Source organism: Streptomyces sp. NPDC002463 (genome assembly GCF_042889835.1).
GTDB lineage: Bacteria > Actinomycetota > Actinomycetes > Streptomycetales > Streptomycetaceae > Streptomyces > Streptomyces nymphaeiformis.
Map to the genome: position 1 here is coordinate 484,421 of NZ_JBIARL010000001.1, position 54,172 is coordinate 538,592.

The 54,172-nt window shown below is 72.7% G+C and carries 57 protein-coding genes (2 of these 57 cut by a window edge); 33 read left to right on the plus strand and 24 right to left on the minus strand.

The window, feature by feature from the left end; translation table 11 throughout:
• Nucleotides 1-266: the final stretch of a helix-turn-helix domain-containing protein gene (locus tag ACFYX3_RS02170; RefSeq protein WP_389007227.1), read on the plus strand. The gene continues 340 nt to the left of window position 1, outside the view; 266 of the gene's 606 nt are visible here — the last part of the coding sequence; its start codon lies off the left edge, out of view; the stop codon is at nt 264-266.
• Nucleotides 267-337: 71 nt separating this feature from the next.
• Here ACFYX3_RS02170 and ilvA read toward each other — a convergent pair whose 3' ends face one another.
• Entirely contained in the window at nt 338-1,567 is a 1,230-nt protein-coding gene (ilvA, locus tag ACFYX3_RS02175; protein ID WP_389007229.1) for a threonine ammonia-lyase, read from the minus strand.
• A 149-nt stretch (nt 1,568-1,716) separates the two neighbouring features.
• On the opposite strand from ilvA, the gene ACFYX3_RS02180 reads away from it, so the two are divergent.
• The 3 genes from ACFYX3_RS02180 to ACFYX3_RS02190 all read left to right on the plus strand — a co-directional run bounded on the left by ACFYX3_RS02180 (nt 1,717) and on the right by ACFYX3_RS02190 (nt 3,161).
• Nucleotides 1,717-2,244: a MarR family winged helix-turn-helix transcriptional regulator gene (locus ACFYX3_RS02180; protein WP_376592861.1), complete on the plus strand. Its 528-nt coding sequence runs from the start codon at nt 1,717-1,719 to the stop codon at nt 2,242-2,244.
• A gap of 31 nt (nt 2,245-2,275) precedes the next feature.
• A complete protein-coding gene (locus ACFYX3_RS02185) occupies nt 2,276-2,746 on the plus strand; it encodes a sigma factor-like helix-turn-helix DNA-binding protein (protein ID WP_389007231.1) in 471 nt (156 codons plus the stop codon).
• 163 nt (nt 2,747-2,909) lie between these two features.
• Nucleotides 2,910-3,161 carry a hypothetical protein gene (locus tag ACFYX3_RS02190; RefSeq protein ID WP_376592864.1) on the plus strand — a complete coding sequence of 84 codons (252 nt, stop codon included), beginning with the start codon at nt 2,910-2,912 and terminating at the stop codon, nt 3,159-3,161.
• 34 nt (nt 3,162-3,195) lie between these two features.
• On the opposite strand, the gene ACFYX3_RS02195 is transcribed toward ACFYX3_RS02190, so the two are convergent.
• A complete protein-coding gene (locus tag ACFYX3_RS02195) occupies nt 3,196-4,350 on the minus strand; it encodes a cystathionine gamma-synthase (RefSeq protein ID WP_376592866.1) in 1,155 nt (384 codons plus the stop codon).
• Nucleotides 4,351-4,422: 72 nt separating this feature from the next.
• Here ACFYX3_RS02195 and ACFYX3_RS02200 point away from each other — a divergent pair, with 72 nt between their 5' ends.
• From ACFYX3_RS02200 to msrA, 4 genes are all read left to right on the plus strand, one after another.
• Nucleotides 4,423-5,532 (plus strand): hypothetical protein, encoded by a 1,110-nt coding sequence (locus ACFYX3_RS02200; RefSeq protein ID WP_376592867.1) that lies wholly within the window; start codon nt 4,423-4,425, stop codon nt 5,530-5,532.
• Between the two features lie 177 nt (nt 5,533-5,709).
• Complete coding sequence (locus tag ACFYX3_RS02205) at nt 5,710-7,323, plus strand: M48 family metallopeptidase (protein ID WP_389007234.1); 1,614 nt, start codon at nt 5,710-5,712, stop codon at nt 7,321-7,323.
• Nucleotides 7,324-7,367: 44 nt separating this feature from the next.
• A complete protein-coding gene (locus tag ACFYX3_RS02210; protein ID WP_389007237.1) occupies nt 7,368-8,483 on the plus strand; it encodes a hypothetical protein in 1,116 nt (371 codons plus the stop codon).
• Nucleotides 8,484-8,591: 108 nt separating this feature from the next.
• On the plus strand, nt 8,592-9,254 hold the full coding sequence (msrA, locus tag ACFYX3_RS02215; RefSeq protein ID WP_359507193.1) for a peptide-methionine (S)-S-oxide reductase MsrA: 663 nt from the start codon (nt 8,592-8,594) through the stop codon (nt 9,252-9,254).
• 9 nt (nt 9,255-9,263) lie between these two features.
• Here the strand turns inward: msrA and ACFYX3_RS02220 are convergent, their stop codons facing one another.
• Entirely contained in the window at nt 9,264-10,598 is a 1,335-nt protein-coding gene (locus tag ACFYX3_RS02220) for a BTAD domain-containing putative transcriptional regulator (RefSeq protein ID WP_389007240.1), read from the minus strand.
• Between the two features lie 98 nt (nt 10,599-10,696).
• Here ACFYX3_RS02220 and ACFYX3_RS02225 point away from each other — a divergent pair, with 98 nt between their 5' ends.
• Entirely contained in the window at nt 10,697-11,203 is a 507-nt protein-coding gene (locus ACFYX3_RS02225) for a hypothetical protein (RefSeq protein ID WP_389007242.1), read from the plus strand.
• On the opposite strand, the gene ACFYX3_RS02230 is transcribed toward ACFYX3_RS02225, so the two are convergent.
• The gene (locus ACFYX3_RS02230) at nt 11,196-11,549 is read right to left on the minus strand and encodes a DUF1330 domain-containing protein (RefSeq protein WP_376592877.1); all 354 of its coding nucleotides are present in this window, start codon (nt 11,547-11,549) and stop codon (nt 11,196-11,198) included. The genes ACFYX3_RS02225 and ACFYX3_RS02230 overlap by 8 nt on opposite strands.
• Before the next feature lie 68 nt (nt 11,550-11,617).
• On the minus strand, nt 11,618-12,670 hold the full coding sequence (locus ACFYX3_RS02235) for an NAD(P)-dependent alcohol dehydrogenase (RefSeq protein ID WP_389007244.1): 1,053 nt from the start codon (nt 12,668-12,670) through the stop codon (nt 11,618-11,620).
• Nucleotides 12,671-12,798: 128 nt separating this feature from the next.
• On the opposite strand from ACFYX3_RS02235, the gene ACFYX3_RS02240 reads away from it, so the two are divergent.
• Nucleotides 12,799-13,644, plus strand: coding sequence for a helix-turn-helix domain-containing protein (locus ACFYX3_RS02240; protein WP_389007246.1), 846 nt, complete (start codon nt 12,799-12,801; stop codon nt 13,642-13,644).
• A gap of 72 nt (nt 13,645-13,716) precedes the next feature.
• On the opposite strand, the gene ACFYX3_RS02245 is transcribed toward ACFYX3_RS02240, so the two are convergent.
• Together ACFYX3_RS02245 and ACFYX3_RS02250 are read right to left on the minus strand one after the other, a co-directional pair.
• The gene (locus tag ACFYX3_RS02245) at nt 13,717-14,985 is read right to left on the minus strand and encodes an Ig-like domain-containing protein (RefSeq protein ID WP_389007248.1); all 1,269 of its coding nucleotides are present in this window, start codon (nt 14,983-14,985) and stop codon (nt 13,717-13,719) included.
• Nucleotides 14,986-15,199: 214 nt separating this feature from the next.
• On the minus strand, nt 15,200-15,538 hold the full coding sequence (locus ACFYX3_RS02250) for a hypothetical protein (protein WP_376594513.1): 339 nt from the start codon (nt 15,536-15,538) through the stop codon (nt 15,200-15,202).
• A 111-nt stretch (nt 15,539-15,649) separates the two neighbouring features.
• On the opposite strand from ACFYX3_RS02250, the gene ACFYX3_RS02255 reads away from it, so the two are divergent.
• A complete protein-coding gene (locus ACFYX3_RS02255) occupies nt 15,650-15,919 on the plus strand; it encodes a hypothetical protein (RefSeq protein ID WP_376594512.1) in 270 nt (89 codons plus the stop codon).
• A 103-nt stretch (nt 15,920-16,022) separates the two neighbouring features.
• Here ACFYX3_RS02255 and hutH read toward each other — a convergent pair whose 3' ends face one another.
• From hutH to ACFYX3_RS02280, 5 genes are all read right to left on the minus strand, one after another.
• Nucleotides 16,023-17,564: a histidine ammonia-lyase gene (gene hutH, locus ACFYX3_RS02260; protein WP_389008067.1), complete on the minus strand. Its 1,542-nt coding sequence runs from the start codon at nt 17,562-17,564 to the stop codon at nt 16,023-16,025.
• Between the two features lie 90 nt (nt 17,565-17,654).
• Complete coding sequence (locus ACFYX3_RS02265) at nt 17,655-18,791, minus strand: diguanylate cyclase domain-containing protein (protein WP_389007251.1); 1,137 nt, start codon at nt 18,789-18,791, stop codon at nt 17,655-17,657.
• Between the two features lie 129 nt (nt 18,792-18,920).
• Nucleotides 18,921-19,709: an enoyl-CoA hydratase/isomerase family protein gene (locus tag ACFYX3_RS02270; RefSeq protein WP_376594510.1), complete on the minus strand. Its 789-nt coding sequence runs from the start codon at nt 19,707-19,709 to the stop codon at nt 18,921-18,923.
• A gap of 60 nt (nt 19,710-19,769) precedes the next feature.
• Entirely contained in the window at nt 19,770-20,918 is a 1,149-nt protein-coding gene (locus tag ACFYX3_RS02275; RefSeq protein WP_389007254.1) for an adenylate/guanylate cyclase domain-containing protein, read from the minus strand.
• A gap of 273 nt (nt 20,919-21,191) precedes the next feature.
• The gene (locus tag ACFYX3_RS02280) at nt 21,192-22,037 is read right to left on the minus strand and encodes a biotin--[acetyl-CoA-carboxylase] ligase (RefSeq protein WP_389007256.1); all 846 of its coding nucleotides are present in this window, start codon (nt 22,035-22,037) and stop codon (nt 21,192-21,194) included.
• A gap of 134 nt (nt 22,038-22,171) precedes the next feature.
• On the opposite strand from ACFYX3_RS02280, the gene ACFYX3_RS02285 reads away from it, so the two are divergent.
• On the plus strand, nt 22,172-23,764 hold the full coding sequence (locus ACFYX3_RS02285) for an acyl-CoA carboxylase subunit beta (RefSeq protein WP_116159176.1): 1,593 nt from the start codon (nt 22,172-22,174) through the stop codon (nt 23,762-23,764).
• 26 nt (nt 23,765-23,790) lie between these two features.
• The gene (locus tag ACFYX3_RS02290) at nt 23,791-24,003 is read left to right on the plus strand and encodes an acyl-CoA carboxylase subunit epsilon (RefSeq protein WP_116159177.1); all 213 of its coding nucleotides are present in this window, start codon (nt 23,791-23,793) and stop codon (nt 24,001-24,003) included.
• Between the two features lie 74 nt (nt 24,004-24,077).
• On the opposite strand, the gene ACFYX3_RS02295 is transcribed toward ACFYX3_RS02290, so the two are convergent.
• Nucleotides 24,078-25,472, minus strand: coding sequence for an MFS transporter (locus ACFYX3_RS02295; RefSeq protein WP_389007259.1), 1,395 nt, complete (start codon nt 25,470-25,472; stop codon nt 24,078-24,080).
• 37 nt (nt 25,473-25,509) lie between these two features.
• On the opposite strand from ACFYX3_RS02295, the gene ACFYX3_RS02300 reads away from it, so the two are divergent.
• From ACFYX3_RS02300 to ACFYX3_RS02310, 3 genes are all read left to right on the plus strand, one after another.
• Complete coding sequence (locus tag ACFYX3_RS02300) at nt 25,510-26,178, plus strand: TetR/AcrR family transcriptional regulator (protein WP_389007261.1); 669 nt, start codon at nt 25,510-25,512, stop codon at nt 26,176-26,178.
• Between the two features lie 71 nt (nt 26,179-26,249).
• On the plus strand, nt 26,250-26,378 hold the full coding sequence (gene mmpB, locus ACFYX3_RS02305) for a morphogenic membrane protein MmpB (protein WP_281402362.1): 129 nt from the start codon (nt 26,250-26,252) through the stop codon (nt 26,376-26,378).
• A gap of 152 nt (nt 26,379-26,530) precedes the next feature.
• Complete coding sequence (locus tag ACFYX3_RS02310) at nt 26,531-27,136, plus strand: nucleoside triphosphate pyrophosphatase (RefSeq protein ID WP_078908466.1); 606 nt, start codon at nt 26,531-26,533, stop codon at nt 27,134-27,136.
• A gap of 2 nt (nt 27,137-27,138) precedes the next feature.
• On the opposite strand, the gene ACFYX3_RS02315 is transcribed toward ACFYX3_RS02310, so the two are convergent.
• Nucleotides 27,139-27,570 carry a hypothetical protein gene (locus ACFYX3_RS02315; protein WP_389007264.1) on the minus strand — a complete coding sequence of 144 codons (432 nt, stop codon included), beginning with the start codon at nt 27,568-27,570 and terminating at the stop codon, nt 27,139-27,141.
• Nucleotides 27,571-27,965: 395 nt separating this feature from the next.
• Between ACFYX3_RS02315 and ACFYX3_RS02320 the strand changes: the two genes are divergently transcribed.
• Together ACFYX3_RS02320 and ACFYX3_RS02325 are read left to right on the plus strand one after the other, a co-directional pair.
• The gene (locus tag ACFYX3_RS02320) at nt 27,966-29,720 is read left to right on the plus strand and encodes an acetyl/propionyl/methylcrotonyl-CoA carboxylase subunit alpha (protein WP_389007266.1); all 1,755 of its coding nucleotides are present in this window, start codon (nt 27,966-27,968) and stop codon (nt 29,718-29,720) included.
• Nucleotides 29,721-29,799: 79 nt separating this feature from the next.
• Entirely contained in the window at nt 29,800-30,345 is a 546-nt protein-coding gene (locus ACFYX3_RS02325) for a TetR/AcrR family transcriptional regulator (RefSeq protein WP_376594501.1), read from the plus strand.
• A gap of 71 nt (nt 30,346-30,416) precedes the next feature.
• On the opposite strand, the gene ACFYX3_RS02330 is transcribed toward ACFYX3_RS02325, so the two are convergent.
• A complete protein-coding gene (locus ACFYX3_RS02330) occupies nt 30,417-31,343 on the minus strand; it encodes a DeoR/GlpR family DNA-binding transcription regulator (RefSeq protein ID WP_376594500.1) in 927 nt (308 codons plus the stop codon).
• 225 nt (nt 31,344-31,568) lie between these two features.
• Nucleotides 31,569-33,008, minus strand: coding sequence for an NAD(P)H-quinone dehydrogenase (locus ACFYX3_RS02335; protein WP_352023817.1), 1,440 nt, complete (start codon nt 33,006-33,008; stop codon nt 31,569-31,571).
• A gap of 285 nt (nt 33,009-33,293) precedes the next feature.
• On the opposite strand from ACFYX3_RS02335, the gene ACFYX3_RS02340 reads away from it, so the two are divergent.
• The 4 genes from ACFYX3_RS02340 (at nt 33,294) to ACFYX3_RS02355 (ending at nt 37,987) form a co-directional block, all read left to right on the plus strand.
• On the plus strand, nt 33,294-33,731 hold the full coding sequence (locus tag ACFYX3_RS02340) for a gamma-glutamylcyclotransferase (protein ID WP_017239758.1): 438 nt from the start codon (nt 33,294-33,296) through the stop codon (nt 33,729-33,731).
• A gap of 177 nt (nt 33,732-33,908) precedes the next feature.
• Nucleotides 33,909-34,712: a purine-nucleoside phosphorylase gene (locus tag ACFYX3_RS02345; RefSeq protein WP_376594498.1), complete on the plus strand. Its 804-nt coding sequence runs from the start codon at nt 33,909-33,911 to the stop codon at nt 34,710-34,712.
• A gap of 291 nt (nt 34,713-35,003) precedes the next feature.
• The gene (locus ACFYX3_RS02350) at nt 35,004-36,656 is read left to right on the plus strand and encodes a phospho-sugar mutase (RefSeq protein WP_389007270.1); all 1,653 of its coding nucleotides are present in this window, start codon (nt 35,004-35,006) and stop codon (nt 36,654-36,656) included.
• A gap of 140 nt (nt 36,657-36,796) precedes the next feature.
• Entirely contained in the window at nt 36,797-37,987 is a 1,191-nt protein-coding gene (locus tag ACFYX3_RS02355; RefSeq protein WP_389007272.1) for a mannosyltransferase family protein, read from the plus strand.
• 15 nt (nt 37,988-38,002) lie between these two features.
• Here the strand turns inward: ACFYX3_RS02355 and ACFYX3_RS02360 are convergent, their stop codons facing one another.
• From ACFYX3_RS02360 to ACFYX3_RS02370, 3 genes are all read right to left on the minus strand, one after another.
• Nucleotides 38,003-38,680 carry a PH domain-containing protein gene (locus tag ACFYX3_RS02360; RefSeq protein WP_389007274.1) on the minus strand — a complete coding sequence of 226 codons (678 nt, stop codon included), beginning with the start codon at nt 38,678-38,680 and terminating at the stop codon, nt 38,003-38,005.
• A gap of 34 nt (nt 38,681-38,714) precedes the next feature.
• Nucleotides 38,715-39,350: a class F sortase gene (locus tag ACFYX3_RS02365; protein ID WP_389007276.1), complete on the minus strand. Its 636-nt coding sequence runs from the start codon at nt 39,348-39,350 to the stop codon at nt 38,715-38,717.
• Between the two features lie 224 nt (nt 39,351-39,574).
• Nucleotides 39,575-40,795, minus strand: a complete 1,221-nt coding sequence (locus ACFYX3_RS02370) for a hypothetical protein (protein ID WP_389007278.1) — start codon at nt 40,793-40,795, stop codon at nt 39,575-39,577.
• Nucleotides 40,796-41,050: 255 nt separating this feature from the next.
• Here ACFYX3_RS02370 and deoC point away from each other — a divergent pair, with 255 nt between their 5' ends.
• The 3 genes from deoC to ACFYX3_RS02385 are packed head-to-tail and all read left to right on the plus strand — an operon-like array spanning nt 41,051 to nt 44,338.
• The gene (gene deoC / locus ACFYX3_RS02375) at nt 41,051-42,010 is read left to right on the plus strand and encodes a deoxyribose-phosphate aldolase (protein WP_376589593.1); all 960 of its coding nucleotides are present in this window, start codon (nt 41,051-41,053) and stop codon (nt 42,008-42,010) included.
• Nucleotides 42,011-42,015: 5 nt separating this feature from the next.
• Nucleotides 42,016-43,452, plus strand: a complete 1,437-nt coding sequence (locus ACFYX3_RS02380; RefSeq protein WP_389007280.1) for an aldehyde dehydrogenase family protein — start codon at nt 42,016-42,018, stop codon at nt 43,450-43,452.
• On the plus strand, nt 43,445-44,338 hold the full coding sequence (locus ACFYX3_RS02385; protein WP_389007282.1) for an aldehyde dehydrogenase family protein: 894 nt from the start codon (nt 43,445-43,447) through the stop codon (nt 44,336-44,338). Before ACFYX3_RS02380 ends, ACFYX3_RS02385 begins: the two co-directional genes overlap by 8 nt.
• Before the next feature lie 55 nt (nt 44,339-44,393).
• Here ACFYX3_RS02385 and ACFYX3_RS02390 read toward each other — a convergent pair whose 3' ends face one another.
• Nucleotides 44,394-45,131, minus strand: coding sequence for a TetR/AcrR family transcriptional regulator (locus ACFYX3_RS02390; protein ID WP_389007284.1), 738 nt, complete (start codon nt 45,129-45,131; stop codon nt 44,394-44,396).
• Nucleotides 45,132-45,251: 120 nt separating this feature from the next.
• On the opposite strand from ACFYX3_RS02390, the gene ACFYX3_RS02395 reads away from it, so the two are divergent.
• Nucleotides 45,252-45,842 (plus strand): NADPH-dependent FMN reductase, encoded by a 591-nt coding sequence (locus tag ACFYX3_RS02395; protein WP_389007286.1) that lies wholly within the window; start codon nt 45,252-45,254, stop codon nt 45,840-45,842.
• Nucleotides 45,843-45,855: 13 nt separating this feature from the next.
• Entirely contained in the window at nt 45,856-47,394 is a 1,539-nt protein-coding gene (locus ACFYX3_RS02400) for an MDR family MFS transporter (RefSeq protein ID WP_389007288.1), read from the plus strand.
• Here ACFYX3_RS02400 and ACFYX3_RS02405 read toward each other — a convergent pair.
• Nucleotides 47,327-47,725 (minus strand): hypothetical protein, encoded by a 399-nt coding sequence (locus tag ACFYX3_RS02405; RefSeq protein WP_389007290.1) that lies wholly within the window; start codon nt 47,723-47,725, stop codon nt 47,327-47,329. The genes ACFYX3_RS02400 and ACFYX3_RS02405 overlap by 68 nt on opposite strands.
• 52 nt (nt 47,726-47,777) lie before the next feature.
• On the opposite strand from ACFYX3_RS02405, the gene ACFYX3_RS02410 reads away from it, so the two are divergent.
• Entirely contained in the window at nt 47,778-48,467 is a 690-nt protein-coding gene (locus ACFYX3_RS02410) for an ATP-binding protein (RefSeq protein WP_359507281.1), read from the plus strand.
• A 182-nt stretch (nt 48,468-48,649) separates the two neighbouring features.
• Here the strand turns inward: ACFYX3_RS02410 and ACFYX3_RS02415 are convergent, their stop codons facing one another.
• Nucleotides 48,650-49,375, minus strand: coding sequence for a SigE family RNA polymerase sigma factor (locus ACFYX3_RS02415; RefSeq protein ID WP_116159199.1), 726 nt, complete (start codon nt 49,373-49,375; stop codon nt 48,650-48,652).
• Nucleotides 49,376-49,544: 169 nt separating this feature from the next.
• Between ACFYX3_RS02415 and afsQ1 the strand changes: the two genes are divergently transcribed.
• From afsQ1 to ACFYX3_RS02440, 5 genes are all read left to right on the plus strand, one after another.
• Nucleotides 49,545-50,222, plus strand: a complete 678-nt coding sequence (gene afsQ1, locus ACFYX3_RS02420) for a two-component system response regulator AfsQ1 (protein WP_181924536.1) — start codon at nt 49,545-49,547, stop codon at nt 50,220-50,222.
• Nucleotides 50,219-51,751, plus strand: coding sequence for an ATP-binding protein (locus ACFYX3_RS02425; protein WP_389007293.1), 1,533 nt, complete (start codon nt 50,219-50,221; stop codon nt 51,749-51,751). Before afsQ1 ends, ACFYX3_RS02425 begins: the two co-directional genes overlap by 4 nt.
• A complete protein-coding gene (locus tag ACFYX3_RS02430) occupies nt 51,748-52,350 on the plus strand; it encodes a hypothetical protein (protein WP_376589569.1) in 603 nt (200 codons plus the stop codon). The genes ACFYX3_RS02425 and ACFYX3_RS02430 overlap by 4 nt, the downstream gene beginning before the upstream one ends.
• Nucleotides 52,351-52,420: 70 nt before the next feature.
• The gene (locus ACFYX3_RS02435) at nt 52,421-52,933 is read left to right on the plus strand and encodes a VanZ family protein (RefSeq protein ID WP_359507292.1); all 513 of its coding nucleotides are present in this window, start codon (nt 52,421-52,423) and stop codon (nt 52,931-52,933) included.
• Nucleotides 52,934-53,023: 90 nt separating this feature from the next.
• A complete protein-coding gene (locus ACFYX3_RS02440) occupies nt 53,024-53,224 on the plus strand; it encodes a PspC domain-containing protein (protein ID WP_359507295.1) in 201 nt (66 codons plus the stop codon).
• 74 nt (nt 53,225-53,298) lie between these two features.
• Here ACFYX3_RS02440 and ACFYX3_RS02445 read toward each other — a convergent pair whose 3' ends face one another.
• Both ACFYX3_RS02445 and ACFYX3_RS02450 read right to left on the minus strand, forming a co-directional pair.
• A complete protein-coding gene (locus ACFYX3_RS02445; RefSeq protein WP_359507297.1) occupies nt 53,299-53,670 on the minus strand; it encodes a hypothetical protein in 372 nt (123 codons plus the stop codon).
• A 173-nt stretch (nt 53,671-53,843) separates the two neighbouring features.
• A protein-coding gene (locus tag ACFYX3_RS02450) for an adenosine deaminase (protein ID WP_389007296.1) crosses the window boundary here: on the minus strand, nt 53,844-54,172 show its 3' portion. It continues 826 nt past the right edge of the window; the window shows 329 of its 1,155 coding nt (coding positions 827-1,155); its start codon lies beyond the right edge, outside the window — the gene reads right to left on this strand; it ends in the stop codon at nt 53,844-53,846.

Below are 54,172 nucleotides of genomic sequence, written 5' to 3' on the forward strand. Positions count from 1 at the left end.
CCGCCGGAACGGACCCGGGCCCGCTGCTGCGCCGTCTGGAGCGCTCCCTCGCGCACGAGACGGCCGCGCGGGCGGCGGCCGCGGCCGCGCATGAAGGGGTACGGGGCGGGGAGCCCGGCCTCGTCCCCGCGATCCCGGCACCCCGGCAGGAGTCCGATCCGCTGGGCCTCGGCCGGCCGCTCGGCCTGCTCGCGGCGGGGGCGCTGGTCGGCGGCGGGCTGGTGACCGTCCTCAACAGGGCGGCGCGGGGGCGTAAGGGCCTCTGAGGCGCGACGTACAGGCGGAGGAGGCGTAGGGGCCAGGAGCCGTAGAGGCGGAGGAGGCGTACGCGGGGGCGTCAGCCGAGCACCGTGTACCCGGCGTCCCGCAGCGCCTCCTCCACCTCACGGCAGTGCTCCGGGCCCTTCGTCTCCAGGTGCAGCTCGACCTCCGCCTCCGTCAGGCCCAGGCGCGGATCGGTCCGTACGTGACTGACGTCCAGGACGTTCGCGTCGACCACCGTCAGGACCGCGAGCAGGGTCGCGAGCGCCCCCGGCCGGTCCGTGACGCGCAGCCGCAGGCTCAGGTAGCGGCCTCCGGCGGCCATGCCGTGGCGCAGGATCCGCTGGAGGAGCAGCGGGTCGACGTTCCCGCCGGAGAGGACCGCGACGACCGGCCCCTCGAAGGACTTCGGGTCGGTGAGGAGGGCCGCCACCGGGCTCGCGCCGGCCGGTTCGACCACCAGCTTGGCCCGCTCCAGGCAGAGCAGCAGCGCCGAGGAGAGCGCGTCCTCGGAGACCGTGCGGACCTCGTCGACGTACTCCTGGATCAGGGCGAACGGCACGTCGCCCGGGCGCCCGACCTTGATCCCGTCCGCCATCGTCACCGGCGATTCGATCACCACCGGGTGCCCGGCGGCCAGCGAGGGCGGGTAGGCGGCCGCGCCCTCCGCCTGGACGCCGATCACCTTCACGTCGGGGCGCAGCGACTTCACCGCGAGCCCGATGCCGGCCGCGAGTCCGCCGCCGCCGATGCCGACGAGGATCGTCCGCACCTCGGGGCACTGCTCCAGGATCTCCAGGCCGACCGTGCCCTGACCGGCGATGATGTCGGGGTGGTCGAAGGGGTGGATGAGGACCGCGCCGGTCCTCAGGGCGTACTCCTCCGCCGCCGCGAGCGTCTCGTCGACGACGTGGCCGTGCATCCGGACGTCGGCGCCGTACTGCCGGGTCGCCGCGACCTTCGGCAGCGGGGCGCCGACCGGCATGAAGACGGTGGCGTGCACCCCGAGCAGTTGTGAGGCGAGCGCGACGCCCTGCGCGTGGTTGCCCGCGGAGGCCGCGACGACCCCGACCGCCCGCTCCTCGGGCCGCAGCCCGGCGATCCGTACGTACGCCCCGCGCAGTTTGAAGGAACCGGTCCGCTGGAGGTTCTCGCACTTGAGGTGGACAGGGGCTCCCACCAGCGAGGACAGATGGCGGCTGCCCTCCATCGCCGTCATCCTGGCCACCCCGGCCAGCATCTTCTGCGCCCCGCGCACGTCGTCGAGCATCAGCCGGTGCAAGGGGTGTGGCATACGGAAGCTCATGACAGCAAGTCTCGCAGCTCACGGCCCCCGTGGCCGCCCGGCGGGCGGGCCGCCGAACAGGTTTGCGCAGCGCAGGTACGGACCCCGGCGGGGCCGCGTACTCTGTCCCCCACCGACCGACCACCCCCGCACGAGAGAGACCCACAGCCATGCCCAATTCTCAGGACATGACGACTGCGCTCGACCCTGGTCTCCTCGATGCCCTCCAGCACCAGGTGGCCGTCTTCGCCCGCCGCGCCGAACAGACCCGCCTCGGCGGCACCGGCCAGCTCCGCAACTCGATGGACCGGGCGGCGTACCTCCTCCTCAACCGCCTCGACCAGGAAGGGCCGATGGGGGTGAAGGCGCTCGCGGCGGGCATGGGGATCGACTCGTCCACCGTGACCCGCCAGGTCGCCCCGCTCGTCGACACCGGCCTGGTGAAGCGGACCTCGCACCCGGAGGACGGGCGGGCCGTCGTCCTCCAGCTCTCGCCGCGCGGCCTGGCCCGTCTGGAGGAGGTCCGCTCCTCGCGCCGCCAGCTGATGGTCGAGGTCACGGAGGGCTGGACGCCGGACGAGCGGGAGTCCTTCTGCACCCTGCTCACCCGCTTCAACACCGCCCTTTCCGCACGGCAGTCGGGGTACACCGGCCACGCGCCGGCCGCGACCGGGAGCGAGTCCGCGCAGACCTCTTGACCCCGCACCCGCACTGTCCTCAGATGAGGAGGTGCGAGAGCGGCAGCGCGGGCGGAGTTCCGAACACGCCCACCGCACCCGGGAGTTCGACGCGTTCGTGGCCGGGGCGGCGGGCCGGCTGCTGCATGCCGCGACGCTGCTCACCGCCGAGACCCGCGCCCACAACCCGTACGCCCAGGCCCTGTTGACCGCGGCGCTCGCCCATACGTACGCGGTGTGGGACCGGCTGCGCGACGAGGACCCGTACGACCTCGCGCGCCGCGATCTCGCCGCCCGCTTCGCCCGCACCGCCTGGCGCCACCACGGCGGCCGGGGCGGGGTGCTCGCCGTGCTCTCCCCGCAGGAACGCCTCGTCGTCGTCCTGCGGCTGTACGAGGGCGTCGCGGAGGAACAGGCGGCCGCCCTGCTGGGCCTGTCGGAGCCCCGCGTCCGCGCGATCTGCGCCCGCTCGGTCGCGACGCTGCGGGCGGCGGCGCGGGGCGCGGCGGGGGCCGCCGCGTGAGCGGGTACGAGGGCGCCGCGCGGCACCGACGCGAGGGCTCCGCGGGGAGCCCGGCCGGAGGCCGCGGCACGATCCGGTACGAGAGCGCCGCACGGAGCCGGCGCACGGCCGCCGCGTACGGCAGGCGCCCGCCCGCCGTGAGGAACCGGTGCGAGGTCGGCTCATGAGCCGGTACGAGGACAAGGAGGCGGCGGTGCGGCGGTTGCTCGACACGCCACATCCGACGGTTCCGCGCGACCTCGCGCTGCGGGCCGCCGAGCGCGGGGCCCGGCTGCGCCGGCACGCCCTGCGGGTACGGCGCGTGCTGTGGGCCCTGGGCGCGGTCGCCGCGCTCGCCTTCATGGTGTGGGCGTCGCTGACGCACCCGTGGGAGGTCCCGCCGGCGGAGACGACCCCGCCGCTCGACGGGCTGTGACGGCCGGGAGGCCCGGCCGTCACAGCGCGCGGGACTAGCCCAGCGCCTGACGCAGGTCGGCGAGCAGGTCCTCGACGTTCTCGATGCCCACCGAGATGCGCACGAGGTCGGCCGGGACCTCCAGGGCGGAGCCCGCGACGGACGCGTGGGTCATGCGGCCCGGGTGCTCGATGAGGGACTCGACGCCGCCGAGCGACTCACCGAGGGTGAAGAGCTTCGCGCGGTTGCAGACCTCGACCGCCGCCTCCTCGCCGCCCTGCACGCGGAAGGAGATCATGCCGCCGAAGGACCGCATCTGCTTCGCCGCGATCTCGTGCCCCGGGTGCTCCGGGAGGCCCGGGTAGAGGACCTGGGTGACCTTCGGGTGCTGGGTCAGCATCTCGGCGATCTTCGCCGCGTTCTCGCTGTGGCGGTCCATGCGCACGGCGAGGGTCTTGATGCCGCGCAGCACGATCCACGAGTCGAAGGGACCGGCGACCGCGCCCATCGCGTTCTGGTGGTAGGCGAGTTCCTCGCCGAGCGCCTCGTCCGCGGTGACCAGGGCGCCGCCGACGACGTCGGAGTGGCCGCCCATGTACTTGGTCAGGGAGTGCACGACGACGTCCGCGCCGAGCGCCAGCGGCTGCTGGAGGTACGGGGAGGCGAAGGTGTTGTCGACGACGAGCTTCACGCCGGCCTGGCGGGCGACGCCGGCGACGGCCTCGATGTCGGTGATGCCGAGCAGCGGGTTCGACGGGGTCTCGACCCAGATCAGCTTCGTGCGCTCGTTGACCGCGGCGCGCACCGACTCGATGTCGGAGGTGTCCGCGACGGAGAAGTCGACGCCCCAGCGCTGCACGACCTTCGCGAACAGCCGGAACGTGCCGCCGTAGGCGTCGTTCGGGATGACCACGTGGTCGCCGGGCACGAGGAGGGTGCGCAGCAGGCAGTCCTCGGCGGCGAGGCCGGAGGCGAAGGCGAGACCGCGGCGGCCGCCTTCGAGGGCCGCGAGGTTCTCCTCCAGGGCCGTACGGGTGGGGTTGGCGCTGCGGCTGTACTCGTAACCGCCGCGCAGCCCGCCCACGCCGTCCTGCTTGTAGGTGGACACCTGGTAGATGGGCGGGACGACCGCGCCGGTCAGCGGGTCGGCGGTGTTGCCCGCGTGGATCGCGCGGGTCTCGAAGCTCTGATGGGAGTGCTGGTCGCTCATGGGTCAGGAGCGTAGTCCCGTACGCCTCCCGCCGCTTCAAACGTCTCACCGGGTGTCCTGGACAATGGACACATGGACATTCTCTGGTTCCTGATCGCGCTCGGCCTGCTCTTCGGCGTCCTCGGTCCCTTCGTGCTGCGCCGCAGGGGCGGCGTCGGGATCCGGCAGGTCGCGCCGGGGGCCCCGGACGCGGCGGACCCGGAGGCGTACGGATTCGTCCGCCAGGAGGACCAGGACGTGCGCCTGCCCGGCGCCGACGACGAACTCCTCCACGTCCTCGACGTCGTGCAGGCCACCCAGGACTGGCGGCCGGCCTCGCGGCTGCTCGCCGCCACCGGCGCGGAGGGCGAGGTCCGCTGGCAGCGCGTGCAGGCCTTCGCGGGCGCGGCCTCCCTGGAACTCCAGGAGCGGCCCGGCGTCGGCGGCGCGTGGCTGCGGACCTGGCGGGCGGAGGCCCCGAAGGACGCGGGCGGCGCGGCCGTGCACGCCGAGTTCCTGGTGCAGCAGGCGTGGCGCTCCTCCTCGGCCGGGACCGACGACTTCCGGATCATCCTGGAGGAGGCCCTCAAGGTCACCGAGGAGGCGGCGCTGCTCGCCCCCGGCGACCCCGTCCCGTACATCACGCGGCTCGCGGTGGCGCGCGGACTCGGGTACGGGCACGAGGAGTTCGACCAGGTGTGGGCGAAGGTGATCGACCGCGCGCCGGAGCACATGGGGGCGCATCTGGCGGCCCTGCACTACTGGTGCGAGAAGTGGCACGGTTCGCGCGAGGAGGCCGACCACTTCGCGACGACGGCCGCGGCGCGCGCCCCGCGCGGCTCGCTGCTCGCCGCGCTGCCGCTGTTCGCGGTGTTCGAGCACGTGCCGGACGTGGTGCTCGTGCAGGACTTCTGGCGTACGGCGGTGGTGTCTAAGGCGATGGACGGCGCGCTGTACGCGGTCCACTCGGCCCGCCCCGACGACCCGATGCTGGCGCACGTCCGCCATCTCCTCGTCTGGTTCCTCGTCCGCTCGGAGCGCTGGGCCGAGGCCATGCACCAGCTGGTGCGGGTCGACGGGCACGTGGGCGCGGTGCCGTGGACGCTGAGCGGCGACCCGGCGGCGGAGTTCACCGTCTTCCGGAACCTGGCGGTCGCGGGCTACGAGGCGAACGGCGGCAGCCCGGCGACGCTGCCGCGCTGACCTCCTCGTACCGGCAGACGGGCGTACCTGCGGGCGACCTGACGGACCACGGGGCGGCGACCGAAACCGAGTGGACGCCGTACTCGCCCGTACGCGATACTCCGCACTCCCCCCACGCACTTCGAACAGTTGTTTTCGGCGTCTCGCCGATCCTTTCCCGTGGGGGGACTCTGCCCGATGGGCGCGACCCTGCGTGCCGTGCGCGCGCTCGTACTGCTCTCCGGTTTCTATCTGCTCGGCCTCGGCCTGCTCGCCCTGCTCGGCGCCGCCGACTGGGCCGCCGTCCTGTGGGCGCCGGCGGCGATCCGCATCAAGATCCTCATCGTCTCCGTACTCCTCGCGATCCCCGTCGTACGGGGCATGGCGATGCTGCGCACCCCGCGCGACGAGGAGCCCGGCGGCGTCCTCGTCACCGAGGCCGACGAACCGCGCCTGTGGGCGACCGTCCGCGAGCTGGCCCACGAGGTCGGCACCCGCGCCCCCGACGAGATCCGGCTGACCGCCGACGTCAACGCCGCCGTCACCGAGGACGCCCGCCTCCTCGGCCTCCTCGGCGGCGTCCGCAGGCTGTATCTGGGCCTGCCCCTGATGGCCGGGCTCGACGAGGCGGGGCTGCGCGCCGTCCTCGCCCACGAGCTGGGCCACTACGTCAACTCCGACACCCGGCTCGCCGGCCTCGGCGTGCGCGGGCGGGTCCAGGTCGGTCGCATGATCGAGCTGTTCCACGCCAAGGCCGACGCGAAGGTCGACAAGGAGCGGGCCCGCCAGGAGCGCAAGTCCGAGAAGCGGATCGCCCGAGGCAAGAAGGCCAAGGAGATCGACACCGAGGGCGCCGGCGTCACCTACCGCACCATGGCGAAGATCTACAGCGCGTACGGCCGGCTCTACCTGCGCTCCACCACCTCCGGCGCCCGCCGCCAGGAACTCGCCGCCGACCTCGCCGCGGCCCGGATCGCGGGCCGCGACGCCACCGCGCGGGCCCTGCGCTCCATCCCCGCGATCGACGCCGCCAACGACCACTACCTGTCGTCGTACGCCGCCCTCGGCACCGACTTCGGGCTCCTGCCGGCGCGCGGCGAGGTCTTCGGCGGCCTGCGGCACCTCCTCGCGGCCCGCGCCGACGAAGTGGCCGGGCTGTGCGAGGAACTCCCCGACGAGCCGGCCTCCCCGTACGACTCGCACCCGCCGGTCGCCGAGCGCGTCGCCCGCATCGAGGCGCTCCCCGACGACGGCCGCGCCACGGAGGGCTCGGGACCCGCGCTCGGGCTGCTGACCTCGCCCGAAGCCGCCCTCGGCGCGATCGAGGACGTGTCCCTCACCCCGGAGGCCCAGCGCATGCGCCGCCTGGACTGGCCCGAGCTGCTCCACGAGGCGATGAGCGCCCGGGTGGCCCGGGGCACGGAGGAGCTGTGCACGGCGACCGTCGCGGTCACCGGCGCGACGTGGAAGACCGCGCTTCCCGCGCTGCTCGACGCGATCGACGCGGGCCGGGCCTGGGAGATCGCCGACCGGCTCCCGAAGTCCGAGAAGGCCGCGGCGGCGACCGGCCGCGCGGCACGCGAGTTCGCCCGGCCCGTGCTGCGCCAGGGCCTGTCGGCCCTGGTGACGGACGAGCTGCTGAGCTCGGGCCGGGCGCGCTGGGAGCTGTCCTGGACCGGCCCCGCCACCCTGACGCTGCCCGACGGCACGGCGGACGCGCTGCCGGCCGCCCTCGACGCGGCGACGGCGGACCTGCCGGACACGGGCCCGCTGCGGGCGCTGCTGACGCAGCAGGCCCCGCTGCCGCTCTGACCGTCACCGTTCTCCTCTCCCCCAGCTAAGGAACCGACTGCCCGATGGCCCGACTCGTCCCGCTGACCGTGCTCGCGGTCTGCCTCTACTTCTGGTTCAAGTCCCGCCGCGCGGCGAAGGCCGGCGGCTCGGGGAGCTCCGCTGCCGGGTCCGCGCGGAACAAGAACGCCGAGGCCGCCGCGAGCCTCGGTCTGCTGCCCGCCGACCGCCTCGACACCGAGGAGATCAACCCGCCGTCGCCGGAGCGCGCCGCCGCCACCGCCACGGTGCGGTCCGGTGACTGGGCGGCCGGTGCCGCGTACGTGGAGGAGGCGGGCCGCGACTGGTACGAGCGCGACCGCCGCGTCAGCCTCCTCGCCGAGGCGGCCGTCGAGGACGACTCCTGGCTGCTGGCCTGGCGCCGCGAGCGTCCGGAGGACCCGGCGGCGGCCGCGGTGCACGCCTGCTCGCTGGTCTACCTGGCGTGGGAGATCCGCGGCTCCAAGCAGGCCCGGCACACCACCCAGGAGCAGTTCGCCTCCTTCCACCGGGTCCTCGAACAGGCCCGTGAGGCCTTCGCGCGGGCGCAGGAACTGGCGGGCGACGACCCGACCCCGTTCATCGACGAGCTGCCGCTCGCCATGGGACTCGGCTATCCGCACGAGGCGTTCGAAAGGATCTGGACCGAGATCGAGAAGCGCGACCCCCACCACTTCTCGGCGTACGGCAGCGGCCTGCAGTACTGGTGCCGCAAGTGGTGCGGCTCGCACGAGCAGGCGCTCGCGTTCGCCCGGCGCGGGGCGGAGAAGGGCCGGCCGGGTCAGCTGCTCACGCTGTTCCCGCTGGAGGCGTACTTCGAGCAGGAGTCGTACGAGGGCGACGTCGAGCCCCAGGAGTTCTACAACCGGCCCGAGGTGGTCGCCGCCACCGACGCGGCGCTCGCCGACGTGGCGGCGGCCGAGCAGATGCTCGACGCGCGGGACCCGCGGATCGTGCAGACCCGGCACCTGCTGGCCTGGATGCTGTACTGGCAGGACCGGTACGAGGAGGCGCTGGCCCAGTTCCGGCTGGTGGACGGGCGCATCGGCTGCCGGCCGTGGACGTACTCGGGCGACCCGAAGGCCCGGTACACGAAGGTGCGCGACTACACGGCGGCGGAGGTCCTGAAGAAGCGGGGCTGACAACGGGGCGGCGACCCGGGGCGGGCGGGGCCGGGGCGGGCGGGGCCGGGAATCCCACCCGGCCCCGGACTGTTGACACTCCTGCCGACCGTCGAGGAGAGATGCAGCATGTTCCTGTCCCGCACCCCCGTCCTCCCCACTCCCGAGCAGGCCCTGCGCGGCCGTCCGGAGCCGGAGTTCTCCGTGCCCGAGCGCCACACCGTCCTCGGCAACCCGCTCCTCGGCCCCTACCCGGAGGGCCTGGAGGTCGCGGACTTCGCGCTGGGCTGTTTCTGGGGAGCCGAGCGCAAGTTCTGGCAGACCGAGGGCGTCTGGACGACCCTCGTCGGCTACCAGGGCGGCTACACGCCGAACCCGGCGTACGAGGAGGTCTGCTCCGGCCTGACCGGGCACACCGAGGTCGTCCGCGTCGTCTTCGACCCGTCGAAGGTCTCGTACGAGACGCTCCTGAAGCTCTTCTGGGAGTCCCACGACCCCACGCAGGGCTTCCGCCAGGGCAACGACGTCGGCACCCAGTACCGCTCGGCGATCTACACCCACTCCCCCGCCCAGGCGGACCGGGCCGAGGCCTCCCGCGAGGCCTACCAGAAGGTCCTGACGGGCTCCGGCTACGGCGAGATCACCACCCACGTCCTCCCGGCCGACGAGACCCGTCCCTTCTACCCGGCGGAGGCCTACCACCAGCAGTACCTGGACAAGAACCCGGCGGGCTACTGCGGCATCGGCGGAACGGGCCTGTCCTGCCCGATCGGCGTCGCGAAGGCCGAGTAGGGACCCCTTTCACGACGGGCCGCCGCCGCAGGTCGCCATGGAGCACCAGCGGCGGCGGCCCGTCGTGTCCAGGAAGAGCCAGCCGCAGTCGTCGCTCGGGCAGGCGCGGAGGGTGAGGCGGCGGGGGTCGGCGAGGAGGTCGGCGGCGGCGCGGGCGGTGGCGAGGAGCGGGAGGCGCAGGCCCGTGGCGGGCGGGAGGCGCCAGTGGGCGAGGCCGTCCTCGTCGAGGTCGAGGACGGCCGCACGTGCGGCGTCCTCGGCGGCGGCCGCGACCGTGCGGAAGGCGCGGAGGTCGGCCGGGTCGGTGAGGCAGGCGTAGAGGGCGGTACGGAACGTCCTGGCCTCGGTAAGGGCGTCGGCGGCCTCGGTGGGGTGGGTGCGGGCGGTGGCGAGGAGCCGGTCGACGGTGGCGTCGTCGGTGAGGGACTGGTGGCCGGCCCAGACGGCGAGCGTGCGGTAGGTGCGGAGCCAGTCGGAGCCGGGGACGGCGGGGGTGTGGTGCCAGCCCGCGTAGGTGTTGCAGAACTCCAGGGCCGGGTGGCCGCCGGTGGACCAGGGCAGCCACTCCTCGCGGACGCGGACCGCGTAGAGCGGGGCCGGCGGGCGGTCGAGGCGGGGGTCGGCGTTCAGGATGCGCTCGTGGAGCGTGGTGAGGGCCGGGCCGGGTTCGATGCCGAGTTCGGTGACGAGGTGGTCGCGGGTGGCGCGGTGGAGTTCCAGGGCCTCGGTCTGCCTGCCGGCCCGGTAGAGGGCGGTCATGCGGGCGGCCACCAGTCGTTCCCTGTCGGGGTGTTCGCCGGCGAGCGGGGCGAGGTCGGCGAGGACCCGTTCGTGGAGGCCCATGGCGAGCTGGGCCTCGGCGCGCTGTTCGAGGGCGGTCAGGCGCAGCTCGGTGAGCCGGCCGCCGAGCCGGTCCCGCTGGGTGTCGTCGAGGGTGTCGGCGAGCAGCGGTCCGCGCCAGAGCGCGAGGGCGGCGTCGTGGCAGCGGACCTGCTCACCGGGGTCGGCGGCGAGCGCGGCCCGGCCGGCGAGGTCGAGGAACTCCCGCACGTCCACGGTGTGTTCGGTCGGGTCGACCGCGTAGCCGTCGTGCCGGGTCTCGACGGTGACGCCGTACGGCTTGAGCGCGGCCCGCAGGCGGCCGACGTACGTGTGGAGGGTGGCGCGGGCGGTCTCGGGCGGGGCTCCGCTCCACAGGAGGTCGGCGAGCCGCTCGGTGGGGACGGGGCGGCCCGCCTCCAGTAGGAGGATCGCGAGCAGGCACCGCTCCTGACGGCGATTGCCGATCCGCACGCGGCGCCCTTCGTGACGGGCCTCGAAGGGCCCGAGAAGGGTGAAGTCCATGGTGCCGGTCACCCTAGGGGCTTTGGTCAGGATGTGGTCAGGGGGTGCGGGGAGGGTGGCTCCCGTTCCGGTCGAAGCCTCTCTGTCAGGAGACTCTCTTGCGACGTATTTCCTTTGCTCTCGCGGCCGTCGGCCTGGTCGTCGCCACCGCCGCCCCCGCTTCCGCGGGCGAGACCGACAACGGCTGGGAGCCCGCCCCCTCCGCCGCCTGGGCCTATCCGGCCGGCGCGCGGTGCGACTTCGCCGTGCAGGGTTCGCCCGTGGTCGACGGGGTCGTGCGGCGGACGCTGGCCGTGTACGAGGACGGCACGAAGGTCTTGGAGTACAAGGGCGACCTGGTGGTCCGGGTCGTGAACACCGTGACCGGGGCCTCGTACGACGCCGACGCGAGCGGGCGGGCGGTCGTCGAGGTCCGGCCGGACCGCTCGCAGACCTGGTACGTGGTCGGGCCGATCCTCGCGGGCTTCGGCGAGGGCGGCGGGAACGTGGCGCGCGGGCTCTACACCGTGGACGGGGTCTACACGCTGGACGTCTCCGCGACCGGGTACAAGACCCTGACCCTGCTGCGCGGCTCCACCGACTCCCTCTGCGACAGGGTCAGCTGACGCCCTTCGCGGCCCGCAGGGACGCCGCCGTCCGGGCCGGGTCGTAGTTCTCCGGGGTGCCGTCGACGAGGAGGATGTCGCCCGTCATGTGGCGGGTGCGGAGGGGGATCAGGGCCTGGTACGGGGCGGAGTCGTACCAGGCCCGGGCGGCCTCGTACGTCGGGAAGCCGATGATGACGACGGCGCCCGGCCAGGTGCCCTCCCGGACCTCGCGGGCGGGGGCGCCGTGGACGAGGAAGCGGCCGCCGAAGGGGTCGAGGGTGGCCTGGATGCGCTCCATGTAGACGAAGATCTCGTCGTCGAGGACGGGCTTCGGGTGAAGGTTTCCGATGGCGTATGCGGTCATGGGAACAGCGTGCCGGGGCACGGCGTCCGGGTCGATTACCCCGGACGTCATGCCCCGGCGGCCGTGCGTCAGATCGTCGCCGCGTCGATCACGAAGCGGTAGCGGACGTCGCTCTTCAGGACGCGCGCGTAGGCCTCGTTGATCTGGTCGGCGCGGATCAGTTCGATCTCGGCGCCCAGGCCGTGCTCGGCGCAGAAGTCGAGCATCTCCTGGGTCTCGGCGATGCCGCCGATCATCGAGCCGGCGAGGGTCTTGCGGCCGCCGATGAGGGAGAACAGGCCGATCTGGACGGGCTCCTCGGGGGCTCCGACGTTCACCAGGGCGCCGTCCGTCTTGACCAGGCTCAGGTAGGCGTTGAAGTCGAGCGGCGCGGAGACCGTGGAGATCACCAGGTCGAAGGTGCCGCGGAGGGCGGCGAAGGTCTCCGGGTCGCTCGTCGCGTAGTAGTGGTCGGCGCCCAGCTTCAGGGCGTCCTGCCGCTTCTTCAGCGACTGGCTGAGGACCGTCACCTCGGCGCCGAGGGCGTGGGCGATCTTGACGCCCATGTGGCCGAGGCCGCCGAGGCCGACGATCGCGACCTTCTTGCCGGGGCCGGCCTGCCAGTGGGCGAGCGGGGAGTACAGGGTGATGCCGGCGCAGAGCAGCGGGGCGGCCTCGTCGAGGCCGATGCCCTCGGGGATGCGCAGGGTGTAGTTCTCGTCGACGACGATGTGGGTGGAGTAGCCGCCGTAGGTCGGCTCGCCGTTCTTGTCGAGGGCGTTGTACGTGCCGGTGGTGCCGCCCGTGCAGTACTGCTCCAGGCCGCGCTCGCAGTACTCGCACGCGCGGCAGGAGTCGACGAAGCAGCCGACGCCGACCCGGTCGCCGACCTTGTGCCGGGTGACACCCGGGCCGACCTCGGTGACGATGCCGGCGATCTCGTGGCCCGGCACCATCGGGAAGATGCCCTCGCCCCAGCCGTTGGTGGCCTGGTGGATGTCGGAGTGGCAGATTCCGGCGTACTTGATCTCGATGAGGACGTCGTGCTCGCCGACGGGCCGGCGCGGCACGGTGGTGCGCTCCAGCGGGGCGTCGGCGGCGGGTGCGGCGTAGGCGGCGACGGTGGTCACGTTCGTGGTCATGCGTCCAGCGTGCCGGAGCGCGAGGACCGTACCCAGACACCTGTTCTGCCTACGACCGGCGTGCCTACCACTGGCAGGGTCAGGAACGTCCGTCCGTCCGCGCGGCCCGGCGGCGATAATGGGGCGGCATGGACCTCAGTGCCGAACTCAGTGAATTCCTGCGCTCCCGGAGAGCCCGGCTGAAGCCCCGGGACGTGGGCCTGCCGGAGTTCGGGCGGCACCGGCGGGTGCCGGGCCTGCGCCGCGAGGAGCTGGCGCAGCTGGCCGGGGTGTCCGTGGCGTACTACACCCGGCTCGAACAGGGCAACGGGCGCAACGTGTCCATGGAGGTCCTCGACTCGATCGCGCGGGCGTTGCGCCTGAGCGAGGCCGAGCGGGACCATCTCACCCGGCTGGCGAAGCCCGCGCCCGCGCGGAAGCGGCCCTCGCGGCCCCAGCGGCTGCGGCCGGGCGTCCAGCAGCTCATGGACGCGATGACGGGGGTCCCGGCGTACGTCGTGGGGCGGCGCACGGACGTCCTCGGGTCCAACCGCATGGCGACCGCGCTGTTCGGCGACGTCACCGCGCTGCCGCCGGAGCAGCGGAACATCGCCCGGCTGCTCTTCCTGGGCGACAACTGCCGGGACCTGTTCGTCGACTGGGAGCAGAAGGCGTGCGAGGTCGTGAGCTTCCTGCGGGTGGACGCGGGCCGTCATCCGGACGATCCGCTGCTGTCGGCGCTGGTCGGCGAGCTGTCGGTGAAGAGCGAGCCCTTCAGGAACCTGTGGGCGGCCCACCACGTGAAGGACAAGGGGCACGGCAGCAAGCGGCTGCACCACCCGCTGGTGGGCGAGCTGACGCTGTGGTGCGAGACGCTGATGCTGGCCGACGACCAGGAGCAGTGCCTCGTGACCTTCCACGCGGAGCCGGGGTCGCCCTCGGAGGAGGCGCTGGGGCTGCTGGCCAGCTGGGGCGCGGATCACGTCCTGCGGTGACTCGGGGGACGCGAACGGCGGCCCCCTCGGAGCGAGGGGGCCGCCGTTCGCGTACGTCCGCGGATCCGTGGATCAGACGGCGGAGCCGGCCTTCCACTCCGACCAGGACATGTTCCAGCCGTTGAGGCCGTTGTCCGGCTTGATCGTCTTGTCGTTGGAGTTCTTGACGATGACGACGTCGCCGATCATCGAGTTGTCGAAGAGCCAGGCGGCCGTCTGGTTCGGGTCGCCGGCGCCCTTGACGTCGGCGAGGCCGACGCAGCCGTGGCTGGTGTTCACGTTGCCGAAGATCGACCGCGCGCCCCAGTAGTTGCCGTGGATGAAGGTGCCCGAGGTGGACAGGCGCATGGCGTGCGGCACGTCCTTGATGTCGTACTCGCCCTTGCCGTCGTCGTCGGTGAAGCCGACGGTGGCGCCGTTCATCCGGGTCTCCTTGAACTTCTCGGAGATCACCATCTGACCGTTGTAGGTGGTGTTCTCCGGGGAGCCGGCGGAGATCGGGATGGTCTTGATCGTCTTGCCGTCCTGCTTGACCGTCATGGTCTTGGTGGCGACGTCGACGGTCGAGACCTGGTTGCGGCCGATCCTGAAGGTGACGGTCTTCTGCTGGACGCCGAAGACGCCGTCCGCGCCCTCGACGCCGTCGAGGTCGAGCTTCAGCGTGACGGTCGAGCCCTCGGTCCAGTACGCGTCGGGACGGAAGTCGAGACGCGTCGAGTCGAACCAGTGCCCGACGACCTCCTGGCCGGAGCTGGAGGAGACCGTGATCCCGCCCTGGACGGCCTTCTTGTCGGTGATCGCCTTGTTGAAGTTGATCGAGACCGGCATGCCGACGCCGACGGTCGAGCCGTCCTCGGGCGTGAAGTTGCCGATGAAGCTGTTGGCCTGGGAGACCGTGGTGAACGAGGAGTTCTCGTGGGCCTCCAGGCCCTCCGCGTCGGTGGCGGTGGCCGCGATCTTGTAGACCGTGGCGCGCTTGAGCGGCCCGCTCGGCTTCCAGCTGAGCCCGTCGGCCGCTATGTCGCCCTTGACCTCGACGCCCTCGGCGGAGGTCATGGTGACCGACGTCAGCTTGCCCTCGGTCACGGAGACCTTGGCGTCGTTGTTGATGGAGGCGTTCTGCGCGCCGTTCTTCGGCGAGATGGTGATCTGCGCCTTGGAGGTCTTCTGCGCGGCCGCCTCGTCGACCTGGGCCTGTGACTGCTGCGTCGCGGAACCGGAGGCGCTACCGCCCTTGTCCCCGTCGTTGCACGCCGAGAGCACGAGTACGCCACCGAGCACCGCGGCCGCCGCCGCCAGGCTCCTGCGGCGCTTGCCGACCGTCATCACACGCTTCTCCATCGTCGCCGGTTCCCTGCCAACTTCTTCTATGAACGCCCATGACACCCCGTACGGTTCCGTGACCGGAGCGTTTGTGGGCAATGCCACTGATCCACGGGGAACACCACAGATCCACACGCGCGTGCCGGGCTTCCGGTTCCCGGGGCCACGGAAAAGCCGTGAAAAGGCCCCGGGAGCGGCGTCCCGGGGCCCGCGCCGCGTGCGGATGCCCGCCTTACGGCCGGTCGTCGTCTTCCTCGCCCTCATTTTCCTCGCCGAGGTCCCACTCCAGTGCATCGGGGTCGTAATCGACCTCCTCGCTGCTCCAGGATGCCTGGACCATCTCGATCCCGGGGACGTCGCGGATCAGGTCGAAGGGTTCGACGAGGTAGGCGAGCGCCTCGGCGCTGTCCTCGCGCGCGGCCTCGCGCGCCTGCACCCGCTCCTCCTCGGGCATGAACTCATCGGCGTCGATCTTGGCCTCGGCGGCCCCGGTCAGCTCGGCGGGACCGTCGATCTCCAGGACGACATCGACGCGAAGACGGACATAGCGTGTGGACTCACTTGTACTCATGGGTCGGAGCGTAGGGGGCCGGAGGGCCTCGGCTTTCCCGCGACCCGCTGTGTTCCGTAGCATCGGCGCACACACCAATTCGCGGTTTCCGCAAGGGGGATCGAAATTTCCGTGTCCGCCGCCCGACGCCCACTGCTGACCGCCATCGCCGCGGGGACGCTGCTGTGCGCCCTGTGGTTCGTGCCGTCCGCCAACGCCACCGATCAGCAGGGCGGGGCACGCATCGGGGTCACCCAGAACGGCCCCCTCACCGACGACGGGCGCCTGGCCGAGACCGGGGGCGGGAAAACCACGGCGTACCTGCTCGGCGGGACGGGCTTCCTGGGGGTCGGGGCGGGTTTCGTGGCGCTCGCGCTGCGGCGCCGGGGCCGCGCCTTCTGAGCGCCTTCCGAGCCTTCCGAGCCTTCCGACGGATGTACGCGCACGCGTGAAGGGCCGCCCCCGGAGACCGGGGGCGGCCCTTTCGTATTCGTACGCGCCGGAGTTACGCCAGCGGGCCGGTGACCGGCTCGACGGCCGCGACCAGCTTGCCCTCGCGCACGAAGGCGTCGGCGCCCGCCAGGTCGGGGGCGAGGTACCGGTCCGGGCCGGGGCCCTGGACGCCGGCCGCACGCAGGGCCTCGATGGCCGCCTGCGAGGCGGGCGCCGGAGTGAGACCCGCGCGGAGCTCGATGCCGCGGGTGGCGGCGTACATCTCGACCGCGATGATCCGGTTGAGGTTGCCGATCGCCGTGCGCAGCTTGCGGGCGGCGGACCAGCCCATGGAGACGTGGTCCTCCTGCATCGCGGAGGACGGGATGGAGTCGGCGGAGGCCGGGACGGCGAGCCGCTTCATCTCACTGACCAGGGCGGCCTGCGTGTACTGGGCGATCATCAGGCCCGAGTCGACGCCGGCGTCCTCGGCGAGGAACGGCGGGAGGCCGTGCGAGCGGTTCTTGTCGAGGAGCCGGTCGGTGCGGCGCTCGGCGATGGAGCCGAGGTCGGCGGCGGCGATCGCGAGGAAGTCGAGGACGTACGCGACGGGGGCGCCGTGGAAGTTGCCGTTGGAGCGGACCTCGCCGCTGGGCAGCACGACCGGGTTGTCGACGGCGGCGGCGAGCTCGCGCTCGGCGACGAGCCGGGCGTGGGCCATGGTGTCGCGGCCCGCGCCGGCGACCTGCGGGGCGCAGCGCACCGAGTAGGCGTCCTGGACGCGGGGGGCCTCGCCGGCCTGGGCGTGGCCGGTGAGGCCGGAGCCCTTGAGGACGGCCAGCATGTTGGCGGCGGAGGCGGCCTGGCCCGGGTGCGGACGGATGTCGTGGAGCTCGGGCTCCAGGACCTTCTCGGTGCCGAGGAGGGCTTCGAGGGAGAGCGCGGCGGTGATGTCGGCCGACTTGTAGAGCGTGTCGAGGTCGGCGAGGGCCATGATCAGCATGCCGAGCATGCCGTCGGTGCCGTTGAGGAGGGCGAGGCCCTCCTTCTCCTTGAGCTCGACGGGGGTGATGCCGGCGGCGGCGAGGAGCTCGCCGGCGGGCTTCACCACGCCGTCGGGGCCCTCGGCGTCGCCCTCGCCCATGAGCGCGAGGGCGCAGTGGGAGAGCGGGGCGAGGTCGCCGGAGCAGCCGAGGGAGCCGTACTCGTGGACGACGGGGGTGATGCCGGCGTTGAGGACGTCGGCCATGGTCTGGGCGACCTCGGGGCGGACGCCGGTGTGCCCGGAGGCGACCGTCTTGAGGCGGAGGAACATCAGGGCGCGGACGACCTCGCGCTCCACGCGCGGGCCCATGCCGGCGGCGTGCGAGCGGACGATGTTGCGCTGGAGCTGGGCGCGCAGCTCGTGGCTGATGTGGCGGGTGGCGAGCGCGCCGAATCCGGTGGAGACCCCGTAGACGGGCTCGGGCTTGGCGGCGAGCGCGTCGACGATGTCACGGGCGGCGGCCAGGGCGGCCACGGCCTCGGTCGACAGCTCGACGCGGGCGCCGTTGCGGGCGACGTCGATGACGTCCTGCGGGGTCGTGCCGGACGTGCCGAGGACGACTGTCTGCATATCCATATTCAGCACCCTACGGATTGAAGACCAGCATGTCACTAGCCGATTTCGTCACCGTCCCGACAAGGGACAGCCCCTTACGGCCCCCTACGGCCCCTCCTGACGCGGGGCCGCCGTCGGCGCGTCGCGGAAGCGGCGGCGGTCGCGGGCTCCGGGGGGCGCGTCGGCGAGACGGATGACCGTGCCGTCCCGGCCCGCGACGACGGGCTTCCGCGAGCGTTCGGCCTTGGCCTGGTACTGGGCGGCGTCGGCGAGCCGGAAGAGGCGGCGGGCCGACCTGAGGGGCCCGATGGGGTCGCCGGTGGACGCGACCCCGCAGGCCACGCCCTCGCCGAGCTCCAGTTCCGCCGCCCGTACGCACAGCTCCTCGGCGACCGCGACGACCTCGTCCGCAGTCGGGCCGACGGTCAGGAGGCAGAACTCGTCGCCGCCCAGGCGGGCCGCGAGGGCGCCGGGGAGCATGGCGCCGCAGCGGGAGAGGACCGAGCCGAAGCGTTCGAGGAGGCGGTCGCCGACGGCGTGGCCGTGGGTGTCGTTGACGCGCTTGAGGCCGTTCAGGTCGCAGACCACGAGGCTGACGACGGAGCCGTCCGCCCGGTAGCGCTCGATGGCCTCGTCCAGGCGGGTGTCGACGGCCCGCCGGTTGGCCAGGCCCGTCAGAGGGTCGGTGAAGGCCAGTTTGCGGACCTCCTCCAGGCGCTCGGCCTGGGCGATGCCGGCGGCGACGACCGCCGCGAGGACGGTCGCGAAGTCGGCGTCCGCGCGGGTGAAAGGTTTCTTCCCTTGCGGCCTGGCCACGTACAGCTCGCCCCACGCACGCCCGTGGAGCACGATCGGCGCGACCACGCAGCAGCCGCGCCCGCGCCGCCGCAGGCCCGTCACCCGGCCGGTCGGCACGGGGTCGGCGGCGGTCTCCACCCAGGCGTCGGGCTCGCCGCCGCCGGCCCACTGCTCGTGCAGGAACTCGGTGATCTCGGGGAACTGGTGCACGGGGTACGTCTCCGAGTCCGGGAACTCCTCCTCGCCCACGGCCCGGTCCCCGGCGTTCACCAGGACCTTGAGGCGGCCGTGGTCCCGCTGCCAGACGGACAGGGCGGCGAAGGTCCCGTCGAGCCCCTCACAGGCCCCGAGCGCCGCCGCCCGCCAGAACTCGCGCGGGGTGTGCGCCGCCGCCATCCCCTGCGCCAGCGCCACTACGGCCCGCAGCCGCACGTCCTCACCCATTCCTCCAGCTTAGGGAGGTTTGATCCGTTTTCCCCACCGAGACGTCACCGTAAGTCACAATTGGTACGAAACGGTAAAAGCTCCAAGACTGCCGAGACTCCCGGGATCACCCCTGGAGTTGCTCCGGGGTCACTCGCCCGGCCAGTTGGGCTTCCGCTTCTCGTTGAAGGCCGCCACGCCCTCGGCCCGGTCGCCCGAGAAGGCCACCGAACGCCAGGCCGCGTCCTCGACCTCAAGGCCCGCCCGCAGGTCGAGGCCCTGACCGAGCCGCATCGCCTTCTTCGCGGCGCGCAGGCCGACCGGCGAGTTCGCCGCGATCCGCCCGGCGAGCTCCAGGGCCGCCGTCCGGGCGTCCTCCTCCAGGAGGTCGACGAGGCCGAGCTCGCGGGCCTCGGCCGCCTCCACCCGACGGGCCGTGAAGACCAGCTCGGCGGCGCGCGCCGCGCCCACCCGGCGCGGCAGCAGCTGCGTACCGCCGCCGCCGGGAATGACGCCCACGGAGACCTCGGGGAGGCCGACGACGGTGGTCGCGTCGGCCACGATGACGTCGCAGGAGAGCGCCAGCTCGAAGCCGCCGCCGAGGGCGAAGCCGTGCACGGCGGCGACGGTCGGCATCGGCAGCTCCAGGACGCCGGTGTACGCGGCGCGGGCGGTCGGGCGCTGGCGGACGAGGTCGGCGTCGGTGAAGGAGTTGCGCTCCTTGAGGTCGGCGCCGACGCAGAAGGCGCGGTCGTTCGAGGAGGTCAGGACGGTGACGCGGACCTCGGGGTCGGCGGCGAGGGCGTCGCAGGCGGCACCGATGGAGCGGGCCATCTCGGAGGAGACGGCGTTCATGGCCTTGGGCCGGTCGAGGACCAGCTCCGCGACGTGACCGTCCTTCCGGACCACCACGAACTCACCAAAACGCTGCTCGGACATGACCGCACCCTCCCGGTTCGAGCCCGTCAACGGCTGTTAACGGGCGTTCACCGGGAGATCCTAAGTGGGGCGGCGGCTCAGGAGCCAGGGTTCGACCACGCCGAGGCCGCGGACCGGGCGCTGCCACATGGGCTGGAGCGCGAAGCGGTACGTGGCGGCCCGGCGGCCCTCCTTCTCGGCGCGGGCCGCCTCCTCGGCCGCCTCCGCCTCCGAGGCGGGCGCCTCACCGGTCCTGGTCAGCTCCTCGGCGAAGGCGCCGTCGACGAGGACGGCGTCCTTCGGGGCTATCGAGGTGAGCCGGCTGGCCAGGTTCACCGTGGTGCCGAAGACATCGCCCATCCGGGTCGTCACCGTGCCGAAGGCGATGCCGACGCGCAGCGCGGGCATCGTCTCGTCGTGACTGAGCGTCTCGATGAGCCGGAGCGCGATCTCGGCGGCCGTACCGGCGTCGTCGGCGCAGTACAGCACCTCGTCGCCGAGGGTCTTGATGAGCCGCCCGCCGTGCGCGGCGACGAGGTCGGCGCAGGTGGTCTCGAAGGCCTCGACCAGCTCGCCGAGCTCCTCCTCCTCCAGGCGGCGGGTCAGCCGGGTGAAGCCGACGAGGTCCGCGAAGCCGACGGCGAGCCTGCGGTCGACCATCTCCTCGTCGTCGGCGGCCTGCACGACCCGGCCGGTGGCGGCGGCGAGCTGCCGGCGCCACACGTAGATCAGGAACTCCTCCAGCTCGGGAAGGAGCAGCTCGACCAGCGGATACGTGACCTCGGTGCGGGTCATGCCCGGCTCGGGCGGCTCGGTGAGGCCCTCCAGGAAGGAGTCGATCTGCCACTCGGCCAACCGGGCGGTCGTCTGGCCGGTGGAACGGGCCACCTGCACGGCCATCGGCTCGCTGAGCAGCCCCGCCTCGACGAGACCGGCGAGCCGCCGCAGGGCGAGCACGTCGGCCTCGGTGAGCGCCTTGGCCTGGCCGATGTCGGCGAAGCCCATGGCCCGCCAGAAGCGGGAGGCGAGCTCCATGGAGACGCCGGCGGTACGGGCGGCCTGGAAGGGGGTGTAGCGGCGGTCGGCCCCGAGGATGAGCTGTTCGAGGCGGATCGCGAGGGGGTCGTGGCTCGGCTCGGCCGTGTGGTCGACCTCGTGGTGGGGGGTGGGGTACGTCGGCGGCTGTGCCGGCTGGGCGGTGCCGCCGTTGTTCGCGTCGTCAGCGGTCACCGGCCGCCTCCTGCCGTTCCCTGCCCACGTGTCCTGCCGATCTGTCGCTTGGATCGCGCTCCACGATACGGCAGGTGTGTGCTGGCTCACGCGCGAACGGCTGTCGCCCCGGTTCGCATCGCGCGGGCCCTCCGGGTGGACGAACCGGAGAGCGCGGCGCGCGTGGGGGGTGCGCCCGCCCTCCCCCGAGCTCTCGGCTTCGCCCGAGCAGGGGGGACCTCCACCGCCCTTGCGGAACGTATGCCCGCACCGGTGCGGAGCGCGTGGCCACGCCTAGGTCCGCAGGTGGACGATGTCGCCCGCTCCCACCGCTTCCGTGCCGCCGCCCTCCGTCGCGACGACCAGGCGGCCGTCGCCGTCCAGGGCCACGGCTTCGCCTTCCAGCATGCGCTCGCCGGGGAGCTCGGCGCGGATGCGGCGGCCGAGGGTGGCGCAGCCGGCCGTGTAGGCGGCCTGGAGGCCGGAGGCGGCGGGGTCGCCCTCGGCGCGCACCCAGTCGCCGTAGTGCTGGGCGAGGGAGCGCAGGACGGCCCGCAGGAGGGTGTCGCGGTCGGTGGAGGCCGCGCCGGCGAGGAGGAGGGAGCCGGCCGCCGGGACAGGCAGCTCGTCCGCGCGGAGGCTGACGTTGATGCCGAGGCCGACGACGATGGCGTCGGCTCCGGCCCGCTCGGCGAGGATGCCGCCGGTCTTGCGTTCCTCGCCCGCGACGGAAACCAGCAGGTCGTTGGGCCACTTGAGGGACGTGTCGACACCGGCGGCCTTCGCGAGGCCGGTGGCGGCGGCCACTCCGGTGAGCAGCGGGAGCCAGCCCCAGCGGTGGACGGGCACGCGCGGTTTGAGGAGCACGGAGAGGAAGAGCCCGGAGCGGGCGGGCGCGGTCCAGGTGCGGTCGAGGCGGCCGCGGCCCGAGGTCTGCTCCTCGGCGACGAGCACCGCGCCTTCGGGCAGGTCGTCGGCCCGGGCGGCGAGGTCGCTGTTGGTGGAGCCGGTGGTGGTGACCACGTCGAGCGAGGTCCACAGTCCGTCGGGGACGACGAGGGCGCGGCGCAGTGCGGTGGCGTTCAGCGGGGGCCGGTCGAGGTCGGACCAGGGTCCGCCGGAGTCTTGAGAGGACGTCATGCAAGCCAGAGTAGGTGTGGCAAAGACCGCAGTGCCGAACCGTATCGCCGTCGATACGCTACGGGTCAGTAGGCCAGTAGTAGGCCATTCGTAGTCCACGAACCCCCCGTGACCAGGCAGGGAGCCGCATCCCGATGTCCGAGCCGGCAGAGCAGTACGAGATCGACATTCACACGACCGCGGGCAAGATCGCGGACCTCAAGCGCCGTATCGACGAGGCCACGCATGCCGGCTCGGAGCGCGCGGTGGAGAAGCAGCACGCCAAGGGCAAGCTGACCGCGCGCGAGCGGATCGCCCTCCTCCTGGACGAGGGTTCGTTCGTGGAGCTGGACGAGCTGGCCCGGCACCGCTCGACGAACTTCGGCCTGGAGAAGAACCGGCCGTACGGAGACGGTGTCGTCACCGGCTACGGCACGGTGGACGGCCGCCCGGTGGCGGTGTTCTCGCAGGACTTCACGGTCTTCGGCGGTGCGCTGGGCGAGACGTACGGCCAGAAGATCATCAAGGTGATGGACTTCGCGCTGAAGACGGGCTGCCCCGTCATCGGCATCAACGACTCCGGCGGCGCCCGCATCCAGGAGGGCGTGAGCGCGCTCGGCATGTACGGCGAGATCTTCCGCCGCAACACCCACGCCTCCGGGGTGATTCCGCAGATCTCCCTGATCGTCGGCCCCTGCGCGGGCGGCGCGGTGTACTCCCCCGCGATCACCGACTTCACCGTGATGGTCGACCAGACCTCGCACATGTTCATCACGGGTCCCGACGTCATCAAGACGGTGACCGGCGAGGACGTGGGCTTCGAGGAGCTGGGCGGCGCCCGGACGCACAACTCGACCTCGGGCGTGGCCCACCACATGGCGGGTGACGAGAAGGACGCGATCGAGTACGTCAAGTCCCTGCTCTCGTACCTTCCTTCGAACAACCTCTCCGAGCCGCCGGCCTTCCCGGAGGTCGCGGAGACCGAGGTGACGGACGAGGACCGTGAGCTCGACACGCTGATCCCGGACTCGGCGAACCAGCCGTACGACATGCACAAGGTCATCGAACACGTCCTCGACGACGGCGAGTTCCTGGAGACGCAGGCGCTGTTCGCGCCGAACATCCTGACGGGCTTCGGCCGCGTCGAGGGCTTCCCTGTCGGTGTGGTCGCCAACCAGCCGATGCAGTTCGCGGGCTGCCTGGACATCAACGCCTCGGAGAAGGCCGCGCGCTTCGTCCGTACGTGCGACGCCTTCAACATCCCGGTCCTGACCTTCGTCGACGTGCCGGGCTTCCTGCCCGGCGTGGACCAGGAGTACGGCGGCATCATCCGGCGCGGCGCGAAGCTGATCTACGCGTATGCGGAGGCGACGGTCCCGCTGATCACGGTCATCACCCGGAAGGCCTTCGGCGGCGCGTACGACGTCATGGGCTCCAAGCACCTGGGCGCCGACCTGAACCTGTCGTGGCCGACGGGCCAGATCGCGGTCATGGGCGCGCAGGGCGCGGTCAACATCCTGCACCGGCGGACGATCGCCGAGGCCGAGGACCAGGAGGCCGAGCGCGCGCGGCTCATGCAGGAGTACGAGGACGCGCTGCTCAACCCGTACACGGCGGCCGAGCGCGGCTACATCGACGGCGTGATCCTGCCGTCGGACACGCGCCCGCAGATCGTGAAGGGCCTGCGTCAGCTCCGTACGAAGCGGGAATCCCTTCCTCCGAAGAAGCACGGCAACATCCCGCTCTAGCCCTTCCGGACCCTCAAGGAGCCGACATGATCAAGGTCGTACGAGGCAACCCGACTCCGGAGGAGTTGGCCGCCGCACTGGCGGTCGTTCAAGCCCGGGCCGCGGCCACGGCGGCGGCGTCCGCCGGGGACGGCGGCCCGGCGGTACCGGAGGGGTGGTCGGATCCCTCCCGTATCGCACGGTCGGTGCGGCACCGGCCGGGCCCGCGGTCCTGGGCGCGGTCGTACTGGCCCGCGTAGTCCTCGCGGCACGACGAGAGGCCGGATCCCTTGTGCGGGGGATCCGGCCTCTCGCATGCCCGCCCCTTCCCCGCTCACGTACGGCGGAGGAGGGCGCCCGACAGGACGGCTCCGGCGGCGACGATCGCGGCGTTGACGAGGACCGCGCGGCCGATGCCGTCGAGGAGCACGGGCGCGGTGACGACGACGGCGCTCATGACCGGCGTGCCCATGGTGATGCCGATCTGCTGGGTCATGGTCGCGAGCCCGGTCGCCATGCCCTGCTCGTCGTCGGGGATTCCCGAGGTGGCGGTGACCATGAAGCCGACGATCGCGAGCATGTTGCCGACGCCGCCGGCGAAGGTCGCGGCGAGCAGCAGGGCGAGGCTGCCGCGGTCGTCGCCGAGTCCGTACAGGGCGAGGGTGGCGGCGGCCTGGAGGAGCCCGCCGGAGACGAGGGCGGCGCGGGCCCCGAAGCGGCCGATGAAGCGGGAGGCGGCCACGCCGCCGAGGACCGTGCCGGCGCCGAGGACGCCGAAGGAGAGTCCGGCGGCGAGCGGGGAGAAGCCCAGGACGTCCTGGAGGTACAGGGTCATCAGGAAGACCAGCGAGGTCTCGGTGACGAAGGCGACGAGCCCGGCGAGGTTGCCCCAGACGACCGTACGGCGCCTCAGGACGTGGATCGGGACGAGGGGCGAGGCGGCCCGCCGTTCGACGAGGACGAAGGCGGCGAGGAGCGCGGCGCCGGCGGCGAGGGCGGTGAGCGCCGTGGGGTCGGTCCAGCCGTGCTCGCCGGTGGCGGTCAGGCCGTAGACGAGGGCGAGGAGGCCGCCGGTGACGGTGATCGCGCCGGGGACGTCGAGGCGGGGCCGGACGGCCGGGCGGCTCTCCTTCAGGACGGTGGGGGCGACGAGGAGGACGGCGAGGGCCACCGGCACGTTGACGAGGAAGGCCCAGCGCCAGGAGAGCAGGTCGGTGAGGACGCCGCCGAGGATCGCGCCGGTGGTGAAGCCCGCGGACATGAGCGCGCCGTTCAGACCGAGCGCCCTGGCCCGCAGCGGGCCCTCGGGGAAGGAGGCGGTGAGCAGGGAGAGCCCGGCGGGGGTGACGGCGGCGGTGGCGAGGCCTTGTGCGACGCGGGCGGCCATCAGCGTCCCGGGGCCGGTGGCGAGGCCTCCGGCGAGCGAGGACACGCCGAGGAGGGCCATGCCTCCGAGGAAGAGGCGGCGACGTCCGACGAGGTCGGCGACACGCCCGAAGAGGAGGGTGAATCCGGCGGCGGCGAGGGCGAAGGCGGTGGCGATCCACTGGAGGCCGCCGAGGGTGAAGCCGAGCCCCTGGCCGATGACGGGCAGCGCGACGTTCAGGATCGAGAAGTCGACGGCCAGCATGAACTGGGCGAGGAGGAGGACGACGAGGACGAGCCGCATCCGGCCGGTCATGCGGTCGGGGCGGGCGGTCGAGGGGGTGGGGAGATCCAGGGCGACCATGCGAACGACCCCTTAATGGGAAGATGGTTCCGTTAAGATGTCCCGTACCGTAGCAGAGTCGAAGGCGCTAATGGAACAGGAGACCTGTTTGACTGAGAGCCGGCCGGCCACGCCCGGCACCACACGCCCCGGCGGCCGCACCGCGAAGGTCCGCAGGGCGGTCCTCGACGCCACCCTGGACGCACTCGCCGACACCGGCTTCCACGCCCTGAACATGGACCGGATCGCCGCGGGCGCGGGCGTCGGCAAGACCACCGTCTACCGCCGCTGGGGCTCCCCCGTCGGCCTGGTCACCGACCTCCTGCACGACATGGCCGAGCAGTCGCTCCCCGCCTCCGACACCGGCAGCCTCCCGGGCGACCTGCGGGCCAACGCCGAACTCGTCCGGGCCACCCTCGTGGACCCCCGGATGGGCGCCGTCTTCCGCGCGGTCATCGCCGCGGCGGCCTGCGACGAGGAGTGCGCCCGCGCCCTCGCCGACTTCTACCGGACCCGGCTCGCCGAATGGGCCCCGGTCGTCACCCGGGGCGAGGCCCGCGGCGAGATCCCGGCGGGAACGGACCCCGTCGAGCTCCTCCGCGCCGTCTCCGCGCCGCTCTACTACCGCTTCGCGGTCACCCGCGAGGAGCTCGACGCGGCCGTCGCCGAACGGGCGGTGACGGCGGCGCTCGCGGCCGCGCGGGACGGGGTGTTCGTCCGCGAATAGTCCTTCCGTACGGGGGTGCCTGAGTATCCGTACTCAGGCGTCCCGGGCGCCCCGCCCGCAGGATCGGAGGCATGCTGTGGTCCGACCCGAAGAACCAGCCGCCGAAGTTCCTGCGCGACATGCAGGCGACGCTCCGCCGCACGGGCGTGCTGCTGGCGCTGGCGATGGTGGTGGTGATGTTCGTGGCGAGCGCGCGCTGACCACACGCACGCGTACACGCCCGACGGACCACGCACGCGCGTACACGCCTGACGGACCACGCGCGCGCACGACGGGTGCCACGCGCGCGTACCCGCGGACAACCGGGCCACGCGGGCGCGTGCGTACGCCCGGCACTGGCTACGCTGCCCCCATGACTGCTGATCCGCGCCGTGTCGTGCTCGCCTCCGCCTCCCCCGCCCGGCTCGGTCTGCTCCGGCAGGCCGGACTCGCTCCCGAGGTGATCGTGAGCGGCGTCGACGAGGACAAGGTCCACGCCCCGACCCCGGCCGAACTCGCGCTCGCCCTCGCCGAGGCGAAGGCCGCCCACGTGGCCGCCAAGCCCGAGGTGTTCGGCGCACTCGTCATCGGCTGCGACTCGGTCCTGGAGCTCGACAAGCAGGCCCTCGGCAAGCCGGCCGACGCCGAGGAGGCCACCGCCCGCTGGAAGTCGATGCGGGGCAGGGTCGGCATCCTCCAGACGGGCCACTGCGTGTACGACACGGCCGCCAAGCGCTACGAGTCGGCGACGGCCTCCACCGTGGTCCGCTTCGGCGAGCCGACGGACGAGGAGATCGCCGCGTACGTGGCGAGCGGCGAACCGCTCCACGTGGCGGGCGCGTTCACCCTGGACGGCCGCTCGGCCCCGTTCATCGACGGCATCGACGGAGACCCGGGCAATGTGATCGGCCTGTCCCTGCCGCTCCTGCGCAGGCTCCTGCGGAAGCTGGACGTCGAGATCACCGACCTCTGGGCCTGAGGTCAGCCGACGGCCGGAACCTCCTCGGCGGCGTCCTTCGCGCGCTCCTCGCCGTACGCCACCAGGGTGAGGACGACGAGCCCGAGCACGGTCACCAGGAACGCGAAGGCGGGCCAGCCGAGGAGGCCGACGGAGACCGCGCCGAGGACGCCGTGGACGATCGCGCAGCCGATGAGGAGCGCCCGGCCGAAGCGGCCCGGGCGGCGGTCGCGGACGCCCGCGACGAGGGCGACGAGTCCGCAGAGGAGCAGGGCGACACCGGAGGCGATGCCGAGTCCCCAGGTGCCGGTGACCATCGCGTCGGGGTCCATGCCGGCGAGGGACATCGACTGGGCTTCCAGGAAGCCGGCCATGACGGCGTTGATCGCGACGATGCCGGGTGCTTCGAGCAAGAGCACCGCGGCCGTCACGAGCGCTATCGGTCTGCGGGCCACCTCGGCCACCCCCTGGATTCAGCTGTTACCGAGAGTACGGTCGACAGCGCGAAGGCTACTGGCCGGTAAACCCTCGGACAAGAGTTCCCGCACGGCGGACGACGGCGGAGGATCAACGGACGATTGACGGACCGCCCGGCAAAGAATCATTGAGCCATTCGTAGGGACTCCACAAAGAAACCCGAACGGCCCCTGGCTCCACGAACAGAGACCTGCGCCACACCTCGGAGCTACTGTGCCGTCAAGGAACCCTGCGTACCGTGGTGCGACAAGGGAATTCACGACCCGAGCGGGCCCGTGGTCACGCTCCGTGTGGGCAAGCTCACCACTGGGGACGGGTCGAAAGGCCGTGTCGGCAGTCCCTAAACTCAGCTTGTTTCAAGGAGGGAGCCATCGTGCGCAAGGTGCTCATCGCCAACCGTGGCGAAATCGCTGTCCGTGTGGCCCGGGCGTGCCGGGACGCGGGTATCGGCAGCGTGGCCGTGTACGCCGATCCGGACCGGGACGCTCTGCATGTCCGGGCGGCCGACGAGGCCTTCGCCCTGGGCGGTGACACTCCGGCCACCAGCTACCTGGACATGGCGAAGGTCCTGCAGGCCGCGAAGGACTCCGGCGCGGACGCGGTTCACCCGGGTTACGGATTCCTCTCCGAGAACGCCGAGTTCGCGCAGGCGGTGCTCGACGCGGGTCTGACCTGGATCGGCCCGCCGCCGCAGGCGATCCGGGACCTGGGTGACAAGGTCGCCGCCCGTCACATCGCGCAGCGCGCCGGCGCCCCGCTGGTCGCGGGCACGCCGGACCCGGTGTCGGGTGCCGAGGAGGTCGTGGCCTTCGCCGAGGAGCACGGCCTGCCGATCGCGATCAAGGCCGCCTTCGGCGGCGGCGGCCGCGGCCTGAAGGTCGCCCGCACGCTCGAAGAGGTCCCGGAGCTGTACGACTCGGCGGTCCGTGAGGCCGTGGCGGCCTTCGGCCGCGGCGAGTGCTTCGTCGAGCGCTACCTCGACAAGCCCCGCCACGTCGAGACCCAGTGCCTCGCCGACTCCCACGGCAACGTGGTCGTCGTCTCGACGCGCGACTGCTCGCTGCAGCGCCGTCACCAGAAGCTGGTCGAGGAGGCCCCGGCGCCGTTCCTGACCGAGGCCCAGAACGAGCAGCTGTACGCGGCGTCGAAGGCGATCCTGAAGGAGGCCGGCTACGTCGGCGCCGGCACGGTCGAGTTCCTCGTCGGCCTCGACGGCACGATCTCCTTCCTGGAGGTCAACACGCGTCTGCAGGTCGAGCACCCGGTGACCGAGGAGGTCACGGGCATCGACCTGGTCCGTGAGATGTTCCGCATCGCGGACGGCGAGGAGCTCGGTTACGGCGACCCGGAGATCCGCGGTCACTCCTTCGAGTTCCGCATCAACGGCGAGGACCCGGGCCGCAACTTCCTTCCGGCCCCCGGCACCGTCACGGTCTTCACCCCGCCGACCGGCCCGGGTGTCCGTCTGGACGCGGGCGTCGAGTCCGGCTCGGTCATCGGCCCGGCCTGGGACTCGCTCCTGGCCAAGCTGGTCATCACCGGCGCCACCCGCGAGCAGGCCCTCCAGCGCGCCGCGCGCGCCCTGGCGGAGTTCAAGGTCGAGGGCATGGCGACGGCGATCCCGTTCCACCAGGCCGTCGTGGTCGACCCGGCCTTCACGGCCGACCCGTTCCGCGTCCACACCCGCTGGATCGAGACGGAGTTCGTCAACGAGATCAAGCCGTTCGCCCCGGCCGGCGCCGAGGCGGAGGAGGACGAGGCGGGCCGCGAGACGATCGTCGTCGAGGTCGGCGGCAAGCGCCTGGAGGTCTCCCTGCCGTCCTCCCTCGGGATGACGCTGGCGCGCACGGGCCTGGCGGCCGGTGCGAAGCCGAAGCGGCGCGCGGCGAAGAAGTCCGGCCCGACCGCCTCGGGCGACACCCTCGCGTCCCCGATGCAGGGCACGATCGTGAAGGTCGCGGTCGAGGAGGGCCAGGAGGTCAAGGAGGGCGATCTGATCGTCGTCCTCGAGGCCATGAAGATGGAGCAGCCCCTCAACGCCCACCGCTCCGGCACCGTCAAGGGCCTGAGCGCCGAGGTCGGCGCCTCCGTCACCTCCGGTGCCGTCATCTGCGACATCAAGGACTGATCCGTCGCACCCAGTACGGTACGAAGGGCCCGCAGGCAGCCGCCTGCGGGCCCTTCGCACGAGAGGAGCCCGTTCGCCCATGCGCGCCGACGCACGCCGCAACCACGAACGACTGCTCGTCGAGGCCCGGGCCGCCTTCGGGGAACAGGGCGCGGACGCGCCCCTGGAGGAGGTCGCGCGCCGCGCGGGCGTCGGGATCGGCACCCTCTACCGCCACTTCCCCACCCGGGCCGACCTGTTGAACGCGGTCTTCCAGGGGGCTCTGGCCGAACTGCTCGACCGCTCGCGGGAGCTCGCGGAGGCGGACGCGCCGTGCCGGGCGCTCGTGGAGTGGCTGCGGGCCCTGATCGCCCACGCGGGTGAGTACCGAGGACTCGCACACGCGCTGATGTCCGCCTCGTACGACCGGAGTTCGGCCCTGGCGCGGTGCAGCGATCCGCTGCGCGCGGCGGGCGAGCGGCTGCTCGAAAGGGCCCAGAAGGCGGGGCAGGTGCGCGCCGACGTGTCGATCGGCGACCTGATGCAGCTGACCAACGCGATCGCGCTGGCGGCAGAACAGTGCCCGGAGGACGTGCTCCTCGCGGACCGCCTGCTCGCGCTGACGTTGCGGGGACTGAAGGACTGAGGTACTTCCGGGAACGGCGTGGGACCCCTGGGGGAGGGTCCCTCGGGTACTGCGGCCGACTTCTTCCGACGTCAGCGGCGGCGCATGTCCGCGACCCGGGCCGTGCGCTCCAGCGTCTCCGCGGCCATTCCGCCGCCCGGTCCACGGAACTGACCGGCCGCCATCCGCCCGCGCTGGACGGGGAGCGGCATGTCACGGCGGGGCCGGGCGCCCGGGGGGAGCTGCTCGCCGCCGACGGGGCCGGCGGCCGCGCCCGTACCGGCGACGGCGATCTGGACGCCCTGGTCGGCGAGGGCCTGGAGCTCGGTGGCGGCCCGCTCGTCGTGGGCCGGGGGCTCGTCGGTCACCAGGCGGGTGATGACGTCCGTCGGCACCGTCTGGAACATGGTGTCGGAACCGAGCTTGGTGTGGTCGGCCAGGACCACGACCTCGGCCGCCGCCTGCACGAGCGCCCGGTCCACGCTCGCGGAGAGCATGTTGGACGTGGACAGGCCGCGCTCGGCGGTCAGGCCGCTCCCGGAGAGGAAGGCCCGGGAGACCCGGAGTCCCTGGAGCGACTGCTCGGCCCCGCTGCCCACCAGGGCGTAGTTGGAGCCGCGCAGGGTGCCGCCGGTCATGACGACCTCGACCCGGTTGGCGTGGGCGAGGGCCTGGGCGACGAGCAGGGAGTTGGTGACGACGGTCAGGCCGGGCACGCGGGCGAGCCGGCGGGCCAGCTCCTGCGTGGTCGTCCCGGCACCGACGACGATGGCCTCGCCCTCCTCGACGAGGCTCGCGGCGACGTCGGCGATGGCCGTCTTCTCCGCTGTGGCGAGATGGGATTTCTGCGGGAAGCCGGATTCTCGCGTGAATCCGCCCGGCAACACCGCACCGCCGTGGCGGCGGTCGAGGAGTCCTTCTGCCTCGAGGGCCCGTACGTCTCTCCGTACGGTCACTTCAGAGGTCTGGACGACGCGGGCGAGCTCACGGAGCGACACGGCCCCATTGGCTCGCACCATTTCGAGGATCAACTGACGACGTTCTGCAGCGAACACGAAACTGACAGTAACGTGAGCGGCCGATAGTTTTCAGCACTATGCGCCGAATTGCAGAAGATGCGCACAGACGGGGCCTCCAAGTGGTATGGGAGGCCCCGTCGTTGATCGTTCTATGCCCGGGATTGCCGGGGGTTGTCCGAGTGGGCGAACCGTTCCCGCAGGCGGGGGCCGGACCGGAGCGGGACCTCAGGCCTCGCCCGTCGCCTTTCGGGTGTGCAACTGCCGTGCCACTTCCGCGATCGAGCCCGACAGGGAGGGGTACACGGTGAAAGCATTTGCGATCTGTTCGACCGTCAGATTGTTGTCGACCGCGATCGAGATGGGGTGGATCAGCTCGCTCGCCTTCGGTGCGACGACACAGCCGCCGACCACGATGCCGGTGCCGGGACGGCAGAAGATCTTCACGAAGCCGTCCCGGATGCCCTGCATCTTCGCGCGCGGGTTGCGCAGCAGCGGCAGCTTGACGACCTTGGCGTCGATCTTGCCCGCGTCCACGTCGGCCTGGGTGTAGCCGACGGTGGCGATCTCCGGGTCGGTGAAGACGTTCGAGGAGACCGTCTTCAGGTTCAGCGGGGCCACCGCGTCGCCGAGGAAGTGGTACATCGCGATCCGGCCCTGCATGGCGGCGACGGAGGCGAGCGCGAAGACGCCCGTGACGTCACCGGCGGCGTACACGCCGGGGGCGGTGGTACGGGAGACCTTGTCGGTCCAGATGTGACCGGAGTCCTTCAGCTTGACCCCCGCCTCCTCCAGACCCATTCCGGCCGAGTTCGGGATCGCGCCGACCGCCATCAGGCAGTGGGTGCCGGAGATGACCCGGCCGTCCGAGAGGGTGACCTCGACCCGGTCGCCGACCCGCTTGGCGGACTCGGCGCGGGAGCGGGCCATGACGTTCATGCCGCGGCGCCGGAAGACGTCCTCCAGGACGGCGGCGGCGTCCGGGTCCTCGCCGGGGAGGACGCGGTCGCGGGAGGAGACGAGCGTGACCCGGGAGCCGAGCGCCTGGTAGGCGCCGGCGAACTCGGCGCCGGTGACGCCGGAGCCGACCACGATGAGCTCCTCGGGGAGCTCCTTCAGGTCGTAGACCTGCGTCCAGTTCAGGATGCGCTCGCCGTCCGGCTTGGCGTCGGGGACCTCGCGCGGGTGGGCGCCGGTCGCGATCAGCACGGCGTCGGCGGTCAGCGTCTCCTCGGAGCCGTCGGCGGCGGTGACGATCACCTGACGGGAGCCGTCCATCGCCTGCCGCCCGTCGAGGCGGCCGCGGCCGCGCAGCACCCGGGCGCCGGCCCGGGTGACGGAGGCGGTGATGTCGTGGGACTGGGCGAGCGCGAGGCGCTTCACCCGTCGGTTCACCTTGCCGAGGTCCACGCCGACGACGCGGGCGGCCTGCTCGATGTGCGGGGTGTCGTCCGCGACGATGATGCCGAGTTCCTCGTAGGAGGAGTCGAAGGTGGTCATCACCTCGGCGGTGGCGATCAGGGTCTTCGAGGGGACGCAGTCGGTCAGGACGGACGCGCCGCCGAGGCCGTCGCAGTCCACGACGGTCACCTCCGCGCCGAGTTGGGCGCCCACCAGGGCCGCCTCGTATCCGCCGGGTCCGCCGCCGATGATCACGATCCGGGTCACTGGGATCTACGCCTCGCGCTCTCGTTCTGCCGGGGGGTCCCCCCGCTGGGATGCAGTGCGTACGCCATTGTCCCGCACGCTTCAAGTGCGTAGCCCATTGTCCCGCACTCCGGGCGCGGACTCGCGCCGGGGGCGCCGAAGGGGACGCACGGGCCCCGAGGTGCGGCCGAACGGGCCCGCGCGGGGGTCGGGTACGGGGCCCCGGACGGGCCCGCGCCAGGGGCCCGGACGGCCGTCACCTCGGTGTTCGTCGAACACCCCGCCCCCTCCCGTACCCTCGGTCCCATGTCGCTCTACGCCGCTTTCGCCGGCAACCTCGACGCTCGGCTGATGAGCCGCCGCGCACCGCACTCCCCGCTGCGCGGCACCGGCTGGCTGAACGGCTGGCGGCTCACCTTCGGCGGAGAGCAGATGGGCTGGGAGGGAGCGCTGGCCACGATCGTGGAGGCCCCTCGGTCCCAGGTCTTCGTGGCGCTGTACGACATCGCGCCGATGGACGAGGACTCCATGGACCGCTGGGAGGGCGTGGGGCTCGACATCTACCGCCGGATGCGGGTGCGGGTGCACACCCTGGACGGCGAGGAGCCGGCCTGGGTGTACGTGCTCAACGCCTACGAGGGCGGGCTGCCGTCCGCGCGGTACCTGGGAGAGGTCGCCGACGCGGCCGAGTCGGCGGGCGCGCCGCACGACTACGTGATGGAGTTGCGCAAGCGACCCTGCTGATCCTGTCGGTCCGCCCGGGCGGCCGGAATCCGCCGTTCGTCGGAAACGACAAGACAACGATCGCATGTCCGTCCGCATCGTCATCTACGCGCGTAGGAATTCTCCGGCTACGCTGCTTCGCGTACCAAATCCGTCCGGGGTTCCCCTCGGACCCCCCTCCCCGAGGCGAGAGAGTCAGTGAACGCAACTGCCACCCCGTACGAGGCCGCCGAGGCCGCTGCCGCAGCCCTTCGCGAGCTGACCGGTGTCGAGAACCACGACGTCGCCCTGGTCATGGGCTCCGGCTGGGCGCCCGCCGTCGACGCCCTCGGTGCCCCCGAGGCCGAGTTCCCGGTGACCGAGCTCCCCGGCTTCCCGCCGCCGGCCGTCGAGGGCCACGGCGGCAAGGTCCGCTCGTACAAGATCGGTGAGAAGCGCGCGCTGGTCTTCCTCGGCCGCACCCACTTCTACGAGGGCCGCGGCGTCGCCTCCGTCGCCCACGGCGTCCGCACCGCCGTCGCCGCCGGCTGCAAGACCGTGATCCTCACCAACGGCTGCGGCGGCCTCCGCGAGGGCATGCGCCCCGGCCAGCCGGTCCTCATCAGCGACCACATCAACCTGACGGCCGCCTCCCCGATCGTCGGCGCGAACTTCGTCGACCTCACCGACCTGTACTCGCCGCGCCTGCGCGCGCTGTGCAAGGAGGTCGACGAGACGCTGGAGGAGGGCGTGTACGTCCAGTTCCCCGGCCCTCACTACGAGACGCCCGCCGAGATCAACATGGTCCGCGTGATGGGCGGCGACCTCGTCGGCATGTCCACCGTCCTCGAGGCGATCGCGGCCCGCGAGGCCGGCGCCGAGGTCCTGGGCATCTCGCTCGTCACCAACCTGGCGGCGGGGCTCTCGGGCGAGCCGCTGAACCACGAGGAGGTGCTCCAGGCGGGGCGCGATTCGGCGGCGCGGATGGGTGAGCTGCTGACGCGGGTCCTCGACCGGATCTGAGTTCTCCCGGCGGCGTGGGGGACCCCCGCTTCCCGGAACCGGGGCTCCCGCCCCGGACCCCGCGCCCCGGACGCCGACGGGGCTGTGTTCCAGCCCGCCCGGCGTTCGAGGGCACGGCCGCAGGCCGTACGGGGGTCTGGGGGCCTGCCCCCAGTTTCGGGAAGGGGCGGGGTGGGGGAAGGCTCCGCGCAGCGGCACACGCACCCGCACCCCGCACGGCCGGCCCGCACCGGCCGGCACCGCACCCGCCCCACGCCCCTCCCGCCCGCACCCCCCGAAAGGCACCCCACCGTGACGCAGGACGACCTCCTCGCCCGGGCCCAGGCGTGGCTCGCCGAGGATCCCGATCAGGAGACCCGCGACGAGCTCGCCGCGCTTCTCGACCGCAACGCCACCGACGAGCTCGCCGCCCGTTTCAGCGGCACGCTGCAGTTCGGCACCGCCGGCCTCCGCGGTGAGATCGGCGCCGGGCCCATGCGGATGAACCGCTCGGTCGTGATCCGCGCCGCCGCCGGCCTCGCCGCGTACCTGAAGGCGAAGGGCGAGACCGGCGGTCTCGTCGTCATCGGCTACGACGCCCGCTACAAGTCCGTCGACTTCGCCCGCGACACCGCGGCCGTGATGACCGCCGCCGGGCTGCGCGCCGCGCTGCTCCCGCGCCCGCTGCCGACGCCCGTCCTCGCGTACGCCATAAGGCATCTGGGCGCCGTCGCCGGTGTCGAGGTGACCGCCAGCCACAACCCGCCGCGCGACAACGGCTACAAGGTCTACCTGGGCGACGGCTCGCAGATCGTGCCGCCGGCCGACGCGGAGATCGCCGCCGAGATCGACGCGATCCGCTCGCTGAACGACGTGCCCCGTGCCTCCGAGGGCTGGGAGGTCCTCGGCGACGAGGTCCTGGAGTCGTACCTGGAGCGCACGGACGCCGTGCTGACCCCCGGCTCCCCCCGTACCGCGCGGACCGTCTACACGGCCATGCACGGCGTCGGCAAGGAGGTCCTGACGGCCGCGTTCGGCCGGGCCGGCTTCCCGCCGCCCGCGCTCGTCGCCGAACAGGCCGAGCCGGACCCGGCGTTCCCGACCGTCGCCTTCCCCAACCCGGAGGAGCCGGGCGCCATGGACCTGGCCTTCGAGGCCGCCCGGGCCGTGGACCCCGACATCGTCATCGCGAACGACCCGGACGCCGACCGCTGCGCCGTCGCCGTGCCCGACGCGGACGTCGAGGGCGGCTGGCGGATGCTCCGCGGCGACGAGGTCGGCGCGCTGCTCGCCGCGCACCTCGTGCACAAGGGCGCCACCGGCGTGTTCGCCGAGTCGATCGTGTCGTCCTCGCTGCTCGGCCGCATCGCCGAAGCGGCCGGCGTCGGCTACGAGGAGACGCTGACCGGCTTCAAGTGGATCGCCCGCGTCGACGGCCTGCGGTACGGCTACGAGGAGGCGCTCGGCTACTGCGTCGACCCCGAGGGCGTCCGCGACAAGGACGGCATCACGGCCGCGCTGCTCGTCACCGAGCTGGCCTCGGTGCTCAAGGAGCAGGGCCGCACGCTCACCGACCTGCTCGACGACCTGGCGGTGGCACACGGCCTTCACGCCACGGACCAGCTGTCGGTGCGCGTCGAGGACCTGGGCATCATCGCGAACGCGATGGCCGCGCTGCGCGAGAAGCCCCCGGTGCGGCTCGCCGGTCTGACGGTCGTCTCGGCCGAGGACCTGACGAAGGGCACGGAGTCGCTGCCGCCGACGGACGGCCTGCGCTACCACCTGGAGGGCGACTACAAGGCCCGGGTGATCGTCCGCCCGTCCGGCACCGAGCCCAAGCTCAAGTGCTACCTGGAGGTCGTGGTCCCGGTCGGCGACGGGAGCGAGCTGGCGACGGCCCGCGCGACGGGCGCGGAGGTGCTCGCCGCGATCAAGCGGGACCTGTCCGAGGCCGCCGGGCTGTAAGGACACCGACGAGGGCCGGTACGGGAGCGCTTCCGTACCGGCCCTCCGGCGTTCCCCCGCCGCGCCCGTCCGGGTGAACCCGTACGACACGTGACGTGACGCGTGGACCGTGCGCCGGGAGCGCGCGCCAGGGTGACCGGGTGTCCGTCAGCCCCGCGCCGTACGTCCCCACCCCGCGTGCCTCCGCCCCCGCACCCGCCCCCGGCGTCGGACGGCGCGGGGCGCTGCGGCACGCGGCCCCGGCACTGCTCGGCTTCCTGGCGGTACGGCTCCTGGGGCTCGCGGTCCTCGCCCACTGGGCGCACGGGAAGGGGCACGGCCTGTGGCCGGTGCTCGCCCGCACCTGGGACTCGCTCTGGTACCTGGACATCGCGGCGTACGGGTACGCCGCCGACCCGTCCTACCCCCGGAACCTCGCCTTCTTCCCGCTCTTCCCCGGGCTCGTCCGGGTGTTCTCGACGGTCCTGCCCGGCTCCCGCGCCTCGGTGGCGCTCGGGGTCGCGGTGGTGTGCTCGCTGGTCGCCGCGTGGGGGGTGTTCGCGGTCGGCGACCGGCTGCACGGGCGGCGGACCGGCACGGTCCTCGCGGTCCTGTGGGCCGCCTCGCCGGTGGCCGCCGTGCAGTGGATGGGCTACACGGAGTCCCTGTTCACGGCGCTCGCCGCCTGGGCGCTGTACGCGGTGCTCGACGGGCGCTGGGCGTGGGCGGCCGGACTCGCGGCGGCCGCCGGCCTGACGAGGCCGACGGGGCTCGCGGTCGCGGCGGCGGTCTCGGCGGCGGGACTGCTGGCCGCGCGACGCGAGGCCGGTCCGGGCGAGCCCGCCCGCCGCGCGCCGCGCGCCCTGGTCGCCGCCCTGACCGCGCCGCTCGGCTGGCTCGGGTACGTGGGCTGGGTGGCGCTGGTCCGCGGGCGCTGGGACGGCTACTTCGAGGTGCAGCGGCGCTGGGGGAACCAGTGGGACGGGGGCGCGGTGACGCTGCGGGAGCTGAAGCGGTACCTCGTCCACAGCCAGGCCCCGTACCTCTTCCTGTCCGTCGTCTCGGTCGTCCTGCTGCTGTCCGCCGGGCTCTACCTGTGCTGCCTCGCCGACCGGCAGCCGCTGCCGCTGCTGGTGTTCACGGGCGTGCTGCTGCTCGTGGTCCTCGGCAGCGGCGGCGTCTGGTTCCCGCGCGCCCGCTTCCTGCTGCCGGGCTTCCCGCTGCTGCTGCCGCTCGCCGTGGCGATCGCCCGCGCCCGCCGGCACGTGGCCGCCCTCGTCCTCGCGGGGGCGGCGCTGTCCTCGGCGTGGCTGGGCGGATACATGCTGCTCGTGTGGGCCGGGGCCCCTTAGGGCATCGGGTAAGGCTCAGCCGGTCGCGGCCAGGATCACGATCAGCAGCAGCCCGGCCAGCGCGGGGCCGACGATCTCGTACGCCCAGCGCACCTGCGGCTCGCCCTGCGCGCCCGCGCTCCTGGCGCGCTGCTCGGCGAGCTCGCGCAGCTCGGCGACGGTCTTGTCGCTCGGCGCGATCCGGGAGGCGCTGTCCCGTACGTCGGCGGTGACGGAGGTACGGCCGTGCGGATCGTCCTGGGAGGCGCGGGCGGCGCTGCGGGCGGCCTTCTTCCGCTGGCGCAGGGAGACGGGGATCGCCCAGAGCTGGTACTTGGCGCCCTCCTGCGTGAAGACCTCGCTGGAGTAGCCGGCGCGGACGTCGGCGACCGTGGCCCAGGGCAGCGTGATCGTCCGGAACGGGTTGCGGATCCGGAGCCGGTCCTCGTTGGCGTACACGGCGGGCCGGATCGTGAAGGCGACGATCAGCGGGACGGCGAGCACGAGGCCCGCGAGCGCGAGCCAGGGCGTGCGGCCGTCGCCGCGGAGCATCGCGTCCCCGGCGAACAGGGCCGCGAGGAGCAGCAGGAAGACCCCGCCCGCGACCCCGAGGGGCGACCGGTAGACCTTGTCGGGGGAGGCGGACGGCTGCTCGGGGGTCGACTCGCGGCTCGGCTCGTGGCTGGGCTCGGGGGTCGGCTCGGGGGTCGTCATGCCGCCGATTGTGCCTCAGCGGACGGGCGGGGGCTCAGGCGGCCCGCGCGGCCACGAGGTCGGCGTACAGGATGATGTTGTCGGGGCGGTGGCCGTCGACCAGCTCCCCGCCGCAGGTGACGATGCGCAGCTCGGGACGGGTGGTGTCGCCGTACACCTTGGCGGTCGGGAAGGCGTGCTTGTCGACCTGCTCCAGCTCCCGGACCCGGAAGACGGCGGTCGTGCCGTCGGCGCGGGTCACGGTGATCTCGTCGCCGACGCGGACCTTGGAGACGTTCTTGAGGACGGCCGGGCCGCGCGCGGTGTCGAAGTGGCCGATGAGGACGGCGGGCCCGGTCTGGCCGGGGGTGACGCCCTTGTCGTACCAGCCGATCCGGTCGGCGTCGGCGACCGAGGGCACCTCGACGGTGCCGTCCCCGTTCAGGCCGAGGTCCAGGATCGGCCCGGTGTCGACCCCGGCGGCGGGCACCCGGACCCGGACGGGCAGGGAGCGCGCCATGGGCTTCACGGGCGCCGCACTCGCGGCCGGCACGGGGGCCGTGGCCCGCGAGATGTGGGCGGGCGGGAGGGCGGCCCCGGGCTCGCTCCCGGCGGAACATCCGGTGAGCGCGGCGATCGCGGCGAGGAGAAGGACGGCTGCGGTACGGGACCGGGGGCTGCGGCGGTTCACGGGAGGGCTCCGGACGGGTCCGGCCGGCCGCCGCACGGAAGGCGGCGACCGGCCTGAGGCTGGTGATGGCCGGCCGCCGCACGGAAGGCGACGACCGGCCTGAGGTCGGGGTGTGGCCGGCCGTCGCGTCGGACGCGGCGGCCGGCCTGGGGTGGGGTGGTGCCTGCTCGGGTCAGGGGCAGGAGGCGGTACGGGTCAGCCGACGGCGGCCGAGGCCGTGCGGGTCAGCCGCGGGCGCCGGACCGGCGGCGCAGGACGACGAAGCCGAGGCCCGCGGCGGCGAGCGAGGCCGCACCGGCGCCGGCGGCGATCAGCGCGGTCGAGTCGCCCTCGGCGGAGAGCTCGGCGCCGGCCGCGACGCCGCCCTTCGGGATGACGGAGGTCTGCCCGTTGTTGTTGGTGGTGGTGCCGGTGTTGCCCGCGGGGGCCGGGGTCGTGGTGGACGGCGCCGGGGTGGGCGTGGCGGTGTCCTTCTCGCAGCCCTTGGGGAGCTTCGGGAACGCGGTCCAGGCGTACGGCGTGTCGCCGCCCTGGGTGCGCTGGCCGAGCTTCGGGGTGGTGGTGTTCGCGCCCTTGATCGTGAGGCCCTGGCCCAGGTCGGCCGCGTGGTCGCGGTCGAGGACGACGATCGGCTTTCCGGCCTCGTCGTTGAGGACGGCCTTCGGGCCCTTCTTCAGGTCGTTGGTGAGCGTCACGGTCAGCTGCGCGAAGACCGAGGGGATGACCTGCTGGACGGTGCACTCGCCGAGGGTGACGACCGGGCCCGTGGTGGGCTTCGGGGCCGGGGCGGGCTCCACGACGGGCTTCGGGGCGGCCTGCTGCATGCTGCCGTTGACGTAGGCGGCGAACCCGCCGTCGGGCTCCACGACGAGGACGGCCTTGCCGAGGACGCCGACCTGACGGGTGCCGTTCAGGTGGACGAGGACGCGGCCCTCGCCGCTCTTCTCGACGGTGCGGAGGTCGTAGCCGCCGTACTTCAGGGTCAGCTCCACGCGGGTGCCGTCCACCAGCTCGTAGACGCCGGGGCGGGCGCCCGGCAGGTAGTTGCCCTGCCAGGTGGAGGTGAGGCCCGTCTCGAAGAGGACGAGGAAGGTGCCGTCGTCGTTGCCGGCGACCGGGTGGCCGTCGGCCTCCAGGGTGCCGACGCGCTGGCCCTGCTTGAGGATCTCGGCGCGGTAGTGGGTGTCGCCGAGCTTGACGATGCGGGCGGTGGCGCCGTTCGGAAGGATCTGGTTCCGGACGAAGACGCCGTCCTCCTGCGTGCTCTTGCCCTTCGCGTCCGCCGAATCCGCGGCATCGGTGCCGGCGGTCGGCTTCGCCTGGGCGGTGGCGGCGGCCACCGGGCCGTCGGCCGCGAAGGCGGCGCCCGCCGCGAGGGCGGGGGTGGTGATCGCGACACCCGCGACGAGGGCGGTGGCGATGGCGGTGCGAAGGGCGGTGCGCATAACGACTCCTGTGAAGATCAGGCAGGTGGATGGGAGAGCCGCATGCCGCTTTTTCTCGGTCCGTCTCTGTGTCCGGTGAGGTCTGGCTGGCTGCTGAAAGAAAATCTATTGATCTTGTATTCGGGAGCCGTCCGCTCCATGTCACGGCCGTGTGACAGCCGTCACCACGCCGCCGGACCCCCTGTGACCTCGGGCTCGCCGAAGGGGCTCCCCTGTACAGGTCGCTACGCGCGTAGATATGCTCGACTGGTGACCATGCCCACCACTGCATCCGCAGCACTCGCTTTCGCCGACGTGACCACGTCCGACAGTGCGCTGCGCCGCTTCCTCCACGGGCTGCCCGGCGTCGACGCCGTCGGCCTGGAGGCGCGCGCCGCGTCCCTCGGCACCCGCTCGATCAAGACCTCGGCCAAGGCCTACGCCATCGACCTGGCCATTTCCATGATCGACCTGACGACGCTCGAAGGCGCGGACACCCCGGGCAAGGTCCGGGCGCTCGCCGCCAAGGCCGTCAACCCCGATCCGACCGACCGCACGACCCCGAAGACGGCCGCCGTCTGCGTCTACCCCGACATGGTGGCCACCGCCAAGGCCGCCGTCGCGGGCTCGGGCGTCAAGGTCGCCTCGGTCGCCACCGCCTTCCCGGCCGGGCGCGCCGCGCTCCCCGTGAAGCTGGCCGACACCGCCGACGCCATCGCCGCCGGAGCCGACGAGATCGACATGGTCATCGACCGTGGCGCCTTCCTCGCCGGCCGGTACATGGAGGTCTTCGAGCAGATCGCCGCGATCAAGGCGGAGTGCGGCGACCGCGCCCGCCTCAAGGTGATCTTCGAGACCGGCGAGCTCTCCACGTACGACAACATCCGCCGCGCCTCCTGGCTCGGGATGATGGCCGGCGCGGACTTCATCAAGACCTCGACCGGCAAGGTCGCGGTCAACGCCACCCCGGCGAACACCCTCCTCATGCTGGAGGCCGTGCGCGACTTCCGCGCGCAGACCGGCGTGCAGATCGGCGTGAAGCCGGCCGGCGGCATCCGCAACACCAAGGAAGCGATCAAGTTCCTGGTGCTCGTCAACGAGACCGTGGGCGAGGACTGGCTGGACAACCACTGGTTCCGCTTCGGCGCTTCCAGCCTGCTCAACGACCTGCTGATGCAGCGCCAGAAGCTGGCGACCGGCCGTTACTCCGGCCCCGATTACGTGACGGTGGACTGATCAACATGGCATCTGCATTCGAGTACGCACCGGCACCGGAGTCGCGCTCGGTCGTCGACATCGCGCCGAGCTACGGCCTGTTCATCGACGGCGAGTTCGTGGACGCCGCCGACGGCAAGGTCTTCAAGACCGTCTCCCCCGCCACCGAGGAGGTCCTCGCCGAGGTCGCCCAGGCGGGCACCGAGGACGTCGACCGCGCGGTGAAGGCGGCCCGCAAGGCCTTCGAGAAGTGGTCGGCGCTGCCCGGTTCCGAGCGCGCCAAGTACCTCTTCCGGATCGCCCGGATCATCCAGGAGCGCAGCCGCGAGCTGGCCGTCCTGGAGACCCTGGACAACGGCAAGCCGATCAAGGAGACCCGCGACGCGGACCTCCCCCTGGTCGCCGCGCACTTCTTCTACTACGCGGGCTGGGCCGACAAGCTCGACCACGCCGGCTTCGGCGCGAACCCGAAGCCGCTGGGCGTGGCCGGCCAGGTCATCCCGTGGAACTTCCCGCTGCTCATGCTGGCGTGGAAGATCGCCCCGGCGCTCGCGACCGGCAACACGGTCGTCCTGAAGCCGGCCGAGACGACCCCGCTCTCCGCCCTGTTCTTCGCGGACATCTGCCGCCAGGCCGGGTTGCCGAAGGGCGTCGTCAACATCCTTCCGGGGTACGGCGCCACGGGCGCGGCCCTGGTCGAGCACCCGGACGTGAACAAGGTCGCCTTCACCGGTTCGACCGCCGTCGGCAAGGCCATCGCGCGCTCGGTCGCCGGCACGGACAAGAAGGTGACCCTGGAGCTGGGCGGCAAGGGCGCCAACATCGTCTTCGACGACGCCCCCATCGACCAGGCCGTCGAGGGCATCGTCAACGGCATCTTCTTCAACCAGGGCCAGGTCTGCTGCGCGGGCTCCCGCCTCCTGGTCCAGGAGTCGATCCAGGACGAGCTGCTCGACTCGCTCAAGCGCCGTCTGTCGACGCTCCGCCTCGGCGACCCGCTCGACAAGAACACCGACATCGGCGCCATCAACTCCTCCGAGCAGCTGGCCCGCATCACCTCCCTCGTGGAGGAGGGCGAGGCGGAGGGCGCCGAGCGCTGGACCGCCTCGTGCGAGATCCCGTCGGCCGGTTACTGGTTCGCCCCGACGCTCTTCACGAACGTCACGCAGGCGCACCGGATCGCCCGCGACGAGATCTTCGGCCCCGTCCTTTCGGTGCTGTCGTTCCGTACGCCCGACGAGGCCGTCGCGAAGGCCAACAACAGCCAGTACGGCCTGTCGGCCGGCATCTGGACGGAGAAGGGCTCCCGCATCCTCGCGGTCGCCAACAAGCTCCGGGCCGGTGTCGTCTGGGCCAACACGTTCAACAAGTTCGACCCGACCTCGCCCTTCGGCGGCTACAAGGAGTCGGGCTTCGGCCGCGAGGGCGGCCGCCACGGTCTGGAGGCCTACCTCGATGTCTGATGCGACGCGCCTCAGTGTCTTCAAGACCTACAAGCTGTACGTCGGGGGCAAGTTCCCCCGCTCCGAGAGCGGCCGGGTGTACGAGGTGACCGACTCCAAGGGCAAGTGGCTGGCCAACGCCCCGCTCTCCTCCCGCAAGGACGCCCGTGACGCGGTCGTCGCCGCCCGCAAGGCCTTCGGCGGCTGGGCGGGCGCGACCGCGTACAACCGCGGCCAGATCCTCTACCGCGTCGCCGAGATGCTGGAGGGCCGCCGGGACCAGTTCGTCCGCGAGGTCGCGGACGCGGAGGGCCTGTCGAAGTCGAAGGCGGCCGCGGTCGTCGACGCGGCGATCGACCGCTGGGTCTGGTACGCGGGCTGGACCGACAAGATCGCCCAGGTCGTGGGCGGCGCGAACCCGGTCGCGGGCCCGTACTTCAACCTGTCGACCCCGGAGCCGACGGGCGTCGTGACGGTCGTGGCCCCGCAGGACTCGTCCTTCCTCGGCCTGGTCTCGGTGATCGCCCCGGTGATCGCGACGGGCAACACGGCCGTCGTCATCGCCAGCGAGAAGTCCCCGCTCCCCGCCCTCTCCCTGGGCGAGGTCCTGGCCACCTCCGACCTCCCCGGCGGCGTGGTCAACATCCTCTCCGGCAAGGCCTCCGAGATGGGCCCGCACCTCGCGGCCCACCAGGACGTCAACGCGATCGACCTGACGGGCGCGACCGGCGGCGACCTCGCCCGCGACCTGGAGATCGCGGCGGCGGACAACCTGAAGCGCGTCCTGCGCCCCCGTACCGAGGACTTCGCGGAGTCCCCGGGCACGGACCGCATGACCGCGTTCCTGGAGACGAAGACGGTCTGGCACCCGACGGGTTCGCTGGGCGCGAGCGGCTCCTCGTACTAGACGGCCGCCGCACGGAACGGCCCCCGGGCAGCAGCACTGCCCGGGGGCCGTTCCGTCATGCCCCGGCGCGCCCGATCAGCCCGGCGACCCCGTCCAGCACGCACTCCAGGCCCGTCTCGAACTGCCAGCCCGCGTCGTCCTTGCGCGCCGCCCCCTGCACGTACCGCAGATACGTGGGGTAGCGCCCGGTCCCGAGCAGGTAGGTCATCTGGGGGGCGAGGGCCCGCCGGGTGTCGTCGCCGCTCTCCCAACCCTGTTCCTTCATGTGCTGGGCGAGGGCGACCTCCGACTGCACGGCCCCCTGCACGTACGAGGCCACCGCACGGAACGCGGCCATCATCGTGTCGGCGTCGAGGCCGAGACCGTCGAGCGAGGCGAGCTGGCGTTCGACCGCTGCCATCCGGGCCGGGGTGAGGGCGAGGAGCGGGACCGGCAGCTGGGTGAGCCAGGGGTGGCGCAGCATCCCGTCGCGGGTGCGGTGGGCGTGCGTCCGCAGGGTCTCGCGCCAGCCTTCCGTCGCGTCCGGGGGCTCCAGCTCCGCCGAGACCTCGTCGACCATGAGCGCCCACAGCTCGTCCTTGCCGGCGACGTGCCGGTACGCGGCCATGGGCGCGACGCCGAGCTCGGTGGCGATGCGGCGCATGGTGACGGCACCGAAGCCCTCCCGGTCGGCGATCCCGATCGCGACGGCGGCGATCCGGCGCGGGGTGAGGGACGCGCGGGGTGTGCTCGCGGGCCGGTCGAGCCGCTCCCACAGCGAGATCCCGTCCGCCGTCTCGTTCTTCTTCGCCACTTCTCGCCCTCCCTTGGATTGCGTACATCGTATGCGTTGTGGACGCCGTACACATCGGCGTGTACGTTGTACACCAGTCGGCGTACAACGTACACACGCCACCGTTCCTCAGGGGGATCCATGTCCGCTCCGCTCCGCGTCGCCGTGCTCCAGGGCTCCACCCGGGAGGGCCGCGTCGGCCCGACCGTCGCGAACTGGGTACGCACCCACGTCACCGAACGCCCCGACATGACCGCCGACCTGATCGACCTCGCCGAGACCCCGCTGCCCACGGCCTTCCCGCACCTCGGCCAGGCCCCCGCCGACGAGGCCGACCGGGCCCTCCTGCGCGCCGTGTCCCCGCGCCTCGCCACCGCCGACGCCTTCGTCGTCATCGCCCCCGAGTACAACCACAGCTACCCGGCCTCCCTGAAGAACGCGATCGACTGGCACCACAAGGAGTGGCACGCCAAGCCCGTCGCCTTCGTCTCCTACGGCGGCTTCTCCGGCGGCCTGCGCGCCGTCGAGCACCTGCGCGGCGTCTTCGCCGAACTGCACGCCGTCACCCTCCGCGACTCCGTCGGACTCGCCGGCGTCTGGGCCCAGTTCGACGCCGAGGGCAACGCCGTCGACCCCGCGGCCGACACCGCCGCCACGACCATGCTCGACCGGCTCGCCTGGTGGGGCGAGGCCCTCCGCACCGCCCGCGCCACCACGCCGTACGCGGCCTGAGCGGGCACGGACCATGACGACCACCGCCACGACCGGAACCACCGCCTCGCCGCCCGCCACGGCGCGCCTGCCCTACCCGGGCATCGCCGGCCTCATGCTCGGCATCGTCCTCGGCACCCTCGACGGCACCGTCGTCGGCACCGCGCTCCCCACCATCGTGGGCGAACTCGGCGGCCTCGACCGGCTGTCCTGGGTGGTCACCGCCTATCTCCTCACCGCGGCCGTCGCCACCCCCCTCTGGGGCAAGTGCGGCGACCTGTACGGCCGCAAGGGCGCCTACCTCGCCGCCGTCACCGTCTTCCTCGCCGGATCGGTCCTCTCCGGCCTCGCGCAGACCATGGACCAGCTCATCGCCTTCCGCGCCCTCCAGGGCGTCGGCGCCGGCGGCCTGATGGTCGGCGCCTTCGCCCTCATCGGCACGCTGGTCTCCCCCGAGGACAGCCCCAAGGTCCAGGCGGTCACCGGAGCCATGCTGCCGGTCGCCTTCGCCGGCGGCCCGCTCATCGGCGGCCTCCTCACCGACCACGCCGACTGGCGCTGGGCCTTCTACGTCAACGTGCCCGTCGGCCTCGCCGCCCTGCTGCTCGTCTCCCTCGGCATGACGATCCGCACCCCACGCGTCCGCGCCCGGATCGACTGGGCGGGCGCCCTCCTGCTCACCACCGGGATCCTCGCCCTCACCCTGCTCGCCACCTGGGGCGGACGGACGCGTTCTTGGACGTCACCGGCGGTCCTCGCCCTCGGCGCGGCCGGTGCGGCCTCCCTCGCCGCCTTCGTCCTGGTCGAGCGGCGCGCGGAGGAGCCCGTCATCCCGCCCCGGCTCTTCCGCAGCCGCAACTTCGCCCTCGCCCAGTTCCTCAGCTTCCTGGTCGGCGCGGGCATGCTCGCCGCCATGAACTACCTGCCGCAGTACCTGCAGTTCGTCCGCGGCCGGTCGTCCACGGCCGGCGGTCTGCTGCTGCTTCCGCTGATGCTCGGCATGGTCGCCGTCCAGCTGGCCACCGGCCGTCTCATCGCCCGCACCGGCCGCTACCGGCACTACCCCATCCTCGGCGGTGCGCTGATGACCGCGGGCGCGCTCCTCCTGCTGCTGCTCGACGTGGACACCCCCACGGCCCTCGCCTCGGCGCTCACCGTGGTCCTCGGCGCCGGCATGGGCTTCCTGATGCAGTCGACGATGCTGATCACGATGTACAGCGCGGAGCCGCGCGACATGGGCGCGGCGAGCGGCACGGTCGTGCTCGTGCGCACCATCGGCGGTTCGCTCGGCGTGGCCGCGCTCGGCGCGGTGTTCACGTCGCGGCTGACGGGGACGGACCCCGGTCTGACGCCGGCGCAGGCGGACGCCCTTCCCGCGCCGGTGCGGGAGGCCTTCCGGGCGGCGGTGACGAGCGGCGTCCACGGGGTCCTGCTCGGCACGGCCGTGCTCGCCGCGCTCGCCTTCGCCGCCGCCTGGTACGTACGGGAGATCCCGCTGCGGCGACCTACGGCAGCAGCCCCCGCGCCAGACCACCGACCACCGGCAGATCGGCCACGGCGCCGCCCTTCGTGACGTGGTCGGTCACCAGGTTCGTGCCGACCGGCTTGAAGTCGGCGACCTGGGTGCCGAGGCCGTTGTCCAGGGGGTCGACGCCCGTGTTGGCCAGCGGGTCGAGCTGAAGCCGGGTCAGCGGGCCCACCCCTTGGGTGACGCCGTCGAGCGCCCCCGCCCCGGCCGCGCCGGCGTCCGTCCTGGTCAGCGAGTCGACGGGCAGCGGCACGGGGGCGGCGGCCTGGGCCGCGGCACCGGCGCCGAGCACCGCGGCGCCCGCCGCCGTGACGCCGAGACCGGCCCTCAGCAGGGCGCTGCGGCGGGAGGTCCGGGGTTGTGCGTGACGCGCCATGGAGATCCTTCCAAGGGGTGAGCGGGCGGGCACCGACAGTAGTCGAGGTGTGATGCTCGATACCAACGGCCTTCCTCGGTGGTCCCCTGGACGGGGGAATGCCTCACACTGGTGTTCCGTGAGTTCCCAACCGATCCCGACCCGGGTCGTCCTGCTCGCGGGCCCCTCCGGCTCCGGCAAGTCGTCCCTCGCCGCCGTCACCGGCCTCCCGGTCCTGCGCCTCGACGATTTCTACAAGGAGGGCGACGACCCGTCGCTCCCGCTCGTCGACGGCAGCACGGACATCGACTGGGACTCCCCACGGTCCTGGGACGCGGACGCCGCCGTCGCCGCGATCGTCGAACTGTGCCGTACGGGACGGACCGACGTCCCCGTGTACGACATCGCCACCAGCTCGCGGGTGGACCACGAGCCGCTCGACATCGCGCGGACCCCGCTCTTCGTGGCGGAGGGCATCTTCGCGGCCGAGATCGTGACCCGCTGCCGTGACCTCGACGTCCTCGCCGACGCGCTGTGCCTGCGCGGCCGGCCGTCGACGACGTTCCGCCGCCGGCTCGTCCGCGACCTGCGCGAGGGCCGCAAGTCCGTCCCGTTCCTGCTGCGCCGCGGCTGGCGCCTGATGCGCGCGGAACGCGCGATCGTCGCCCGCCAGACGGCCCTGGGCGCCCACCCCTGCGCCGGACCGGAGGCCCTGGGCCGCCTGGCCGCCGCGGCGGCCGGCCGGCACCGCACCCCGGTCTAGGCCCGACCCACCCGTACCGACCACGCACGAAGCGGGTCGTACGAGACCCCCCGGACTCGTACGACCCGCTTCGTGTTCCCCGTACCCCCGTACGGTTCCCCCGTGTTCCCCCGGTTGTTTCCCCCGTTCCCCCGAGCGCCCCGTTTCCCCCGTGAGCGCCCGCGGGCCGTTCCCCCCGACCTTCAGGCCACCAGCTCGCCGAAGGACTCCTCCTCGTCACGGCCGAAGCTCAGCACCTCGTCCTCGCGCATGCGCCGCAGCGAACGCCAGATGCTCGACTTCACCGTGCCGACACTGATGTCCAGGATCTCCGCGATCTCCGGATCGGTCCGGCCCTCGTAGTAGCGCAGCACCAGCATCGTCCGCTGGAGCTCGGGCAGGCGGGCCAGGGCCTGCCACAGGACCGCGCGCAGCTCCGTACCCCGCATCGCGTCCGTCTCGCCGACCGTCTCCGGCAGCTCCTCGGTCGGGTACTCGTTGAGCTTGCGCCGGCGCCAGGCGCTGATGTGCAGGTTCGTCATGGTGCGACGCAGGTAACCGCCGACGGCGGCCTTGTCGCTGATCCGGTCCCAGGCGCGGTACGTGGAGAACAGCGCGCTCTGGAGCAGGTCCTCGGCCTCGAAACGGTCACCGGTCAGGTGGTAGGCGGTGGCGTACAGGGAGGCACGACGCTCCTGGACGTAAGCCGTGAACTCGGCTTCCGAACAGCCCGTGCGCTCCCCCGTGACCTCCCCGTACGCCGCTCCCCCGTCAGCAACAGCCACCATGTGAGGCGCCTTGCGCTGACGCCCGACGGTACGAACGCACCCCCGTCCGTTCGTGACACCGCCGGACTTCTCGTTGCTCCGCACGACGTCGTGGAGACGCGTGACAACTGCGCTTGAGGTGGTGCTGTGCAGTGCGTTCATCTCGCGCCCCCCGTCGGTTGGAGTGTGTTTCGGTCCGTGTGCCAAGAAGCTTGCCCGCCGGACTTCATGGCGTTGTCCGCCGACTGTCACAGCCGTGTCACAGGGGACGGAACAGAAGCGAGTCGATGAGCGGTCGAACTCGGACGGCCCAATGGGCCAGAATGACGGCGTGCCTTTTCTGCTGCTGATCGAGGACGACGACGCCATCCGCACGGCCCTCGAACTCTCCCTGTCCCGGCAGGGTCACCGGGTGGCCACCGCCGCGACGGGTGAGGACGGCCTCCAGCTGCTGCGTGAGCAGCGGCCGGACCTGGTCGTGCTCGACGTCATGCTGCCCGGCATCGACGGTTTCGAGGTCTGCCGGCGCATCCGCCGGACCGACCAGTTGCCGATCATCCTGCTGACCGCGCGCAGCGACGACATCGACGTGGTCGTCGGCCTCGAGTCCGGCGCCGACGACTACGTCGTGAAGCCGGTGCAGGGGCGGGTGCTCGACGCCCGCATCCGGGCCGTGCTGCGGCGCGGGGAGCGCGAGGCGACGGACTCGGCGACGTACGGCTCGCTGGTGATCGACCGTTCGGCGATGACGGTCACCAAGAACGGCGAGGACCTCCAGCTCACCCCGACCGAGCTGCGGCTGCTCCTGGAGCTGAGCCGGCGGCCCGGACAGGCGCTGTCCCGGCAGCAGTTGCTGCGGCTCGTGTGGGAGCACGACTACCTGGGCGACTCGCGGCTCGTCGACGCCTGTGTGCAGCGGCTGCGCGCCAAGGTGGAGGACGTGCCGTCCTCGCCGACCCTGATCCGTACGGTGCGTGGCGTCGGTTACCGGCTGGACGTTCCTGCGTGAGCAAGGGGATCTACACGCGGCTGCGGTTCTCCAGCCTGCGGCTGCGGCTCGTCGTCGTCTTCGCCCTCGTCGCGCTCACCGCGGCCGTCGCCGCCTCCGGCATCGCGTACTGGCTCAACCGCGAGGCGGTGCTGACCCGTACCCAGGACAGCGCGCTGAACGACTTCCGGCAGGAGATGCAGAACCGCACGGCGACGCTGCCGCTCCGGCCCACCCAGGACGACCTGCGGCGGACCGCCGAGCAGATGGCGACGAACAGCGCCGCGAACTACCAGGTGCTGCTGCTCGGCGAGCGGGACGCGGGCAAGCCGATCGTGGGCGCCTCGGACCCGGACGACTTCACGCTCGCCGACGTACCGCGCTCGCTGCAGGAGGCCGTGGACACGAAGCGGGCGGTGACGGACGCCAATCCGTACCCGTACCACCTGTTCTGGCAGCGTACGGAGCGGAACGGGACGCCGTACCTGGTCGGCGGGACGCGGATCGACGGCGGCGGGCCCGCCGGGTACATGTTCAAGTCGCTGGCCGCGGAGAAGGCCGACCTGAACTCGCTCGCCTGGTCGCTGGGCATCGCCACCGCGCTCGCCGTGGCCGGCTCGGTGCTGCTCGCGCAGGTCGCCGCGACGACCGTCCTTCGCCCGGTGCACCGGCTCGGCGAGGCGGCCCGGCAGCTCGGCGAGGGCAAGCTCGACACCCGCCTCCGGGTCTCCGGCGCCGACGAACTCGCCGATCTGTCCCGCACGTTCAACAGTGCGGCCGAGTCGCTGCAGAAGAAGGTCGCGGACATGAGCGCCCGGGAGGAGTCCTCGCGGCGCTTCGTCGCCGACATGTCGCACGAGCTGCGGACCCCGCTGACCGCGCTGACCGCCGTCACGGAGGTCCTGGAGGACGAGCAGGACTCACTGGACCCGATGATCGCCCCCGCGGTGGCCCTCGTGGTGAGCGAGACCCGGCGCCTCAACGACCTGGTGGAGAACCTGATGGAGGTGACCCGCTTCGACGCGGGCACCGCTCGGCTCGTCCTCGACGACGTGGACATCGCGGACCAGATCACCGCGTGCATCGACGCGCGGGCCTGGCTGGACGCGGTGGATCTCGACGCGGAGCGCGGGATCGTGGCGCCGCTCGACCCGCGGCGCCTGGACGTGATCCTCGCGAACCTGATCGGGAACGCGCTCAAGCACGGCGGCTCGCCGGTCCGGGTCTCGGTGCGCACGGACGACGACGAGCTGGTCATCGCGGTCCGCGACCACGGGCCCGGCATCCCCGAGGAAGTACTGCCGCACGTCTTCGACCGCTTCTACAAGGCGAGCGCGTCCCGACCGCGGTCCGAGGGCAGCGGGCTCGGTCTGTCGATCGCCATGGAGAACGCACTGATCCACGGCGGCTCGATCACCGCGTCGAACTCGGTCGGCGAGGACGGAAAGGTCGACGGCGCGGTGTTCGTCCTGCGACTGCCGCTCGACGCGTCGGGCATCACCCGCGAGGTGCAGACCCGCAGCAGCCAGGGCGAGGTGGAGGAAGCGTGAGGCACCGCTCTCTGATTCTGGTGGCCGCGCTGACCGCGCTGGTCGCCGGCTGCGGGATCCGGACGACATCGGTCCCGGTGGACGCGGGCGCGGCCCCGTCCCGGGTCCCGTGCAGCGTGACCGAGGACGGTACGGCGTCGACGGCGCAGGGCGTGCCGGTCCGGGTGTTCCTGGTCTGCGGCTCCCAGCTGGAGGCGGTGGACCGGCGGTCTCCGCAGCCGGAGGAGAAGGCGGGCGGCGATCCGGTACGGACGGCGGGGAGGCTGCTCGCGCAGCTGCTCGCCGCACCGTCGGAGGACGAACGGCAGGCCGGCTTCACGACCGAGGTCCGCGGGCCGCTGACGGTCGGCGGCGGCCACCCGGGCGACCCTTCGGGCACGCTGCGGCTGAACCGCCAGCCGGAGGACCTGGCCCCGACGGCCCTGTCGCAGCTGGTCTGCACGTTCGCGGAGAGCTCGGCGGGGGCGGGCGGCCACACGGCCCTGCTCGGCGGCCCGGGCGCCTACGCGCCGAAGCGCTACCGCTGCACGCCGGAACTCCGCGAACGCCCCTCCTCGGCCCCGCCGACGGCCCCGGTCCCGACCCCGTCGGCGCCCTGACCCCGGCGGGGCGCAGGCCCGCAACGGATGGCGCGGAACCGATTCCGCTGCTCGTCGCGTCTTGGGGGGCGTGCAGCGTCAAGGTTCGGGCGGCAGTGCCGCCGTGGTCGTCCGCGTGGCGGGGTTCGTCCTCCTCCTCGCGCATCTGCTGCTCGTCGCCTGGGTCAGCCTGCGCCCACGGGACGTCGCCTGGGTGACCGCGCCGAACACGATCCCGCTGCACGGCCTGCGGACCGTGCTCGCGCTCGGCGGGGCCGAGGCGGCCCGGCTGATCGGCGAGGGACTGCTGCTCCTGGCCCCGCTCGGGGTGCTGCTCCCGATGGCCGACGGCCGGCTCCACGTCTCCGGCTGGGCCTCCCTGGCCCGTACGACCGCCGCCGGCGCGCTCGTGTCGCTGGCGATCGAGCTGCTGCAGACCGCGGTGCCGGGCCAGGTCGTGGACGTGGACTCGGTCCTCCTGAACACGGCGGGGGTCGCGCTCGCGCATCTGCTGGTGGTGCCGGCCGCCCGGTCCCGGCTGCGCCGCACCGGCGCCCCTCAGGGTGCGACCCCGACGATTTCCAGGGTCCCGATCGCCCCGTAGACGGACGCTTCGTCCCCTTCGCGGCGGCAGGATGGAGTCATCGGGAGCCCGGAGGAGCGGCTCTCGGAAACGACTCCGAAGGAGCCCACCATGGCCGCACTGACCCGCCCCCGTGACGGACGCGTGCTCGGCGGAGTGTGCGCGGCGCTGGCCCGGCGCTTCGGCACCTCCGCGACGACGATGCGTCTGATCTTCCTGGCCTCGTGCCTGCTGCCGGGCCCGCAGTTCCTGATCTACCTGGGCCTGTGGATATTCCTGCCGGCGGAGAAGACCGCGACCTCGGCCTGGTAGCCGGCGGACACGTACGCCGAAGGGGCGCGGATCCGGGGTTCCGGATGCGCGCCCCTTCGGCGTGTACGGAGGTGTCAGCCGATCGGCAGACCGCCGGCGCCCAGCGGGAGCCCGCCGAGGAGGCCGCCGAGCGGGGTGGCGCCGAGGCCGCCGGCGGCGGCGCCGAGCGGGAGGTTCTGGGTGGCCTGGCCGGCGGCGGCCGGCAGGGTCTTCACGCCCTGGTCGACGCCCTGGCCGAGGGCGCCCTGGCCGGCTCCGAGGGACTCCGCGGCGCCGTCGGGGAGCGTGGTGAGGCCGTCACCGAGCGGGACGGCCTTGGTCACCGTGCCCAGCGCGTCGGCGTCGAGCGGCAGGGACGGCGCTGCGGAGGCCGTGCCGGCGGCGGCAGCGGCGAAAGCGGCACCGAGAGCGGCGACACCGAGCTTCTTGGCGGCAGACTGCTTCATCTGAAAATCTTCCTTGGGGAATCCGGGGGCTTCGGAGAAAAGCCGGGAGGGGAAATCCTGGGAATCGAGAGCGGCTCTGCAACCTAACCAGCGAACGTCGCCTCCGCAAACACCGGAAAGCGGCCGGGTGTCGCGCCACCCCGGCCGCTTCCGTTCTCTTCGCGAGGGGCTTCTCAGCCCGCCGTACGGGAAGACTCGCTGGTCGTGGCCGTCTGCTTGAACAGCCATTCGGACTTGAGCTCGGCGTATCCGGGCTTGATCACCTCATTGATCATGGCGAGTCGTTCATCGAAAGGAATGAACGCTGATTTCATCGCATTGACCGTGAACCACTGCATGTCATCGAGCGTGTAGTCGAATGCATCGATCAGCAGCTCGAATTCCCGGCTCATGCTCGTCCCGCTCATCAGCCGGTTGTCGGTGTTGACCGTGGCCCGGAAGTGGAGCGTGCGGAGCAGGCCGATGGGGTGCTCGGCGAAGGAGGCGGCGGCGCCGGTCTGGA

What these genes read in the sequence shown, in the direction of transcription:
- ilvA (WP_389007229.1), bottom strand. Translation starts at nt 1,567, where the DNA reads ATGAGCTTCCGTATGCCACACCCCTTGCACCGGCTGATGCTCGACGAC.
- ACFYX3_RS02180 (WP_376592861.1), top strand. Translation starts at nt 1,717, where the DNA reads ATGCCCAATTCTCAGGACATGACGACTGCGCTCGACCCTGGTCTCCTC.
- ACFYX3_RS02190 (WP_376592864.1), top strand. Translation starts at nt 2,910, where the DNA reads ATGAGCCGGTACGAGGACAAGGAGGCGGCGGTGCGGCGGTTGCTCGAC.
- ACFYX3_RS02195 (WP_376592866.1), bottom strand. Translation starts at nt 4,350, where the DNA reads ATGAGCGACCAGCACTCCCATCAGAGCTTCGAGACCCGCGCGATCCAC.
- ACFYX3_RS02200 (WP_376592867.1), top strand. Translation starts at nt 4,423, where the DNA reads ATGGACATTCTCTGGTTCCTGATCGCGCTCGGCCTGCTCTTCGGCGTC.
- ACFYX3_RS02205 (WP_389007234.1), top strand. Translation starts at nt 5,710, where the DNA reads ATGGGCGCGACCCTGCGTGCCGTGCGCGCGCTCGTACTGCTCTCCGGT.
- ACFYX3_RS02210 (WP_389007237.1), top strand. Translation starts at nt 7,368, where the DNA reads ATGGCCCGACTCGTCCCGCTGACCGTGCTCGCGGTCTGCCTCTACTTC.
- msrA (WP_359507193.1), top strand. Translation starts at nt 8,592, where the DNA reads ATGTTCCTGTCCCGCACCCCCGTCCTCCCCACTCCCGAGCAGGCCCTG.
- ACFYX3_RS02220 (WP_389007240.1), bottom strand. Translation starts at nt 10,598, where the DNA reads ATGGACTTCACCCTTCTCGGGCCCTTCGAGGCCCGTCACGAAGGGCGC.
- ACFYX3_RS02230 (WP_376592877.1), bottom strand. Translation starts at nt 11,549, where the DNA reads ATGACCGCATACGCCATCGGAAACCTTCACCCGAAGCCCGTCCTCGAC.
- ACFYX3_RS02235 (WP_389007244.1), bottom strand. Translation starts at nt 12,670, where the DNA reads ATGACCACGAACGTGACCACCGTCGCCGCCTACGCCGCACCCGCCGCC.
- ACFYX3_RS02240 (WP_389007246.1), top strand. Translation starts at nt 12,799, where the DNA reads ATGGACCTCAGTGCCGAACTCAGTGAATTCCTGCGCTCCCGGAGAGCC.
- ACFYX3_RS02245 (WP_389007248.1), bottom strand. Translation starts at nt 14,985, where the DNA reads ATGGAGAAGCGTGTGATGACGGTCGGCAAGCGCCGCAGGAGCCTGGCG.
- ACFYX3_RS02250 (WP_376594513.1), bottom strand. Translation starts at nt 15,538, where the DNA reads ATGAGTACAAGTGAGTCCACACGCTATGTCCGTCTTCGCGTCGATGTC.
- hutH (WP_389008067.1), bottom strand. Translation starts at nt 17,564, where the DNA reads ATGCAGACAGTCGTCCTCGGCACGTCCGGCACGACCCCGCAGGACGTC.
- ACFYX3_RS02265 (WP_389007251.1), bottom strand. Translation starts at nt 18,791, where the DNA reads ATGGGTGAGGACGTGCGGCTGCGGGCCGTAGTGGCGCTGGCGCAGGGG.
- ACFYX3_RS02270 (WP_376594510.1), bottom strand. Translation starts at nt 19,709, where the DNA reads ATGTCCGAGCAGCGTTTTGGTGAGTTCGTGGTGGTCCGGAAGGACGGT.
- ACFYX3_RS02280 (WP_389007256.1), bottom strand. Translation starts at nt 22,037, where the DNA reads ATGACGTCCTCTCAAGACTCCGGCGGACCCTGGTCCGACCTCGACCGG.
- ACFYX3_RS02285 (WP_116159176.1), top strand. Translation starts at nt 22,172, where the DNA reads ATGTCCGAGCCGGCAGAGCAGTACGAGATCGACATTCACACGACCGCG.
- ACFYX3_RS02290 (WP_116159177.1), top strand. Translation starts at nt 23,791, where the DNA reads ATGATCAAGGTCGTACGAGGCAACCCGACTCCGGAGGAGTTGGCCGCC.
- ACFYX3_RS02295 (WP_389007259.1), bottom strand. Translation starts at nt 25,472, where the DNA reads ATGGTCGCCCTGGATCTCCCCACCCCCTCGACCGCCCGCCCCGACCGC.
- ACFYX3_RS02300 (WP_389007261.1), top strand. Translation starts at nt 25,510, where the DNA reads ATGTCCCGTACCGTAGCAGAGTCGAAGGCGCTAATGGAACAGGAGACC.
- mmpB (WP_281402362.1), top strand. Translation starts at nt 26,250, where the DNA reads ATGCTGTGGTCCGACCCGAAGAACCAGCCGCCGAAGTTCCTGCGCGAC.
- ACFYX3_RS02310 (WP_078908466.1), top strand. Translation starts at nt 26,531, where the DNA reads ATGACTGCTGATCCGCGCCGTGTCGTGCTCGCCTCCGCCTCCCCCGCC.
- ACFYX3_RS02325 (WP_376594501.1), top strand. Translation starts at nt 29,800, where the DNA reads ATGCGCGCCGACGCACGCCGCAACCACGAACGACTGCTCGTCGAGGCC.
- ACFYX3_RS02330 (WP_376594500.1), bottom strand. Translation starts at nt 31,343, where the DNA reads ATGGTGCGAGCCAATGGGGCCGTGTCGCTCCGTGAGCTCGCCCGCGTC.
- ACFYX3_RS02340 (WP_017239758.1), top strand. Translation starts at nt 33,294, where the DNA reads ATGTCGCTCTACGCCGCTTTCGCCGGCAACCTCGACGCTCGGCTGATG.
- ACFYX3_RS02360 (WP_389007274.1), bottom strand. Translation starts at nt 38,680, where the DNA reads ATGACGACCCCCGAGCCGACCCCCGAGCCCAGCCACGAGCCGAGCCGC.
- ACFYX3_RS02370 (WP_389007278.1), bottom strand. Translation starts at nt 40,795, where the DNA reads ATGCGCACCGCCCTTCGCACCGCCATCGCCACCGCCCTCGTCGCGGGT.
- deoC (WP_376589593.1), top strand. Translation starts at nt 41,051, where the DNA reads ATGCCCACCACTGCATCCGCAGCACTCGCTTTCGCCGACGTGACCACG.
- ACFYX3_RS02380 (WP_389007280.1), top strand. Translation starts at nt 42,016, where the DNA reads ATGGCATCTGCATTCGAGTACGCACCGGCACCGGAGTCGCGCTCGGTC.
- ACFYX3_RS02385 (WP_389007282.1), top strand. Translation starts at nt 43,445, where the DNA reads ATGTCTGATGCGACGCGCCTCAGTGTCTTCAAGACCTACAAGCTGTAC.
- ACFYX3_RS02395 (WP_389007286.1), top strand. Translation starts at nt 45,252, where the DNA reads ATGTCCGCTCCGCTCCGCGTCGCCGTGCTCCAGGGCTCCACCCGGGAG.
- ACFYX3_RS02400 (WP_389007288.1), top strand. Translation starts at nt 45,856, where the DNA reads ATGACGACCACCGCCACGACCGGAACCACCGCCTCGCCGCCCGCCACG.
- ACFYX3_RS02405 (WP_389007290.1), bottom strand. Translation starts at nt 47,725, where the DNA reads ATGGCGCGTCACGCACAACCCCGGACCTCCCGCCGCAGCGCCCTGCTG.
- ACFYX3_RS02410 (WP_359507281.1), top strand. Translation starts at nt 47,778, where the DNA reads ATGCTCGATACCAACGGCCTTCCTCGGTGGTCCCCTGGACGGGGGAAT.
- ACFYX3_RS02415 (WP_116159199.1), bottom strand. Translation starts at nt 49,375, where the DNA reads ATGAACGCACTGCACAGCACCACCTCAAGCGCAGTTGTCACGCGTCTC.
- ACFYX3_RS02440 (WP_359507295.1), top strand. Translation starts at nt 53,024, where the DNA reads ATGGCCGCACTGACCCGCCCCCGTGACGGACGCGTGCTCGGCGGAGTG.
- ACFYX3_RS02445 (WP_359507297.1), bottom strand. Translation starts at nt 53,670, where the DNA reads ATGAAGCAGTCTGCCGCCAAGAAGCTCGGTGTCGCCGCTCTCGGTGCC.